Origin of the sequence: Glutamicibacter sp. JL.03c (genome assembly GCF_025854375.1) — a bacterium.
Classification (GTDB): Bacteria; Actinomycetota; Actinomycetes; order Actinomycetales; family Micrococcaceae; genus Glutamicibacter.
In genome coordinates this window covers 687556-745226 of record NZ_CP107575.1, presented here as the reverse complement: position 1 = coordinate 745226, position 57671 = coordinate 687556, and the positions used below count along the sequence as shown (strand labels likewise).

Here is a 57671-nt window from a genome sequence, read left to right as displayed (position 1 = left end):
CGTTCGCCCCGATGATCGCCACCGCGCTGGTGCAGGCCACCGGCGGGACCACGGGGGTCGGCTGGTACCTGTTCGCGCTCACCGCGGTGTCGCTGGCGGCGGTCAGCCTGGTGCGTGATCGCAGCGGCATCGATTTGGGCATCGGCAACCAGGCCGAGCAGGAAGTTGGCGCGCTGGTCTTCGACAAGCGGGCCGTGACGCAGCCCGTTCCGCAGGACGCGCTATAGGACCTGCAGGGATCAAAAAGCCGGTAGCCCGCTTGGGCTGCCGGTTTTTTCGCGTCTACTTCGCGGCGTTGCGCTCTGCGGATTGAATGGACACCACAATCGGGTATGCGGGTTCTCATCCCACCGCACCGCACCAAGAATTCCTTAGGACCGTACCCCGTTAGAGTTCTCTGTATGGTTTATCCAGAGGGCTCTCGACCTGACTGTTTCTCGATGGGGATATGCAAGTCGATTTGCAGCGGCGGAGAATTACGGATGCGATGAAGGGCCGCAGTTTCATAGTCCTGGATACTCTGAAAACCGAGGTGCCTAGCAATTTCAATTCTCATGCTGGTGTTACGAATCGGTAGCGCTTTGATCAGCTCGTCATACGCACCAGCAGTAAGATGATCCTTCATCTGCCTGAGAATTTGTGGAAATGGCGAGTCAAAGTTGATCTCGATTGCGTTCTCATCAACCACATCTGGCATGTACTCGACTAGTTTCCTCGCGACCACAGATTTCGAAAGGTGTCCGGTCAGTCTTTCTAACGTCTCATTCTTTCCTAGCGCCTTCATGGCCGCACTCTTGGCCTCCTCAACTTTGACCTGAGGATCGTCGCCAAACGTCGAAGCTTGTTGCTCTGCTACTGCCTGTAGCACTTCCGAAGTGTAGTAGAGGTTCTCAATTTCGCTCACTGGCAGAACATGAATACCAAGACTAAATAAGGATTCAATTTCCTGCTCAGACCGCCAGTCCCCATCAACCAAACCGCGTGCTCTGACCCAATGGAAACTCTCACTATTCCGCAGGCCAGACACTGACCGGATGAGCGTATCGCATCCTCCGCTAGGCACCAGTAGCCAATCTGGGAAGAGCACCTTGTAAAGGCTCAGATCATGGCTCGTCGTTTCTCCTTCAATGAAGAGAATCTCCTTCCGCCCACCAAGAATTGCCTGTCGGGCGATTTCAGGCAAGGAGTCGTCCTGTGCAATCTCATGCAGATCCCACTGCATGGCTTGCTCCCCTTCCCACCGCACACCAAACACGGTTAGCACCTTCCCTCTTTGTTCAGAAAGGCTCGCGGCGAGGTCCAGGTCATGAGTGAACACGACAAAAGCACAATCATTACGTGTAGCAATAATGGTCTTGATGAGTTCATCGGAAATTGCTCGATGTAGATGTCTCTCCGGCTCATCGATAATAAACGTCACCCCGGACGGGGCAGTAATAATTTCAGCGGCGAGCAATAGCGCGCTCTTCTCACCATCGGACATCAAATGAATCGGATATGTCACGTCAGAATTGAGATGCTTCGCAAAAAAATTCTCCGTAGAATCCACGCCTATTTCAATTTCAAGGCCCGAAGTTTGAAGCACTGTATTGAACGTGTCGAGAACGCGTGGACCCATCCTCCGGGTAACATCTTCAGTGCTCGACCCCGCCTCATACAGATCTACGCGTTCCCTGTTCTCCTGATTGATCTTGGCTAGCATATCGAACAAGGCAATCCCCGAACGCTGTGAATCACTATGGTCAAGATAGCGCGAACTAAATTCCTGATCCCAATGCGTGATTTGGGCAAATCGCGTTTGCCGGTCTGCCGGAGTAATGGAGGGTCCCGACTGAGTAAACCACAGTTTTCGTTGCGCTAACACTCTCCGGATAGCCGTTGCCTGCGAATTTCTCGGCATCCACGAAGCCAGAGCCGATTTACCCGACCCATTCGCCCCGAGGATCGTCAACACCTCTCCCGCACTCACCTGCACGCTGCAGAAACCACCCGTAAACACTGGAATATTCCACTGAGCAAGAGGTGTGGGCACCTCGCCAATTTGAGTCATGAGACCGATATTACGATACCCAACCATCATTCGTTTATTAGCCAAGCGAAAAGCCAACGACACACTTACAGTAAAGGACGTCACCTATTAAACCTGACAAACCACTAACACTGATTAGGGAAACGCAAATCTAAATGCTTTCGGAACGGCCTTAAAACCAATTCGCGTCCAGAGGAATCATGTCTCCTAGTAAATGCCGCTGCTGGGCGTATAAGAACAACGGCCTGCCATCATGGCAGGCCGTGGGTGTTTGAGCTCAATCGCGTCTACTTCGCGGCGTTGCGCTCCGCGGCTTCGACCACGTTGTTCAGCAGCATGGCGCGGGTCATCGGGCCCACGCCGCCCGGGTTCGGGCTGATCCAGCTAGCGACCTCGGCCACGGCCGGGTCAACATCGCCGGTGACCTTGCCATCCACGCGGGAAACTCCCACGTCGAGCACGATCGCGCCGGGCTTGATCGCATCGGCCTTCACAATGTGCGGCACGCCGGCGGCGGCGATGATGACATCGGCCTGGGCGAGCAGTTCTGGAAGATTGGTGGTGCCGGTGTGCGCCAGGGTGACCGTGGCGTTCACGCTGCGGCGGGTGAGCAGCAGGCCGACCGGGCGGCCGATGGTCACGCCGCGGCCGAGCACCAGCACGTGCTTGCCATTCAGGTCGATATCGTGGCGGGCCAGCAGGTCCACGCAACCCAGCGGGGTGCATGGCAGCGGGGAAGCCATCGGGCGGTTCACGTTGGCCACTAGGCGGCCAAGGTTCATCGGGTGCAGGCCGTCGGCGTCCTTGGCAGGATCCATCGCCTCCAGGATGACGTCCTGATCGATGTGCTTAGGCAGGGGCAGCTGCACGATGTAGCCGGTGCAGGCCGGGTTTTCGTTGAGCTCGCGGACCTTGGCGAGCAGCTCGTCCTGGGTGGTTTCCTCGGGCAGGTCCACGCGGATGGATTCGATGCCCACCTCGGCGCAGTCCTTGTGCTTGCCGCCGACGTACCATGCGGAGCCTGGATCGGTGCCGACCAGAATGGTGCCCAACCCGGTGCTGTGACCTTCAGCCTTCAGCTTGGCCACGCGTTCAGCAAGTTCCTGCTTGATGGTGGCCGCGGTGGCCTTTCCGTCGAGAATGCGTGCGCTCACGCGTATCCTTCCGTTGGCGCCTCGTTGCCAAGGCGGGTGGTGTGCAAACCCAGGCGCGCGGCTCGCACGATTAGCTCCCCGGTGGTTACCCACCTAACGCCAGTCACGCGTTCCAGTGTAGCGAAAATCGTTGCGGGAATGAGAGCGCAGTGCGCTCGGTTACCTTGTATGTGTACTCGACAATTGTGATCGGCGCCGGGCAGGCTGGCCTCTCCGCGGCCTACCATCTGGCCAGGCGCGGCGTGGACTTCCTGGTGCTCGATGCGAATCCCGGACCCGGTGGCGCGTGGCAGAACCGCTGGGACTCCCTGACCCTGGGCGCCACCCACCATATCCACCCGTTGCCGGATTTTCCGTTGGAAGTGCAGGACTCTTCTCGGCCTGCCTCGCAGGTAGTTAAGGAGTACTACGGCGAGTATGAGCGAAAGTTCGCACTGCCCGTACGGCATTCGGTCACGGTCACCTCGGTGCGGCGGGTGGATGAGCACTTCGAAGTGCACGCCGATCAGATCTACACCGCGCGCAGTATTATCAACGCTACCGGGACCTGGACCAATCCGTTCTGGCCGGTCTACCCCGGGCACTTTGACGGACTGCAGGTGCATACCAACGGGTTCATTTCCCCCGCACAGTTTGAAGGGAAGCGAGTGCTGGTGGTCGGGGCCGGGGCCAGCGCCACGCAATTCATCGTGCAATTGCGCGAGGCCGGGATCGACACCCTCTGGTCCACCCGGCGAGCGCCCGATTGGCGGGAGTTCACCGGGGCCGAATGGGGCCTGGATGTGGAGCGCCAAGTCAACGAGCGAACCCGCGCCGGGTTGCCTCCCAAGTCGGTAGTGGGCACCACCGGCTTGCTGTTGAATGACAAGATGCGCGCAGGCATCGCTTCCGGCGCACTGATCTCGCGCGGGAAGATTGCGCATTTGGAATCCGACGCGGTGGTTTTCACCGATGGTTCGCGGGAAAATATCGACGCGATTCTCTGGGCGACTGGTTTCCGCCATGCCCACCGCCACCTGCGCGAGCTCAAGCTGCACACCGAGTCCGGCGGCATCCTCATGGACGAGGACGGGGTGAGCACCACGATGCCCGGGATCTTTTTTGTCGGCTACGGGGCGTCGGCCTCCACGCTCGGGGCTACGCGGGCGGGCCGAAAGGCCGCGCTGACAGCGGCGAAGTACCTCTCGCTCGTTAACGCAACGTAGCTCACTGAATTGGTGGAAAATTGCTGGCGGGCGCTAACTTAGAATCCATGAACCAGTACATCGTCACCCTGTCTTGCATCGACCGCCCCGGCATTGTCCACGCCATTTCGGGAGGTCTTTTGGGTGCCGGTTGCAATATCACCGAGTCCCAGCAGTTCCTCTCCCCTGAGACTGGCACGTTCTTCATGCGCATCGAGGTTGAGACCGAGCAGTCGCTGGAGCAGGCCCGCGCGTCGCTGGCCCCGATCCGCGACCAGTTCGCGATGTCGCTGAAAGTAGCCGACGCGGGCGATCGCGTGCGCACCATGATCATGTGTTCCAAGGCCGGGCATGCGCTCAACGACCTGCTCTTCGCCCAGCGAGCCGGGACCCTAGCCATCGAGGTGCCGGTGATCGTCTCCAACCACCTGGACCTGAAGCCGATGGCAGAGTTCTACGGGGTCGACTTCGTGCACCTGCCGGTGACCAAAGAGAACAAGCCGCAGGCCGAGGCGGAGCTGCTCAAGCTCGCCGAAGACTACGACATCGAACTGGTGGTGCTCGCCCGCTACATGCAGATCCTCTCCGACTCGCTGTGCGAGCGGATGGAAGGCCGCGTCATCAACATCCACCACTCCTTCTTGCCGTCGTTCAAGGGTGCCAAGCCTTATCACCAGGCCTATGCGCGTGGCGTGAAGCTGATCGGCGCCACCGCGCACTATGTGACCGCGGATCTGGATGAGGGCCCGATCATCGACCAGGAAGTCACCCATGTTTCGCACACCCGCACCGCCGAGCAGCTGGTGGAGCTGGGACGCAGCGTGGAGGGTCGCACGCTGACCCGTGCCGTGCAGTGGCATGCCGAGCATCGCGTGATGCTCGACGGCCAGCGGACCATCGTCTTCTCGTAACTCGCACCGCGCCCCCGCGGCAATTAGAGTGGGTGGCATGAGCCACATTATTACCATTGACGGGTCGACCCCGCAGGTCGCCGAGAACGTTTTTGTCGCCCCCACCGCCGTGCTGAGCGGGGACGTGGTGCTGGAGACGCGGGCCAGCGCCTTCTACGGGGTCTCGGTGCGCGGGGATTCCGCACCGATTCGCGTGGGCGAAGGCACCAACTTGCAGGACAACGTGGTGCTCCACGCGGATGCCGGTTACCCCTGCACGCTGGGCGCGGGCGTATCCGTCGGACACTCGGCGGTGGTGCACGGCGCCACCGTGGGCGATGGCTGCCTGGTGGGGATGAGCGCGACCATCATGAATGGCGCGGTGATTGGCGAGCAGTCGCTCGTGGCTGCCGGCGCACTGGTCCTGGAAGGCACGCAGGTCCCGCCGCGCTCGCTGGTGGCCGGCGTTCCGGCCAAGGTGCGCCGTGAACTCAGCGATGAAGAGGTTGCAGGGTTGAACGTCAACGCCGAGCATTACCTGGAGCTGTCCGCCAAGCACCTTGCGGCCAACTCCTAAGCCGCGGCGAATTCCAATTCCAGCTGACCTGCCCGCCACCGCGCGGTCATCTGTTCGGCCAAGGTTTCGGCGGCCAGCGCCTCGTTCGGCGTCATGAAATAGGTATTAGCGCGTAGCTTCTGTTCCGGGTCGAGTTCCGGGGACAGCAGCACCAGCGGCCGGCTGCCAGGGATCTTGACCGTCCGGAACAGCGAGCAGTGCCGGGCGATGTGGTGGATCGGGCAGTTCAGGTCCGCCGAGGCGATATCGGTGCGACCGCCTTTCTCCCACGGGTCCAGATGGTCGAGTTCGCACCGCTGCGCAGGCATGCTGCAGCCCGGGTAGGAGCAGCCCCGATAGGCGGCGCGGATCGCCCGGCCCTGCGCCTTGGAGAAGAGCCGTTGGGTTCGGCCAAGGTCCAGGGGCAGAGAAGTGCCATTGAGTACCAGCGGGTAAACGCCGGCGGTACAGAGTGCGGCTCGTGCTTCACCGGGGGTGAGGGGCAATCCGCTGGAAGTGACAGCAAAGTCCTTGAACTGCTGTTGCATCTTTTCCCAGTTCAACACGATGCTGACCTGCGCTGCGGGCGGTGATGATATACCGGAACCTGTGGGTGAACTTCCCATCAACAGAGTTAGCAGTCCCAGTAGCCGGCGGCGTTCGGGCTTTATGTCTTCCCACGGTTTGTGTTCATCCGGTTTCGGCGAACTTGGCGATGTTTCCGGTGGTGCTGATTGCTCCGGCTCGGCGGGTCCAGAACGGTTCCCGCCCTTGGCCCAGTCGGGCATCGACTCCTCATCGTCCCAGTCGCTCCCCGGTTCCCCGGTGAAATGAGCTTCGGCGTCCTTCAAGTGCTCGCGGTTACCGGCCACGGTAGCCGGATTGTCCATCTTGGCGAGGTAGGCCTCGATAAAAGCCGCCTGAGAAGGAAGTAAGCGCAGCACATATTCGACCAGGCCTTGGCGCAGGCCGCGTCTAAAAATTCCGATGCACTCAAGCAGGGCCTTGATCGGGCGTTCGCCGGATTTCACCTCGGCTATGAGCGCGTTAATGTGTTTGCGTGCGGACTTCGGGTCGGTGCGCAGGAAAGCCAGTGCGTCGGCTTGGAGTTGTTCTTTCTTTTTACGCCCGGCTTTGCCCTCGCCCAGATCTTTGCGGGCGGAATGCAGTTTCGTGGCCGTAGCAGCGACCGGGCGTGGGTCGACGTCAGGATCCATGAATTGTTCGGCGAGCTGAGGCAACCACGGGGCGATGGGCTGGCCTGCCTCATTCACCCCGCCAATCAAGCAGTCGGCTTGGATCAGTCGGGATGAAGCGGTGACCCGTGGAATATCTAACCAGTCCTGCAGCAACCCGGAGGCACTACTAAAGTGGGTGCGTCCGGCGGTGGTGTGACCGGCTGCGGCCTCGATCTGCTCGAGCGTGGGGTTGGTGCCGGCATCGGCGATGGCTTGGAAGGATTGTTGGTCGAGTTTGTGGGCGCCGGTGCAGCGGACCGCGTGGGCTGCCTCAATTTGTGCGCGGGTGAGCTGTTGGCCTAGTTCTTCGGTGAGCAGCGCGAAGTAGGCGGCGTGGCCGGCGGGAAGATCGCCGGAGAACACGGCAGTGGCGGAGGCGATCAGTGTGTTCGCCTCAGCCAGATTCTTCAGTGCCTGCGCTGTGTCCATGGAAACGAGCATGCCCCACGCAAAATACTACGCAGGGCAAGCAATTACGAGGTGTGGATAAGGCTAGCGGTCGGCTTCCACCGGCAGCCAGAGCTCGCAGGTCGCGGTGCTGAAATCAGCGGCCCGATCGAGCACGGCGGCAATGGACGGGCCGGGACGCAAACGCCACGGATTGGACGGGAACCACGCGGTGGCCGTGGAGGCCCAGAGCTCCTGCAGCGCCGCCGGGTAGGGGCCCGACACGCTGAATACCGCCCAGGCCCCGGCGGGAACCTGGATGGAATCCAGGTCCTCGGGCACCGGGGCGTCGGCTGGCACCGCGACCGCGTGCAGGTAGGTCAGCTCGCTGCCTTCGCGGTAGTCCGCATCGACCTGGTCGCTGACCTGCAGCAGCCCGGCCGGTTCGGCGGCCGACAGAGCCTTGAGCCGGGCATGTTCGGCCACCGGGATGGAGGCTATGTGGGCTTGGATGTGCGGGTTGGCCCCCTGATGAATCAGCGGGACGCGTGCGGCGTATCCGATGAGCTGGAAATTTTCTCGTTGCGTTATTCGTGCATCCATGGGGCGTTTCCCTTCGACGTTCAGGCTGAACCTGATGATTGGCTGGCTTCGAAGGGGGCCGCCATTCTCGCGGATTTCGGCCACGGACGCGCCATGGACCTGCCGGAACGCCCGGCCGAAGGCCTCGGCCGAACCGTACCCGTAGCGGACCGCAATGCTCAGCAGGTCCTCGCCTGTGAGCAGGTCCGCGGCGGCCTGGGTCATGCGGCGCCGGCGAATGTACTCGGAGACCGGCATGCCGGCCAGCGAGGAAAACATCCGTCGCACGTGGTATTCGGTGGTGCCTTCGGCGCGCACCAGCTCAGCGAGGTTGATCTGCTCGCGCAGATTCGCCTCGATTTGCTCGATGAGCCGATTGAGAATTCCGATCATGTACCCACCCTTCCCCAACTACTATCCTTTGGGGAAGGGGCACGCCGCCCGATAATCGCGGTTCGAAACGATCAGGCGTTTTCCAGGGCCTTTTCACGCACGGTAGAGGTGGCCGGTTGAACGGACGGTGCCGAAGCAGCACGCGCCGCGGCCAGCCCGCGCTGAAGATCGGCGATCAGATCTTCGACCTCTTCGATGCCCACCGAGAGGCGGACCAGATTGGCCGGGATTTCCAGCTCGGTGCCGATCAGCGAGGCGTGGGTCATTTCGCGCGGGTAGCAGACCAGGGATTCCACCCCGCCCAGTGAGACCGAGAGCTGGAAGTACTCCATGGATTGGGCGAAGGCGCGGGCGGCGGCCTCGTCTTCCAGGGCCAGCGAGACGATCCCGCCAAAACCGCGCTGCTGTCGGGCTGCCAGCTCGTGGCCCGGGTGGGATTCCAGGCCCGGGTAGTAGACCCGGGTGACCTCGGGCTGAGCGTCAAGCCAGCGGGCCAGTTTATCCGCGGAAGCACAGTGGCGTTCCATGCGCAGGCCCAGGGTCTTCAGCCCGCGGGCAGCCAGGTAGGAATCCTGCGGTCCGGCCACCGCTCCCCCGGCGAACTGCTGGTAGCCCACCGCTTCGGTCAGGGTTTGGCCGCGGAAGTGATGGTCGGCCACGATCACCGCGCCGCCGAGCACATCGGAGTGCCCGCCGATGTACTTGGTGGTGGAGTGGACCACCGCATGGGCGCCAAAATCCAGCGGGCGCTGCAGGTAAGGAGTGGCGAAGGTATTATCCACGACCAGCAGGGCGCCGTGTTCGCGGGCGATGGCAGCCCATCCGGCCAGATCTGCGATGCCCAGCAGCGGATTGGAGGGGGTCTCCACCCAGAGCAGCGCGGTGTTCGGGCGCACCGCGGCACGCACCGAATCCAGGCTGGTGATGTCCACCGCCGAGGAGGTGATGCCCCATTTGCTGTGCAGCTTGGAGATCAACCGGTTGGTGCCGCCGTAGCCGTCGGCCCCGAGGATGATGTGGTCGCCCGGTTCGAGCACCGCACGCAGCAGTGCGTCTTCGGCGGCGATGCCGGAGGCGAAGGCGAAGCCAGCTGCACCGTGTTCCAGCGCGGTGAGCTGGTCCTGGAACCCGTCGCGGGTGGGATTCGAGCCGCGGGAGTATTCATGCCCGGAGCGCAGCACGTTGATGCCGTCCTGGATGAAGGTGCTGGTCTGGTAGATTGGCGGGACCACGGCGCCGGTGTGCGGGTCCTTGTGCTGGCCGGCGTGCACGGCCTGGGTGTTGAAGCCAGTCATCTCATGCTCCTTGGGTTTGCGGGGCCAGGGCCTGGTCCAATGCCAGATCCAGGGCCTGGGTGAGATCTGCGAGCAGGTCGGCCGGGTCTTCCAGGCCAACCGAGAGGCGCAGGGTTGAAGTGTTCAGGCCGGCGTCGGCCAGCTGGGAAGCCGAGAGTCGGCAGTGCGTCATGGTCGCCGGGTGCGAAATCATGGTGCGGGTATCCCCCACATTGGCGGCCAGCGAGATCAGCTTGAGCCCATCGATCACCGGGGAAACCAACGTAGGGTGCGCCAGTTCGATGGCCACCACGCAGCCGGTGCCCTTGGGTGTGATCTTGGCGGCCAGCTCGTGGCTCGGGTGGGTGGGCAGCGACGGGTGGTGGATGGCCGCGATGCCCGGGTGAGCAGAGAGCTTCTCGATCAGGGTGGTGACGCTGCGCTGCACGTGGGCGGCGCGTACCGGCAGGGTTTCGATGCCGGCCAGGATGCCCTGGGCGCTGGCCGGGGCCAGGGTTGGACCCAGATCGTGCAGGAATTTGGAGCGGACCAGCATCGCGTAGGCAGCCGACCCGTGGCGTTCAAACAGCGAAGTATTGTTCAGTCGCACTCGTGGGGCTGCGATTTGCGGCCAGCGCGCGGTGTCGGAGAAGTCGAACTTCCCCGAATCCACAACGATCCCGCCCAAAACCGAGCCGTGTCCGGCCAGGCCCTTGGTGGCCGAGTGGACCACGATGTCGGCTCCGAAGTCCAGCGGGCGTACGTTCAGCGGGGTGGCCAGGGTGTTATCCACGACCACCGGGATGTTGTGTTCGTGGGCGATGGCCGAGATGGCGGGAAGATCGGCCACTGTGCACAGCGGGTTGGAGACCGATTCCAAGAAAAATGCGCGGGTGTCTTCCTCGATGGCCTGTGCCCAAGCCAAAGGATCGGCCTGATCCACAAAGCTGATGCGGATGCCAAAGTCGGCGAAGGTGTCGGTGAACAGATCCACGGTGCCGCCGTAGAGCGAGGAGGAAGCCACGATGTGCTTAGGTCCCTGGGTCAGCGCCAGCAAAGACAACGCAACCGCGGACTGGCCGGTGGCGGTGGCTACCGCGTGGGCTCCACCTTCCAGTGCTGCCACGCGCTGTTCGAGGATCGAGACGGTGGGGTTGCCGGTGCGTGAGTAGGTAAAGCCGGCCTGGCGCAGCGCGAACTTTTCGATCGCTTCGGCGTGCGACTGGAATTGGTAGGCTGCGGAATTGTGCAGTGGCGGCAGCATTGGGCGGAAGTCTCCGCTGGGGCGGTATCCTGCGTGGACCGCATCGGTTCCTTGGCTCATGGCTCCTCCTCGATTCTCTGCGAGGGAGTGCACCGATTGGCGTCGTGTGGCAACACGAAGCACAGCGCGAAAGCGCGTTCGGAACTGCTCCATCGTTCCTGGCATTAGCACCTTTCGGTTTCCCGATGGTTGCTGCGACGTCAACGAGCCAGATCTCTTAGTCGCTCTTGATGGTTTGTTGTTCTTCCATGGTTGGGCATGGCTCCCAAAGCGTGCAAGCGCTATCGGGCGGTTGGCTTCATACAAGGCCACCACGCTTCATATGTCGCCAAGTTGTCATGATGACGCGGTGGCTGGCGCCACTTTATGACGCGGTGAATTGAACAGGACCTGCGTGATTTCAAGGTTTTTGCCGAAGTTTATGACGATGGAGAGGTGCTCGATGACCGGGAGTTACGCCGTGGGCGGCTCAGCCGAGCACTTCCACCCCGAAGCTGGCCACCACGGCGCGGACTTCTTGCAGGTAGCGCTGGGCCTGGTCGGTGAGCGGGATCGCGGCGTGGTCGATCCAGCCGATCTCGATGCTCTCTTCGATCGCCAGCGGGATGGCAACGATGGAGGGATCAAGCTCGTCGCTGATGATGCCGGTGGAAATCGTGTACCCGCCCAGGCCGATCATGAGGTTGAAGATGGTGGCGCGGTCCGAAACCTGGATTTCGCGTTGGCTGGAGCGCGTGGAGAGCACTTCCTCGGCGAAGTAGAAGGAATTGTTCGCGCCCTGGTCGAAGGTCAGCCGCGGCAGGTCTTCGAGGTCTTCGAGTGTGACCTGGTCCCGGGTAGCCAGCGGGTTGCTGCGCGAGATGAAGATGTGCGGATCAGCCAGGAACAGCGGGTGGAAGACCAGCCGGGATTCGCGCAGCAGCTTGTCGATGACCTTCCGGTTGAAGTCGTTGCGGTACAGGATCCCGATGTCGCTGCGCAGGGTGCGCACGTCCTCGATGATTTCCTCGGTGCGCGTCTCGCGGAGCGAAAACTGGTACTCCTCGGCCCCGCTGGCCTGGACCATCCGGACAAAGGCATCCACGGAAAATGAGTAGTGCTGGGTGGAGACGCCCAGCAGCCGCCTGGCGGAGGGCCGGCCTAGGTAGCGGTGCTCCAGCAGCTCCACCTGCTCCAGGACCTGGCGGGCATAGCCAAGGAATTCTGCGCCTTCGGCGGTGAGCGTCACTCCCCTGGCCGAGCGCACCAGCAAGGTGCGCCCCACCCGTGATTCGAGCTCCTTCATCGCCGCCGACATGCTGGGTTGCGCGACGTAAATCAAGTCGGCGGCAGCCGAGATGGAGCCCTCGGAGGCTACCGCCACGAAATAGCGCAGCTGCTGCAGTGTCAAGCCATTTGTTCCCTGCACCATAGCCAGAGTCTATATGAATCCATAGTTATATCGAGTTACCTGATATCAAGAATCACCCTGCATGATTGACGCAACGACATCCCCTCGGCCTGCCCAGGCCTCCCAAATACAGATTGGCCATCATGGCAGACGCATTAAATTTCAGTATTAGCACCACAAGATTCGACGAGAATTACTCTCCTTCGGCGAATTCTCGCACCACGACAAACTTCGCCAATTTGGCACGCGGTGAGCGCCGCGAAGAGAACCTTCGCAATGCCCTGACGATGATCAACCGTCGTTTCAATTCCTTGGCTCACTGGGACAATCCTCAGGGCAACCGTTATGAGCTGGAATTGGAAATCATTTCAGCAAATGTGCATTTTTCCGCCGATAATACCGGTCAGCAATTTCCACTTTTAGAAGTGCTTGAAACCACGATCGTGGATAAACTCACCGGCACTCGCTCCCAAGGTATGGTCGGCAATAATTTCTCTTCTTATGTCCGCGATTACGACTTCAGCGTGGTGCTCCCAGCATCTTGTAATGACAGTGGAGCTCCGGTGCTCCCAGAAGATTTTGGCGATCTCCACGGACAGCTCTTCCAACATTTCTTGAACTCACAGGCATACCGTGAACGTTTTGCCCAGCTGCCGGTGGTCTGCATCAGCGTCTCGACTTCCAAGACCTATTTCCGCACCGGTAACAGCCATCCGGTGCTCGGTTTGGAATACCAGCAAGATGAAAATTCATTGACCGACGCGTACTTCGGAAAAATGGGCTTGAGCGTGCGCTACTTCATGCCGCCGGGCGCCGTTGCGCCATTGGCTTTCTACTTCCGCGGCGACCTGCTCAACGATTACACGAACCTTCAGCTGATCAGCCTTATCAGCACCATGGAGACATTCCAGAAGATCTACCGCCCGGAAATCTACAACGCCAATTCGGCGGCTCCCGCGGTGTACCACCCGAGCTTGGGTGCCAAGGACTTCTCCCCCACCCGCGTCTTCTATGACCGCGAAGAACGAACTCAGTTGGGCAAGATCCAAGGCAAGTTCACCGAAGAGCATTTCATCATCCCGAATCGCCAACTGCTCGATCAGTGGTCTTCTTCCTACCCGACTCCTGTCGCCTAAGAATCCGAAAGATAACTTATGACTTCCCCGCTTATCCCCACGTCAATTGTCGGCAGCCTGCCCAAGCCTTCATGGCTGGCCCAGCCCGAGGTCCTCTGGTCCGATTGGAAACTCTCGGGCTCCGAACTGGCTGAAGGAAAACACGACGCGATGCGTGCGGCGGTACTGGAACAGACCCAGCGTGGCATTGACATCATCAGCGACGGTGAACAGACTCGTCAGCACTTCGTCACCACGTTCATTGAGCACCTGAGCGGTGTTGATTTCGAAAAGCGTGAAACCATACGCATTCGAAATCGCTACGATGCCAGCGTGCCAACAGTGGTGGGTGCTGTAGAGCGCCAAAAACCAGTATTTGTTGAGGATGCCAAGGCCCTTCGCACATTTACCGACAAGCCCATCAAGTGGACTCTGCCTGGCCCGATGACCATGGTTGATACTTTGTATGATGCTCACTACCAGAGTCGCGAAAAGCTCGCATGGGAGTTTGCCACCATCCTGAACCAGGAAGCCAGGGAACTCGAAGCAGCCGGCGTGGATGTCATCCAGTTTGATGAGCCAGCCTTCAACGTCTTCTTTGACGAGGTTGCCGATTGGGGCATCGCTGCTCTGGAGCGTGCGTGCGAAGGACTCAAGGCAGAAACTGTTGCCCACATTTGCTTCGGTTACGGCATCAAGGCCAACAATGATTGGAAGGCTACCTTGGGTGCGCAGTGGCGTCACTATGAGAAGTCCTTCCCACTGTTGCAGGCGTCCACCATCGACACCGTCTCGTTAGAATCCCACCACTCGAACGTGCCCATCGAAGTTGTTGAGATGGTCCGCGGCAAGAAGGTCATGCTCGGTGCTATCGACGTGGCCAGCGAAACCGTGGAGACCCCAGAAGAGGTCGCATCAACCCTGCGTAAGGCGCTGGAATTTGTGGATGCAGACAAGCTGATTGCCAGCACCAACTGTGGCATGGCACCATTCCCACGCAAGGTAGCACTGGCCAAACTCAGCGCACTGAGCGCCGGAGCGTCCATACTGCGCGAGGAGCTTGTTGGTGCCAGCGTCTAAAGTCACGATTGAAGCCACCGATTCCCTGCCCGCAGAAGACTTCAAAGCAGTCTTTCGTGGGCACCCCGGTGGAGTTAGCGTCATTACTGCTGATGCAGGCGACGGGCCGGTAGTCCTGACTGCAACATCGGTGGCTTCGATCAGCGTTGATCCACCGTTGCTGGTTTTCTCGATTTCGGCACTCTCTTCAGCCTCTGACGTACTCTCTCGCGCCGAAACTGTAGTCGTTCATTCCTTGGATGTGCATGACATTGAGCTGGCTAAGTTGGGCGCTACCAGCGGTGTGGATCGATTTGCTCAGGACCAGACGTGGACTCATTTGAGCACCGGTGAAACGGTCTTTGATGACGTCCGTGCTTGGGTACGGTGTGAGGTTGTAGAGCGCATCCAGGCAGGGACTTCAACGGTCATTGTGGCCCGCGGTCTGCAGTCACACATTGCACGAGACGCCCAACCAGGCGAGCTTGGTGACGCGTTGGTTTACCATAACCGTTCGTGGCATCACCTGAATGCTGGCTCGCATTTGGGACACTAATACACCAATAGCTGACGCTGGGAACCACCAACAGGTGATCCCCAGCGTCAGCTATTTAATCTGTGTGTGGACTACTTCGCCGAGGTCTTGCGGGAGCGTGCCACAATGACGGTGCCTCCAACGGCTAGTAGCCCGCCAAGCCCGGCGGTCCAAGCGCCTTCAAAGCCGGTGTCCGCAAGAACTGGTGATTCTGCGGAAGAGGCAACAACGGTTGATGCTGGCTTCTTCGCCGCTTTGGCCTTGCTGACAATCGTCTTACCGATTGAACCGGCAGGCTTGATCTCTGCTTTGCCCACCGGGCTCGAACTTTCCGAGGCGACAGGCTCGTTCACCGTCTCAGATCCGTGGGTTGAACCACCCGAGGTCTCCGGGGTGATACCTAGATACAGTTCAAGGTAGTACGCGAGCTGCTCAGGGTCGTTGGCATAGACTTCTTCGAGGAATTCTTTGAAGTCCGCGGCATCCTCGTCGGTTTCGATGTAGTCGGCGATCAATGACAAGAACTGAGCAACCAGATAATGACCAGCATCGCTGCGGAAGTACGCTTCCCACTGAGCGTCGTCCCATTCGAAGCTATCCTATGGGAGCGCATTGAGAATGGTATCCCAGAACGCCCGCTCTTCCTCAGTTAATTCATAATCATCGTCAGCCGAAAACTCTTCGGCTAATAGCTCCTCGACCCGCCGGTTGTATTCTTGCCCGGCTTCGGAATTATCAAATTCTTCCCACTGAGTGTCACTCCATTTTTCGGTGCCTTCCGGTAACAGCGCATCAATTTCGTCCCAGCGATCGTCAATAGATACGACCCCGAAGGAGGTTGATGATGCCTTCGTAGGCTCAGGAGATGTAGGCGCCGCACACTTGGTTACCGGAGTCGCCGGCTCCGGTGCTTTCTGCACCTCAGTTGGTGATGCCAGTGTTTCCTCTGCGGCCGGCTCGGAAACTACAGCCTCCTGGGACACTTCTACTTCAGACTCGACAGTTTCAAGTGAGGACTCGACAGATGGAGCCGGTGCCTCTTCCACTAGCGGCGCAACATCAACGGAGGAATCCCCTACGGCAGACTCCGAGGAAGTTTCAGTTTCGGCCCAAGTCACCGACGGCGACTGCGCAGCGGCACTGTCGACGGCAGCAGGCTCCGCCAGATTTTTGACCGACACTTCTGCATCCGGAGACGCCACTACCGTTTCTTCAACGACGAGAACATCGTCAATAGCTTCAATAGCTTGCGCTGCGGCTCCGGTCAATAGAAGACCTGAGGCTAGAGCCGTAGAGAGTACGGTGGCACAAATTTTAGATTTCAAAATCTTCCTGCTTCATGAAGTGCGAATCGCTACGAGCAGGCCAATCTGAAAGGCGTCAGAAAGTTCCACAAGAGTGACTCTGGTCTGCGACGTGTTTAGCAGTGGTATTTGGTAGCACCTGTGTACCGAAACGGTGTGAAATCTCGTCACTTCGTAGACACTGAAACTCATGGCTTCGTGGACAGTGGATCTCAATACTTTATACACAGCTACCGGCGGCTCCCCTTCGAGCGCCGCCGGCGACAGCTAACTACCGATAATCAAATACCTCTGGCATGCCTTCTTCCCGCGCCTCGTACTGGGCTTGGTATTCGGCGGCCTTCCGGATCCACTGTTTTGTCGGGTTCGCCAAGTGAATTCCCCTGATCGAGTACGAGGACACAAACCGCTGATGAACGCGCAATGCCACCATCGGCAACGGGAAGCTCAACACCACTTCCGCAGGATCGGGGTCCGACAAGATGAATTCGTCGTCGGTGATGGTCCTCAGGAACTGCCGGTCGGCATAGGTCTGCGGCAGTGAGATCTGCTTGCCCCGATAATAGGCTTGGCAGTTGTCCTTATTGACCCGCACCAGTAGTTGATGGCTTTCCCGGTCCATGTCAGGCTCGTGCTGCTTCGTGAGCTTCTTCAGGATGTCGCCGGTTTTCGAAACGACTAGGTCAGCGCGGTTCGCCGCCGCGCCGCCGAGTCGGCGCTTCATCAGGTATTCAGCAGCCTTGGCTTCCAGCACCACCATCGGTATCGGCTCGGTAGCCGGTGTGTGCTCCAACAGCTCCCAGGCCTTCTGCGGGGTTGCCTGGTTCAGGGATTGATGGGGGCGGCGCTGGTTGTAGTGCTCGCGGTAGCGTCGAAGCAGCTTCTGCACGTCGGCAAGATTTTGCGGCCTGTTTGCTTTGAGGAACTGCTGTAGGGTCTGGTGCGAACGTTCATTCTTGCCCTGAGTTGTCGGCCTGCCCGGCAACCCCGTGATCGGCATGCTTCCCTGTGACGCCAGATAGGCTTCCACGATGCCGATGGTTCCGCCGCGAAGCTGGTTGAACGCCTTGGAGTTATCGCTGAGAACTTCCTTGGGCGGCCCGTATTCACTGATGGCACGTGCGAGCACCTGTTGCGCATCGCCGCTGTTCTCGTGGCGTGAATACGCGTTGGAGCCCACATCGAATCGGGTCGCATCGTCGATGAGCTGGTAGACGGTCACCACCTGGTCGGAGAGGGTTCTGTACTCGAACGCGTCGAGTTGCCACAGTGCCATGGCAGCAGAGCGCACGAAGGGGACGTAGGAGGATTTTGGGCGTTTGCGGGGACTTCGTTCAACATGCCCGACAAAGCAGCCTGGCAATGGTCGCGACGGACGGGATCTGGCCGCCAGGGAATTCGTCCAGGATGGTCGCTTCGTAATGGATGGTCTTCGGTCCGTTGTCCTAGCCGTCCTTCTTGAGTTCTTTGCGGATCCTGACCAATTCGTTGATCACGTCGGGACCGTAGCGTCTGGAAGGCAACTTTGGGGCCGTGGAACGTGGGTGGAGCGCGCCGGCTGATTCTTGGCTGGCTCGTTCGCGGATGCGGTAGAAGATACTTCGCGAGATTTTCTGGGTCTTGCAGAATTCGCTGACCGTCAGGGCATCGGGTGGTGTCGGATCGAAACTGATGATCATCGCGCGCAGGCCTGGAGAGAGTGCGTTAGGCATGGAAATGAGCGTGCCTGAAAATCACGTCTCGAATGTCCACGAGGGTAGGAGACATCGTGTCCACGATCTTATGAGATCGTGTGTCCACAAAGTCTTGAGACAGGACATACAAAGTATTGAGATCCACTGTCCACGAAGCGATGAGTTTCAGTGTCTACGAAGTGACGAGATTTCACATCCGATGCGCGCACAGGTGATACCAAATACCTCTGCTAAACATGCGACGATGTTTGATGATCAAATAAATGGATTCGCTAATTTACTACAAGACAAAATAATTTTCCGATTATCTGGCACTTTCTCAAAACGTAAAAATTCCTCTATTATGCGCTAGGGGTCATGCAAATACCTTGCGCATTTTCGCTCTTCGCACGTTCACGAGGAAATGAAACCCACGGAACCTAGTGACATTCTCGTCCTTCCCGTCGTCTTAGATTGTCGTACGTGGTTCGACGCGAACGAGGAAACCAGCGACGACGTCTGGCTACCATGCGCTAAGAAGAGAACACACTCCCCGACATCGCTCACGGTCAAGCAGGCAATACCCGAAGCTCCTTGTATCGAGTGGATAGATGCGTTTCGGCGCAAAAGCGACGATACTGCTTTCCTCCAGGGCTACACGCCAGGACGAAAAACCTTACCCTGGCCTCAGAAAATTACTGCACTGGCCGATGCGTTAGCCTCACAACTGAGAATGCACCCGAGGCGCCTAGTCGATACTGAAAACCCAAATCAGGCGGACTTCTGGAACGCGCGTATCAGAAACAGACAGAATGAATATTTTATGCAATGCAACCAATGATCCTTTGGCTACGCCTTCAAGGCGAACAACGATTGGAAAGTCACCTTGGGCGCACAGTGGCGCCAGTACGAGAAGTCCTTCCCTCTATTGCAAGCTTCCGCCATCGATACCGTTTCGCTGGAGTCCCATCACTCGAATGTTCCGCTTGAGGTCATTTCATTGGTCCGCGGCAAGCAAGTGATTCTCGGCGCGATCGACGTGGCCAATGACATTGTGGAGAGTGCGGAGGAAGCACCCCAGACCCTGCGAAACGCACTCGAAAATGTAGGTGCTGACAAGCTGATTGCCAGCACCAACTGCGGCATGACACCATTCCCGCCGCGATATTGATTTGGCTACCCTCAGCACTGGCACCGGCACAACGCGCTAGTCGTCGTCCGCGTCTGAAGCCAGAATGACCGCGCCCTGGCAGCTCAGAGAAGATTTCAAAGCTAAGTTCCGCTTGTACCAGTGGGTTGCGGTGATCACTGCAATTGCAGGACAAGGTCAGTTGGCTACTGACCACGTCCTCAGTGCCATCGTTTTGCGCGTACCGGAGATACTCGTTTTTCCTTTAGGCTCTGTCGCCGGAGGCCAGCGTGCGCTCGTGAGAGCAGGCTGTCGTCATACATTTGCTCAATGCGGGAAATAGAGGAGTCTGAGCTCGTCGCAATCAGATACTTCGACAGCTTTACCTTGACACATGCCCGGACCAAGTTGGCCACTCGTGAAGTAAACTGCGACCACGTGTGCTCTTGCGTGCGCCGCGAAATCGAGGAACGGGTTGGGATGGAGAATCCACAGAGTCCACCGGCCGAGCGATACAGCCCTTCGTCGAATGCGACATGCAGCTAGGTGGGTCCAGCAGCGCTCCACGGCCCCAAAACTGCGCGGCATCTTTTAAGAAAGCATTCTCAGCCAGATTATTGAAATTCAAAATTTAATTGGATACTGAATGCTGAGACTAGGGCTTAGTATTAATTATTGGGGTTACTTATTCGAGTGGGTCCCTGTCAATCACTTACCTACCTGTCCTTGGCATTGATCAATGATCACCAAGTCCGTGAGGAGTCCGCATGAACATTCCAGATATAGACTATTCACGCGTGCGCTCGCTGGGCCCGGGCGGTAAGCGAGATGGGTACGAACAATTCATCTGCGAGCTGGTTGCGCAAGAGCCTCCGCATGCAGACGCGAACTTCGCGTCCCTTCACGGAGCCGGGGGTGATGGAGGCGTCGAATGCTACTGGACCCTTCCCGACGGCACCGAGCATGGCTGGCAAGCGAAGTATTGGACTCACCACGCCGATGTCGACAAATCGCAACTCGATGCCTCCGTGAGGGCAGCTCTCACCAACCATCCGAATCTAACAAAGTACACCATCGCGATCCCTTGTGACCCGACCGGACGCACAAGCGGCAAAGGGAAATCGTTACTGGAGAAAATAAACGACTCTGATGGTTGGCTCAATAATTGGCAGACGATGGCGTCCGATCGGGAGATGACCGTCGTATTCGAGTTTGAATGGGCGTCAAACACAGCCACGCGCCTAGCTCGGTTAGACAATTCCGGTGCCCAACGGAGGTATTGGTTCGACGCCGACGTGCTCTCCCACCAGTGGTGGATGGACCGATTGCAAGACGCAACCAACGCCGCCAGCCCGCGATATATGCCAGAGCTGAACGTAAACGTTCCTGCGTCTCAGAACATCGCTGCACTATGTTCCGATGATGATTGGTGGGATGCCGTCCTGGAACAGGTCGATGAGCTCTCGGAAGTATCAAAACGTCTGCAACACGCCCGAACCGATGCAACGGCCGCTGATCTAGGCACCGTGCTTGACGCTGCCACGGCCGTCATCCAGGCCCTCAAAAATTGGGAGCGTGCACGAACCGAAGGTGAGTATCGAACTCTCGGTACGGCGCTAACCGACACAATAGCTGTGGTCAGAGAGCAGGAGGCTGCCGAGACCGCACAGATGAATGCCACGCATGAGGATTGGGACACACCTAGTTGGAGGCAGTACCAGAGCGAATACTTTGTACGTTTTCCTGCGGAAGCCGTCGACGCTCTCCGTGCTTTGGACGGCAAACTCGAAACTGCCGCCAAGCTCCTCATCAGCCCCCTCGGTACACTCGCCAACTCTCAAGTAGCGCTAATGACCGGGCCCGCCGGCATAGGCAAGACCTACCTCGCCCTCGATGTCGTCGACTACCGCCTGCAGAGAGGTCTGCCTAGCGTCATGATGCACGGTCGCTGGTTCAATGACAACGACCCGCTCACACATCTCCGCGACGTTCTTCAAATGCCGGCAGATCTGACTAGCGAAGAGACGATCGCTCTTCTTGATCAAAGTGCGCGCGCCACAGGAGCACCCACCCTCCTCGTCATCGATGCGCTCAACGAAACCCGTCCTCGATCCGTTTGGCGGGACAATCTCGCTCGTCTTGTCTCCATCATCACCAGATACCCACATATTCGACTGCTGCTGACTGCACGCACCCATTACGTCACTCAAGTAGTCCCTCCAGGCTTGTCTATTCCTCGGTTCGAGCACACAGGTTTCGAGGGTGTCGAGTTCGAGGCGGTCAGCGACTATGCCACGTACTACGGTCTCGAACCTCCGACATCGCCGCCGATCCACGGTGAGTTCGATAACCCGCTCTACCTCCGGTTGGTCTGCGAAGCTTTACAATCCGATGGCCGACTCTCGCTAGACCAAGCCAACATGGGGCTGGGTGAGCTCGCCAAAATGGTCCTCGGGCACGCGAACGAAACTATTAGTAATCGCGTCGACGCCTCGGTATCCGACCAGATCGTCCACCGTTCTATGCACTCTTTGGCAAGCGCAATCGCAAACCAAGACGGAGCCCCTCTCACCCGAGTCGCCGCCCAAGCCGAACTGAGCCCGATCTGGTCCGCCAACAGCGCCGAGAAATCACTGCTCGATGGACTCATCGCACAGGGCCTAGTCGAAGAAGACGTCATCCCCGATAGCAGTCCTTATGGCACCGACATCATCACCATTGCATTCGAGCGCATCGGCCACCACCTGATCGTCTCAGACGCGCTCGCTCAAGTGCGCGACATAAATGGCATTCGTGCCCAACTCTCCGGCCGCCTCGGGCAGATCATCGGTCTCGGCTCGACCATCGATGTCGGCCTCCTCGAAGCCACATCGGTCGTAATCGCCGAACGCTTCGGTATCGAGTTGACAGCCTTCGCTGAGGAAATTCCCGACATCCCCAAGCGCGACGCTGCCATCATCGCAGGCATAGCATGGCGTTCCACATCTTCCATTACTCTCGATACGGGAAGCATTATTACCAATGCTCTGCACCGAAGTGAGACCTTCGACGCAGGCCTCACGATGCTGTTCAGGCTTGCAGCACGCCCCAGTCATCCACTCAATGCCGACTTCCTCTATAAGTTCCTCAGCAGCCTCACTATGGCGTCGAGAGATCAATTCCTCGCTGGGTGGCTGCACACAAGTCACGGCACAAGCGGAGCGGTCGACCGCCTGATCCGCTGGGCGAGCGAGAAACCGCTCGATGCTGTCGGCGCGGAGACGACACGCTTGTGGGTCAACACATTGCTGTGGGCGACGAGTGCTACTGACCGACGCGTTCGTGAGCCAGCCACAATCGCCGCAGCCCGCTTACTGGCTCGTCACCCCGATCAGGCCGCTACTCTGCTCGAACAATTCTGCGTAGTCGACGACGAATGGGTTGTCGAACGAGCTCTTTCGGTCGTCTACTCGGCACTCTTAGCCACAGGTAGTGGTGTGGATTGGGCCGCAGCAGCCAGTGTCGTGTGGGAAAAGTTCTTCACCCCTACCGCAGGTCTTACTTCAAATGCCGCCGTTCGCGATGCCGCCCGATCCATTCTCGAAGCAGCGCACGATCGCAAAGCGCTCTCCGCAGATGTAACAGCTGACAAGTTTCGCCCTCCTTACAGCAGTGATTGGCCTCTGACTTGGCCTACGGAGGAGGATATTGCCCGCTATGACAATCGCGACTACCCGAAGGTCGTGTACTCCACCACAATCGACGACTTCTTCGTCTACAAGCTCAAGCACGAACTTCTTGACCGTCCGGAGATCGATGCCGCAGCTGGCGCACGATGGGTGGTCGCGGAGATCATCCGGCTCGGTTACCGCCCCGACCTACATTCAGGCTTCGATGGCTACGTGTTGGGAAAGTACGGACCAGGTCGTGCCAAGCCAAAGTGGATCGAGCGAATCGGCAAAAAGTACCAATGGATCGCACTCAACCGCCTCATCGGCCACCTATCCGACCACGCGCCCAAGTCCAAAAAATCTTGGGAACCCCCAGCGCCAGCCGTTCCCGGGCCCGATTCCTCTATCCTCCGGCAAGTTGACCCGACAGTTACCGAATTCGAACCCGCGAGCGATGCACCCCGACTCTGGGTGCCGGCCTATAACTGGAATGCAAAGAACGGAAGAACTGATGCCAGTTGGGTGGCCGATGACTCTGATCTGCCTACCATCGACATCACTTCTGCCGAACGGGACGGGATCCCCTTCATCGTTCTATCGGGGTCATACACTTGGGATCTCATTGACGACAATAACAAGCGGACCCACACCGTCTGGTCAAATCTCTACGCCCACTTCGTGAGTACCGACGATCTTTCCATCGCCCATGGAGAGCTTGAAAAACAGGACTTGATCAACGATCTTGACATGTCCCGGCTCCCAATGAGCTACAACGGGTACGTCGGCGAGTTCCCGTTCGGACACCACCACGGTGAAACGTTGCATGTAGTCGATTATGAGTGGACAAACCCACTGAGTGTTCCGACACGCCCAGCAATCTGGGAGCTTCGCGGCGAGAACGAGTATGCCCCAGGCAACCTCGAAACAATCTCGTTTGATGCTCCGGCTCCTGAGTTCTTTGGCGCCACACCAGGTGCTCTCCATTGGAACGGTCGCAACGGATGGACCGATACAAGCGGCCGGCTCATCGCGGTTCTACGGCATTCGATCGACGTCGGCCAGAACGAGCTCCTAATGGAAAAGGATTTCCTGCAGACCTGGCTGACCACTGAGCAAAAGTCATTGATCTGGGTCGAAAACACGGGAAAGGATGTATACCGAGAAATAGGTTGGAGCACATATTATCCCGGAGCTCTCGTCCGGTCTCAAGTCCGCACCTGGATTCCGGGGAAGGACGTCCAGACTCTGGCGCCCGGCTGGCAACGCATACCTTCCCGCAACGATTGATCATTCTCGCGAGCGGGTTATTTCCGTTCCACGCCGGTACTAGTTACTCTTTTTCCTCAGCTGCATAGCGAACGTACCATGCAGGCTGGCCCGCTGCGCCTGGCGCGGTACTACTTTGTCCGTGTGCTCGGGAGGTAGTCCCTTGGGCGAGTGAAAATAACTTCAACAGACGTCGAATGGAATGAGTCACTAGCGACAGAGGCTATACCGGCTCTTCGATTTTTAGCGTGGTGATCCCAACATAAGTAAGGCTCGCAGCTCCTCTGCGAAGATGGATGTCGACTAAAATAAATTCATCTGCAAGGAACTACGAGCCGTGTTCAAGTAGACCGGGCCAATCGATGCTGCGTCGATTCTGTTGAACCTCACCGACTACCGCGTCATCTCTGCCACTCACGAATCTTCCGGGCGACAAGTACTTGTCGAACCGATATCGACCGAAGCTGCCTGGCCTTCCTGTGGCGTGCTGACCACCCGGATCCAGGCCAGGCCAGTGCACCGGGGCAAGGACCTGCCAGCCGGCGGTGATGGCCTGCAAGTCCTGGTTCGCAAGCGGCGCATGGCCTGCCAAGAGCAGGCTTGCGAACGGCGGTCCTTCGCACAAACCACCGACCAGCTGCCAGTCCGCGCACGGATCAGCGCCAGGCTCTCCAACGGCTCGTGGAGGAGATGAGCTACGAGCCGCGTGCCATGTCCCGGGTCGCTGCCGCGCACTCAGTCTCATGGCCTTCGGTCATGGCCCGTCTGACCACCGTCGGCGAACTGGTCGGGGACGTGGACAGCATGTTCATCCGCCGCCTCGGCATCGACGAACGCTGTTTCCGCAAGGTCTGCTACGCGCGAGGCCGTAGCGGAAAAGTAGTGCGGATCGAGCCGTGGTCCATCGTGTTCACCGACCTGGATACGGGGAAGATCCTGGATATCGTGGATGGGTGCCGCGGTGCGGCGGTGAAGAAATGGCTGAAGGCCCGGCTGCGGTACTGGCGTCAGCCGGTGCAGGTCGTGGCGATCGACATGTCTTCACAGTTCCGCAAGACGGTGCGGGAAACCCTGCTTAAGGCGAAGATCAGCGTGGATCATTTCCATGTGATCCAGCGGGCGAACCTGATGATCACCCAGGTGCGCCGCCGGCGCTCCCACGAGGTGCACGAGCGCCGCGGCAGGATCACGGTTCCGGCGTATAAGTACCGGAAATTATTGACCTGCAATCTGGAGAACCTGTCGATCAAGCAAGTGGAGCGCCTCAAATTGATCCTTGAAACTGATCCCGAACTCGCCAGTGGTCTATGGGATCAAGGAACACGTGAGGGACCTGCTGCGGGCCACGGATGTTCATGAGTTCCAGGCCAGGTGGGCGGTGCTGGAGAAGTCGGTGCGAGCAATAAAAATGGTCGAGGCGAAATCACTGTTCAGGACGTTGAGTGCGTGGCGCAGCGAACTGCTGGTGTTCGTGCGAACGAGGCTGACGAACGCACGGATCGAGGCGTCTAATCTGACGGCGAAGGACCTGAAACGCACTGGCCGGGGTTATCGGAATCATGGTCATTACCGGCTTCGGACTCTTCCATGTCTGTCAAGCCGCAACCGGAACCTCATCGATCTGTGCTGAAATACTGAAGATCTTGAAAATTCGACGGGCCAGATAACGCTTGATGCATCTGCGGATCTCCCGATTGCTCTTGCCTTCAGTCCGGCGCTTCTCAACGTAAATTAGCGTCTCCTCGTCATAGGTCATGCGCGTGATCGCAGCCATATGCAGGGCAGAATTCAATGACCGATCACCGCCTCGATTAATTCGATAGCGGGTTGTGTTCCCCGATGACGCAGGAATCGGATTCACCCCAGCCAAGCAGGCAAACGCCGCCTCATCACGCACTCGCCCTTCATGGGACCACGCGACGAAACACTTCGCTGCCGTGATTGCCTTGAAGCCGATCTCACCCAACAACGGCGCCGCTTCGCTGACCCTAACCAGTTCATCCAACTGCTGCTCATTGGCCGTCAGATGCTGATCCAAGTCCAGAATATGCTTGGCCAGTCGCACCGCTTCGGCGCGTGCAATCCTCAGCGACAGTTCTTTTTCCCGTTCCCGCCACCGGCTGACCTCGGTGATTTGGCTACCGGTCAGCTTCTTGCGGGCGTCGATCCCCAGGGCGTTGCAGCGCACCAAAGCGTTCAAGGCGTTGACCGACCTGGTGCGGTCTTTCGCCATCGAGCTGCGTGCCGTGACGAGGATGCGCAGACCTTGCCGAATTCCTTCATGCAGCCGCGGATGGCGCAATTTGTCTACCGGCAGCGGGAGAGAGGCCCTGGCCAGTCGCTGGGCGTCCAAGGCATCGGTTTTTCCTACGCCGCGGTTCTGCTTTTTGCTCATGCGTGGTGCCTCGGTGACGGGGAATCCGTGGGCGGCAACGGTGCCGGCAAGGATCGCTCCGTACGTGGCAGCTCCTTCAATGACCCAGAGCGTGTCTGCTGCGCCTTGGGTGCGTCGGGCGACCCAGTTGACGGCCCGGTTGATGCCGGTACTGCTCACTGGAAACGACTGGGTATCGAGCAGGGCGCCGTTGCTGGAATCGATGGTGGCGTAAACATGATTTCGTGCGTGCGTGTCGACACCCACGACAAATGGGTGGCAATGCGCGACGATAGGTTGTGCGGTCACCGTAGTTTCCTTTCCTGGATTTTCTCGGTCGGCCGTGAACGGCCGGCACCAGTCCGGGTAAAGGTCACTACGGAACAGTACTGTGATGGGTCACACCCTCTAGTTGGGGGTGGACATTCTTCTGATGAAGCTACCGTGGCGGGCCGGCTTGGTCCCGGCCGACCCACCCCAGTTAGATGGACAAGTCCGAAGCATGACACTGTGACAGGTCAGATATTGTTTGAGTCACATCCAGGGTGGGGCGGCTGGTTCCTATCCTGCCAGCTAGTCCCAGACCAGCCACCTCAAGTCTCACAGATACTGTTGTACACGGCGGGGCTACGGCCCTGCTGAGCATCCTGCGCCACGCTTACTTTGAAGAGCCGCTTATCAGCTTCCAGGACAATGGACTGGGCCAGCGTCATCGCGCCGCTGTTCTTGTAGTTGCGCACCCAAGTGCGCAGCGTTTCACTGCTCAGGCCCAGCTCCTTGGCCACGCGGCTGATGGCGCCGTTCGCTGTGCTTGGATCGGCCAGCGCGTGGATCACGAGGTCCACGGCGCGGGTCTTAAGTTCATCGGTGCATTTGATCGGCAAGAGAGAAGTGTTCCTTTTCCAATTTCCTTGCCTCTATTAAACCCGGTGCGATTCAGTGTTCATCCTGGCCATCTCGGTAGGCCAAGACATTCCGCGTGCGGAAGCCGCCAGAGTGAGCGGACGCAGCTCGTAGCTCATTTCGTTCACCCGTTGTTGGGCGGGCCTGGTGGTAGGCCTGCCGCAAAGGGGCAGCCGGTCAGTGGTTTCCACGAAGGAACGCCGTTCTCGGATACCGGTTCTTGGCAGGCCATGCGCCGCTTCCAGACCAAGACTTGCAGATCGTCGTCGCCGGCTGACAGGTCCTTGACCCGGTGCGCCGGCGTGGTTCGGATCCTCGCGGTCAGTACCTTGCAGGAGGGGCAGGCTGCTTTGGTGGCGACCGGCTCGATTAGAACTTGTCGTCCGGCGACTTCATGGGAAGCGGTGAGGCGCGGTGGTCGGTGGGGTACAGAAGTATAGACGCAGCGTCGTTTGGCCCGGTATCCGTTGAACATGGCTTATAGTTCCATATTGGTGCATGTCTGGACAATACTCATCCTCACAGAGGACTGCGACCCGAGCTTATTTTCGGGTCACGACGCTATAACCCGAAGAGCCAGGTTATGCGAAGTTTTATCGAGGCACCTCATGAAGCATCGAGACTAGGCGTTCTCGTCCTCGTCTAGTACTTCAGGGAGCTCATAAGGCAATCCGAATAGGTAACTTTCCAAAGCAGCGTTGCGAATCTTGCGACTTCCCAAATCGCTGGAGGCCCGAACACCACGGGAATAGCCCAATGCCTGTTCTATGCTGTTCGAATCATCATTATCGGTAACAGATAGGTGTGAGGCCACGTTCGTGGAAAATATTTCAAGCTTTTCTGTTAGATTTTGGCGCAAATCTCGATCAAAAGGCATTGCTGTCACATGTTTCGCCATTACAAGAAATAGAGTGTAAAAGTCCGTCTTCTTGCTCCATCGGGTCCGTGTCGGCCACTTTAATATTTGCCCCAGTTCCCCTAGAACTATTCTGAAAATCTTCTCAATTTCCCGACGGTCCGGAAACTCTGATTCAAAATTTTTGTAATATTTGTCAAGAGAAGCTTTCTTATTTTGAAGACCGTATAGGTGAGCTACCGCTAGTTCACTTACAAACTCAATATCAAGCATGCGACGAATATCGTTACTAGTGAATACCCCGGAAGTCACCCAGAATTCATCTTGGCTAATCTCCTTCATGGTCGAGATGAATTCGCCCCAGTAAGTCGCATGACGGATCTCCTGAGCATTTAAGGCAACATTATTGCGGTTCAGACGCTCGAAGATACCTCGTATCTCAGGTTCCGAAAGTTGTGGTAACTCACGTACCACAAATTTGTACTCGAATATCTGCTTCTTTTGTTCGTCTTCGAGCTCGTCAAAAAATGATCCAGCCAAGGCACCCGAGTCATCTCCAAGGGCGAATTCTCCAGCTAAGAAAGCCATACATGCGCGAATTCGCTGCTGCCCGTCTACAACCACGTATTTTTCTTCCCCCACGGCGTCTACAACCGTCTGTAGGTAAAGTTCTGGGATCGGGTAACCCCTTAGTACCGTGTCAATGAGATATGCCTGCTGTTTCTCCTGCCAGACAGGATTCCTTTGGAATGGAGGCTGAAGTTCTAGCTCATTTTGATGGTATCTTTTCCAAAACCATGCAATGGTATGAGTTGTTGCTTCAAGGAAACGCTGCCCTCCGAAATACTGCTGAATGGACATAATGTCACTCGTCCTTCTCGGCTAACGCCGGGGTACTTGGATCGTCTGATAATTCTCGTGCCTGATGTTCAAGCATTAACTTCTCGACATTCCTCTGGTGATACGAACGAAGAGAGTCGAAATCTCGGTAGATCCTCGCTTTGACATCCCTGTCTTGAGTCGGCGCAAGTGTACCGGCTCGCCCCAACACGCTTGCCCAGTGCGCTCCGAATGGCAAGTATGGGAGTAGCTTGTCAGTAGCGATTGTCCCATCGAAAACGAGGCTTCTTCTATGCCATTTTAACAGGTCTGCTGTGTCTTTTGCTGTTGCATTAATACTTTCTGCTGGGCCAAGATTTCGAAGCCATCTCCAGGCCTCGTCGAAATGTCGTGAGCTAACCACAGCCAGATCTACGTCAGACTCACTGTGAAAGGGTCTCATAAATTTGGCGGGGTTAGGAGACAAACTGATGCCAACAGAAGTGCTCCCAACTATAACCACGTTTAGAGGGTCCACTCCCAACCCTTCGGCAACTTGCGCTCGCCAATTTGCGTACTCTTGTCTGGAGTTGAATATTGCTGGAAGCCTGTCCAGAATGTGGAGGTTCGTGAATGTCGAAGAATCGAGATGGGAAAGGCCACTCTTAATATCATCGACTACTAACTTAGAATTCTGCACAAACTTAGTATGCCGCATCATCGACGCTGTAGAGCCTAATTCGTTCATGTGACAACAAGATTCAAGGTATCGACTGAGGTTTAGTTGTATCGGCAACTTATCTTGTAATTCATAAGTTGCAAGACGTCTCATGCTGCTTCATCCCGATTAACAGGAACTATAATTCAGGATCGCCCGCCAGGCTGCTCGCTGTGGTTGACTCATAATGCTTGATTCCCGTCGCTTTCAGAATTCTCAGTTCTAAAGCGACGTGTCCGGTAGAGGTAGCGACCTATCAATCGGATAAACTCTTCTGCGCGCTCGTTCTGGCCAGTTAGCGCACCGGTAAGCTTTCCGAAGGCTCCTTCGTTCAGCACCGCAGCATCCATGAGCGTCTCTCGCAGTTCAGGCGACGCCATGAACTGGTCGAGAGCGTTGTGGTCGATCTGGTCGGCGATGCGTGGATCTTCCTCGGCCATGCCGGCTGCGGCGATCACGAAACCCTGGATCTGCGGATCGGCAAACTCCGCGCCGAACAGCGCATTGATCCTGGCCACGATGTCCGAGAGCAGTTCCTGCTGCGGGTTTTGCCGGGAGACATGCGAACCGACTCCGGAGATCCCGGGGAGCACCGGGGTGTCTAAGTCACCGGATAGACCGATGTCGGCCTTGCCCCGGTCGATTTGCCGGACCTTGCGCAGCTCAAGTCCGGAAACATCCACCGAGGCAATAGCATCGTCGGATGGCAATAACCTAGTGAGCTGGCGCAGGAACTCAGCGAGTTTTTCCAGATCGCTAGTGCCGTAGTCGACGACCTGAGACATGAAGTCGTACAGGCGGACGAACGAACCGCAATCCTTCTTGAACGTGCGCAGCTCATCGAGAGCCTGGGTGTCATCTCGTTCAGAAGCATCAGCCCACCGGGCCACACACTCGTCGCGTGCCGGAGTTACCGCCGCGGTCAACGCACTGTGGGACTGGGTACGCACCCACCAAGCCTTCGCATACCGCTCCACGTCAGCCTGCGTGTAGATACGCGGCTGGGACAACTTGGTTGCCAATTTATGCACGAGGTTCGGATCGGTGGCCGTCTCGACATGCGCCTCGGAGTAGTACTGCAGGAACGCATTGCGGATGTCCTGCGGATCATTGACGAAGTCGAGCACGAACGTCCGTTCCTTCTTCTCCCCCGACGGCGCACGGTACGTCCTGTTCAGCCGGGACAGCGTCTGGACCGCGTGGACGTCGGGCAGCTTCTTGTCGACGTACATCGCGCACAGCAGCGGCTGATCGAAGCCCGTCTGGAACTTGTCGGCCACGAGCATCAGCCGGTACTCCGGCCGGCCGAATTCGCGCGCCAGATCGGAACTGAGCCCCGGGTTCATGGTCGCCTCGGTGGCGTCGGTGAGGTCGTACTCCTCGTCGCTGATCTTGTCGCTGAACGCGACGATGGACTGATAGCCGTATCCCTTCTGGGCCAGATACTTGTCAGTCTCGATCTTGTAGCGCACGGCGGCCTGGCGGGAGTCGGTGACGACCATGGCCTTGGCATGCCCGTCGAGCAGGTGGGCGACGTTCGCGCGGAAGTGCTCGACGATGACATCGACCTTCTGCCCCACGTTCGTCGGATGCAGCTTGGCGAAGCGCATGATCTGTCGCGTGGCGGCTTTGGAGTCCACCAGCGGGTCGTCTGCCCCAGCGGTGATGCTGGTGATAATCCCCTTGTCATCAGTCTGCTCGATCTCGAAGGCGGTCTTGTAGGTCTGGTAGCCACGTAGTACGTCGAGGATGAATTCCTCCTCGATTGCCTGACGCATCGAGTAGACGTCGAAGGACACGGGCGTGCCATCGTCGTTCATCCGGCCAAACAGCATCTTCGTCTTGTGTTTGGGTGTCGCGGTGAATGCCAACAGCGAGACGTTGCGCGAACCGGCACGGGCAGCTGTTTCGGCAGCGATCTTCTGCTCACGGGCGAGGTCGGCCTCCACCACCTGGTTGATGACGTCTTGGCTGTCGAGTTCCTCATCATCAGTGAGTTCTCCCCCGCTTGTGAGGACTTTCTTCAGGTCAGCGGCGGTCTTACCGGACTGCGAGGTGTGGGCCTCGTCGATGATCACCGCGAAGTTCTTGTCACCCAGCGTCGTATCCAGCAGTCCCTTCACGAACGGGAAAGTCTGGATCGTGACGACGATGATCAGCGCCGAACCGGTCAAAGCATCCAGCAACGCTCGTGATTTTGAACCGCCGGAACGGCGCACGGCCGCAGAATCGATGACTGAGACGGTGCCGACGGTGTCGTCGACCTGCTCGACGGCCTGTTGCAGCTGTTTGTCCAGTACACGGCGATCGGAGACAATCAGGACCTTGTCGAAGGTCTTCTGGTTCGACTGGTCGTGCAGGCGGGCCAGCCTGTGCGCCGTCCAGGCGATGGTGTTGGTCTTGCCCGACCCCGCTGAGTGCTCAATCAAGTACCGCTGTCCGGGTCCCTCAAGGCTGATGGAGTCAACCAACTTCGTCACCGCGCGCCATTGGTGATAGCGCGGGAACATCAGCGCGGTGGAATGCTTGATCCGGCCGGTGGCAGGATCCTCATGGGTCTCGTCCTTCAAGAACATCTGCGAACCGAGGATAGCCAGCCAGTTGTCTCGATGGAGCACCTGCTCCCACAGGTACGAGGTGGCGGCTCCATTCGGATTCGCGGGGTTGCCCGAGGCTCCGGTGTCGTCGTGTCCGCGGTTGAACGGCAGGAAGTAGGTCTTCTCCCCGTTGAGCTTGGTCGTCATATGCACTTGGTCGTCGTCCACGGCGAAGTGCACGAGCGCACGGGTGCCGAAGCCTAGCAGCGGTTGACCGGCCGGGCTGCGGTCCTTGCGGTACTGGGTGACGGCGTTGCGCCATTCTTGCTTGAAGAACGACTTCAGCTCGCACGTCGCCGCTGGAATGCCGTTGACGAAGAACACCAAGTCGATGGAGCGCGAGTCGCCTCGCTTCGGCGAAAAGTGCACCTGACGCACCACACGCAGGCGCACCTTGCGATAGTGCTCATTGACCTCGCGATTCAGTGACGTGGCCGGCTTAAACTGGCACATGCGCAGATGCGCTGTCGCACCCCGGGTGTGGGAGAACTTGCGGCGCAGTACGTTCAGTGTGCCTCCGCCCGAGCTCATGGGTGTATCCAGACGGGACACGAGGGAGTTGAGTAGCGCTTCGCGGTCGGCGGCTTCGGCACCAGTTCCGACGCGCACAACCTTGGCGTATTCCTCGGGCTGGGTCTCGCTCAGCCACCAGTGAACGTCATCGGTCCAGATCGCCCGATCGACGTCGTAGCCTTCATCGGTCATGCTGTATTCCCAGCCATTCGCGGCCAGGTGCTCGGCAATCTCGGTCTCGAAAGCTTCCTCGCGTGTTCCGTCTGGTGATGCCATTAGACCCGGGCCCCCTTCTTGGCGGCGCGTACGTCGAATTGCCCAGTGACGGCGGCGGTGATCAGCGCTGAGCGGCGCTCCTTGGCGAGAGCGATGTGTTCTTCGGCTTTGGCGATCAACGTGTCGATCTGAGTGGTCTGTTGGCGATACTCCTCAACGAATGACTTCTGGTGCTCGACAGTCGGAAGCACCAACGGCACGCGCGCAAAGGTTCCCCAGTTCCGGAAGTCGACGCTCCGCTGTCGTGTACTGGGGGCCTGGGAGCTGAGGAATCCCGACGTGCCCATATACCTGATGAGGAGCGAGAGGTACTCCGCATCGTCGTCATACCGAGGTGAACAGACATGGTAAACAGGTGAGCATTGGCCCTCACTGTCGGCGATACCGACTGCGCCGGCAAAACCGTCGAGGGCATGGAAAACAATGTCCCCAGGGATAACTCCTTGGTATCCTGCCTCTGCGGCCGACATCGTGTACCCATCGGCCCGGCGGTTGGTGCGCAGCGTGACGACGCCGTCCCGGTACGCAGTCACGACGCCTGTTCCCGGGACCGATCGTCGCGCGAGGGGCACCAGCGTCTGCCTAACAGTCATCGTACGTTTGCCCTCGGTCCGTTGGAATTCAGCGTCTGCAATGGCGGCCTGTCTCTCCCGCAGCAACCTGATCAGCTCCTCTTGCGTGGCCACGAGCACGTCGATCTGGGTCGTCTCTTGGTCCAAGTAGTCAGCGATGGCGCGCTGCTCGTCGGTCTCGGGGATATATGAGTCGATCGTCTTCAAGACCGAGAACGGAACTTCCGTTGTCCGTACATTCCCTTTGCCGCCTGCGCCGATCCCTCTTTCGCGTTTGATCAGCTCCCCAGTAAACCAGTTTGATTTCATAAGGTAAGCAATAAATCGGGAGTCTACCCAATCACGGGGACGCATCACCTCATAGTGATACGTTACGAGACCGTCTTCTCCTGCTACGCCCATTGCGCCTGACCGAATGCTCATTTTGTTGAACACAATGTCATCACGCCTGCATACCTTGTATACATCAAGAGAATCTGCTCTGTGTGGTTTGTCCGTCAGCTCACTCCGTCGGATGACTCCTCGCGATTGCGACACTGACATCAAAGGAAGAACGATCCCAGGAATCCGTTCGTCAATCCTGTCAACGGCGTGTCCGAAGCGCATCACGACTCGACCTCACGCAGCAGCTCCATGATCTCACCGGCGACCCGTTCTAAGTCGGAGTCAATCTCCGCCAACGGGCGGGGCGGCTCATAGGTGTAGAAGTATCGCGTGAACGGAATCTCGTAGCCCGTCTTGGTCTTGTTCCAGTCGATCCAGGCATCCTCGACGTGGGGCTTCACCTCGGCATCGAAGTACGCTTGGACGGTCTCCTTCAAGGCTTCGTGCGTCTTCGGTTGGCCGTCCCAACCGAACGGCACGTTCTCAGAATCGCGAAGTGCAGGGTCGGGCTCGATCTCGCCCTTGTTCTTGCCAGTGGCGACGCGGCAGTACTCGGCCATCACATCGTGGACGCCGGTCGTCTGCCACAGAGCCTTGCGAAGAGCCGTCGAGAGGCTGACACCATGGTCATCGAGGTGCTTGCCGATCGCATTGTTGAACTTCTCGCGGTTCATATATGCCTCGTCGCCGAACGCCTCAAGCGCTTCTACAAGTCCGTCTACCCGTCCAAGCTTCTTGTGCTCGGCCACGGCGCTGATCGTCTCCGGCGTGCACTGGAAGCGCAACTGGAGCGGACGTTCAACGGTGACAGTCCAGTAGGCGAAGTCACGGTTGGAGAATTCCTTCACCGGCACTTTCACTTCGTCGTCCTCGTTTTGCAAACCGGCAAAGGCGTTCACAATGCGATCACGGTTCTCGTCTGAGATCTCGAGGCGTTTGGAGCCGATGGATTTGCGTAACCTCGTGCCCAGTCCGGAAGCGTCGATAAGTTGGATCTTTCCCTTGCGTTCGACGGGCTTGGCGTTAGTCAGGATCCACAGGTAAGTGGCGATGCCGGTGTTGTAGAACATATCGTTCGGTAATGCGACGATCGCTTCGACGAGGTCGTTCTCCAGCATGTGGCCGCGGATCTCCGACGGGCCCGACCCCGCACCGCCGTTAAACAGCGGCGAGCCGTTCAGCACGATACCAGCCTTGCCGCCGCGACCGGTCTCGTCCACATCACGCATCTTTGACGCGACGTGGAGCAGGAACAACATGGCTGCATCACCGACGGCGGGCAGCCCCGGCGCGAAGCGGCCCTGTCCCCCACGCACATGCTCGTTCTTTACATCCGACTCGACTGCCTTCCAGTCAGTGCCGAAGGGTGGGTTAGATAGCACATAGTCGAAGCGCAGGTCCTTGAAGCGGTCCACAACGAGTGTGTCGCCCTGGCGGACGTTGGTCGGATCCTGGCCCTTGATGAGCAGGTCAGCCTTGCAAATGGCGTAGGTGCGGGGATTGATCTCCTGGCCGAACAGCGCCGTGGAAGCACCTGGGTTGAGTTCATGCAGGTGCTCGTCAGCGACCGTGAGCATACCGCCGGTGCCTACCGTCGGATCATAGATCGACCGCACGGTGCCGCGCTCGCGCAGTGCGTTGGTGTCCTCGTCATAGATCAGATCGACCAACAGGCGCACCACGTCGCGAGGCGTGTAGAACTGACCTGCGCCGTCGTTGGCGGACTCGGCGAAACGGTAGATGAGGTTCTCGAACAGATCTCCCATGTCGGCATTCGACACGGTCTCCGGGGACATATCGATCTTCTCGAAGTGGCGGACCGCCTGGGCCAGCCGGTCGCGCGTGTCGAGCGTACGGATGACGTTCTCGAAGTCGAAAGACTTGAACACGTCCAGGTTCGCAGAGAAGCCGCCGACGTAGTCGATGAGATTGGCAGCTAGGTTGTCCGGGTCCTGCAGCGCCTTCTTGAGTGTGTAGTCGCTGGTCGTCCAGAAGGACAGTCCCGCGTTGTCCTGGCTGCGAGTGTGGATCTTCAGGTGAGTCCGGCGCTGCTGCTCGCCGTCGTATTTCTCGACGATCTCAGCCATGGCTTCGCGGTGTGGCTCCATGACGCACTCCAAGCGGCGCAGCACGGTGAATGGAAGGATGACCGAGCCGTACTCGGCCTCCGAGTAGGGTCCGCGAAGCGTGTCGGCAACGCTCCAGACAAAGCTTGAGAGGACAGACAAGACGAGCAATTCTCCTGATAAACGAGCGACATGAGCGATTTGCTTCATTCTATCGACGGGCTGGCCACTTATTAGGTTTCGTGACCGCGAATCACCGACGACGACCGATGCCACAGAAATTGTCATACGCGATGCTTCGAAGAATCAGTGTGGAGCTGGCTTCATAGAGAAACCTGCAGAATAGTACGAAATCCTTTTGCGCTCCGGTTCCGTAACGGATAGTCATGCGGACGGAGCTATCCTTGGCGCACTATGATGAGATCAGGCTTTGGGCAGGGCACGTTTCTCACGACTGGAATTACTCTTTCTCGGGCTCAGTCCAAAGAGCCATGGTGATAGTTTCCATGGATTATGACTACTCAATGTTCCCCGAAAAAAGTCGTTATCTGGAGTACCTGAACGGTTGACGACGAGAAAACCAGCAACGGATTGCGATTGTGCGTAGCAAAAAGGCACCACCGCGCCGACATCGTTCATAGCTGTCAACGCACTCTGGCTTGAAGTTCCCATATGGAGCTCAATAGTCGGAGAACGATGCCATGATGATCCTATGAAAAATGATCAGGTTGATTCAGAGGATTATTACTGGACAATCGAGTTGAGCACTGAGGCACCTTCAGGTTATGAAGTCGGGGCTAGAGGACACACCGCTCACCTCGTCTTGTTCCATGAAACCCGAGGACGCATAAAGTCAATGGGGCATGCTCAATTATTAGTGGTTCCCTATGGGCATTCCGCAGCTTCTTTTCTCAATTGCGCAGATGAAGTCTCGGTTGAAACTCTAGCGGCTGCGAACTTCGCTGCCTCAATAGTTGAAATGACCAACGGTGTAGGTATGGTCTACATTCCCTCTGTAACCCTTGATGACAGTATCCGTGGGCAAAAGCTTGGACTGTACCTTGTTATCAATGCGGTCCGAGCTCTTACTGATCTTGCTCCAGAGGCCGTCGCCGTACTGGATCCTTCTCCGTTCTACGCGAATCGGCTGGACACAGTCACACGCCGGAAGGCTGTCGAAAAACTCTCTTCGTTCTGGGCTGAGGCAGGATTCGAATTTAACGAGTTCGATGTAGATTCTAAATTCATGTTTGTCCTGGCTGAACGGTTGACAGCCCCTGATCTCTTCCCACCGGTACCGCTCAGCATTATTGATGCCCTTAGGTAATCACCATACCTATGCCAATACGGTTCTCTAAGAAGCCTGACTATTCCATTCCTTGGTTCTCGATGATATTGCCCTGGGACCAATCTAGGGGAAGCGACGTTCGCTGCCCCAGCCACAAGGCTACTGCAGATCCCGTTGGCCACAACGTCGTAATTAAGTGACTTCTTGTCAGAGATTTGCCAGCCTTCCACTTGCATCTGAAGTAGCCGCCGCCTCGGAGACGGTAGAGCTCGGCGGTCTTCTACGAATCGATTGCAGGAATTTCTTCTTCGCTGCTGTTTTGCAGTACGGCGGACGCCTCCCGCGTCCTGTTCAACGCCTCGGTGATCACACCACCGCTGACCAGTACCGCGCCGGCGAGCGCCAACAGCGCGCCGACCAGCGGGTCGAAGAATAGCGCGGCGAGACCAAGGACAAACACCGTACAGCCAAGGGCCATTAGCGCGGTGGTTCCGACTATCCCTTTGTGAGTCATGGGTTCAGCCTAATAGTTATTTGATCTGCAATCTGGAATAACTGATGCTGAGCAATGGGCCAGTCACCAGATTTTTCATCGCTACCAGTCAACGGACACAATAGTCATAGCACCCGAAAGGACATTCGTTTTATGGCATTACGTGTATTGCTCCCCTGGCAGGATCTCGTCGACCAACTGCAGCTTCCGGGAATCGAACCAATCCTCTGGCACATCGACAATGACACCCAAGATGCGCCTGATGCCGACGTGCTGGTTACCGAACGTCCGAGCAACCCTCAACTACGTTCAAGAGTCTCACGAATCAAGGGGCTGAAGCATGTCCACCTGCTCTCCATCGGATACGAGTGGGTTCTGGAACACCTTCCTGAACAAGTGTCATTGACCAATTCCAAGGGCGCCGTGGAAGACGCCACTGCAGAACACTGCCTCGCCCTGGTCCTGGCATCCCTGCGCCAGCTGCCGCAGGTCGGACGGCAGCAGCGCGAACGGCAGTGGACCAGGACGTGGACCAGCTCGTTGCATGGGTCCAAGGTGTTGCTTCTCGGTGCTGGTGGAGTCGGCAGCGAAATCCGCTCGCGGTTGCTGCCCTTCAAACCTGCTGAGCTATCATCGTTTGCCCGCACGGAACGAGTCCATGAGCAGGGCTACCCCATTTATTCTCTCGAGCGGCTCCGGGCTTTTCTTCCAACTGCCGATGTGGTGATTGTTGCCCTGCCGCATACCCGGGAAACCGAGCAGCTTATCGATGCCGAATTCCTCTCGGCAATGAAGGACGGAGCGCTGCTGGTCAATGTGGGGCGCGGGCCCATCGTCGACACCGAAGCCCTGTTGCCCGAGCTGCAATCCGGCAGGCTGCATGCGGCTTTGGATGTCACCGATCCTGAGCCGTTGCCGGCAGACCACGCACTATGGAGCGCACCGAATTGCATCATCACCCCGCACATGGCCGGAGACACTGGACAGTTCATCTCGTTGGTCTCCGAGCTGGCAGTCAACCAGGTCATCGCCTTGGCACACGGTGAAGAACTCGACAACCAAATCATCAATTGACGCGGCGCTGGGCCGTTGATCCCCTAGGCTGGTTTCTACCATGGAATACAGGGCAAAGACACACCAAAGCGGCGGGCGAGAACGCGCCATTGCCGAGCCGAGCCTGAACGATGAGGACGAATTCCGCATCGATATCGAGCGCATCCGCTTCTCCCCCTATTTCTCCCGCTTGTCCTCGGTCACCCAGGTGATCCCGCAGGCAGGCTCCGGCACCCTGGTGCACAACCGGCTGACCCACTCGCTGAAGGTCTCGGCGGTAGCCCGCTCCATCGCCATCCGGCTGCGTAACGCCGATGAATCAACTAGGCGACTTGTCGATTACTTAGGTGGCTGCGATCCGGTGGTCGTGCAGGCCGCCGCGGCGGCCCACGACCTAGGACACCCGCCTTTCGGCCATCTCGGCGAGCTGGAGCTGGACCGCGTGGCCCGGGGAACGCTGAACCTGCCCGACGGATTCGAGGGCAACGCCCAGACCTTCCGGATCCTCACCGCGCTGGACAGCTGTGATGCCACCGCCCGCGGCATGAACCTCACCCGCGCGGTGCGCGCCGCCGTCCTGAAATACCCATGGACCCGCAATGAATGGCGCGCTCTGGCCCCACTGGCCCCGGAGATGCTGCCCCGCGGCGTGGGGACCGACCCGGCGGCAGGGGCATTGAAGTATTCGGCCTACGATGTCGATGCCCACGAGATGGCCGATGTGCTCTCGGTGTTCCCCAACATCGGCCAGCACCAGCAGACCCTCGAGAGCTCGGTCATGGACATCGCCGATGACATTGCCTATGCGGTGCACGACTTGGACGACTTCTACCGCGCCGGGGTGCTCCAGTACACCAGCGTTTCGGCGGAATTGCGCGCCTGGCTGGAGCATTCCCAGGCTCTGGCACAGCTGAAGCAAGCCGACATCGATGCCCGACGCCCTGGGCACGCCTTGGAACAGACCTGGCGGCGGGCACTGGCCAAGGATCCATGGATCGCCGATGCGCAGGCATTCCGGGAGTCCGTGGAACGGATGGGCCATGACCTGGTCGACGGGCTGCTGGCAGTCCCCTACGACGGCGGACTGGAAGCGGATCGCGCGGTCACCGCATTCACCCGCCGGTGGATCGAGCGGCTCCAGACCTCGGTGACCGTAGAGCAGACCCCCACCGTACGCAGTGGCCACGTCCGCTTGGGCGATGAGGCCTGGCATGATGTCATCGTGCTGAAATTCGTCCACGCGCGTTTCGTGCTAGAGCGCCCGGACTTGGCCGTGTACCAGCGCGGGCAGACCCGGATCATCCGCTCGCTGGCCGAAGGGTTCCACAACTGGCTCAATGATCCCGATGATGCCGGACGCGCCCCGCGCCGGTTGCTCGATTCGGTCGAAGCCGCCACCGAGGAATACAGGAACCTGCGCGATCTGTCCCCTGAGCTGTTCCGCCAGGCCGGACCGGACGAGGTGCAGCGCCTGGGCCAGTCACGGGCCATCGTGGATTACATTGCTTCGTTCACCGATGCGCAGGCCGTATCGCTCAACGCCTTGCTGACCGGCACCGCCGACAACCTCTGGGAAGCAGGTCGCGGACTGTAGACATTTAGGATCTTGGCCCAAAGAACGACACATCAAACGGCCAGCGCGGGCTCCGCAAGCACTTCCTCAATGATCTTTTGCATCAGCGAATGAGTCTGGGCTGGATCAATCCCGGCATTGAAATGGCGTGCCATGAGCACCGCCAGCCGATCCGCGGCCTCGTTATAGCAATTTCCATTGTGCCCTCGCACCCAGACTGCCCGGGTGCTTCCTCGGCGTCGTGCCATGGCCACGTCGATCGCCACATGATGCGCCTGCCTGGAATACGGCCTCCCACGCACGATGTCGTTTATGGAGTTCACCAAGGCTCGGCTGTCGCTGAAAATGACAAGGTCGGAATCAACAGGAGTGTAATGCAAAGCTAATAATGCGCCAGTCGCCTCGGCCATTATCGGACTACGCGCGAAACTCTTCGGAGAAATCTGAGATGCCCAATGACCCTGCATGGTCACCATGGCGCCTGCCCCGCGGTCTCGCCCGTGATGCGGCAACGAACCATCCGTATAGGCAACGACAGATGCGAGCGAACGATAGGCCTCGACGCGTGGCGCCAATGCATTCTGGTTGGCCTTCATGGCTTCTTCTAGATTGATTCCGAAAAGCCACGTCGGGTTCACGCAAAATACGGGATTGCTCGACAATTCAGCCAGCCCTAAACCATCTCGATTTGAAGCCAGAAGATCTATGGACGCCGGACTGGAGATTCGACTCGTACCAGCGAATTGGGCGATTGAATCAAGAATAGCTGGCCCCAAGTCACCGCTTCTGCATGCCCCGGAGAGCGTAATCACGGGACGGTGTTTGGCGTCGCACAGAGTTACCGCGAAGTCGAAATGCAGGCCCCGTTCGCTGCGTTGGGCCAAATGCCCATCGAGCACCACAGCGGCCGAAAAAGGCACGTAGGCATGCTTCGCTCCCGAGGGATCACGGGTATAGGGCACGCGATCGACAACAGCGAGGATGCGGGCCGGATGCGCCTGTCGTTCTGCCGCGGCAAACCTCCGCACGCCATCAGGCTCGAGAACAATGGAGATTTGAGACCCCGGGAAATGGGCAGACATCATTCCTCCTTGCATTACCGAAAGACTTGAGCACGATAATACTGACAACATCCCATAAATTGGTTTCCCGCGCGTTAAATAATGCATTGCTTAATCAAATAGTTACTTTCTTCGGATGGTCCGCTCAGCATAAATCCGCTTCGGATATCCAGTATCTCGTATTCACGAATATATCTGCAGCTCAAATTGTCCATTGTTCGTGAGAATATGTACCTTGAAAACCGGCATCACGGCAAGGAGTTCCAACCAGAATTATGGAATCACTACTACCCATCAGAATAATTGAGGCCGTTCGGCTTCTGCATCGTCTCGGATATGCGGGTGTAAGGATCTTGCCCGGCATCAACGCGTCGGGCTCGGCATGGCGAATTGTCATTTTCAACGTCAATGAATGGGACAAATCCGAACCCTATGGCGGGCCATATATGGCCAAAGAGTCCTGCCTCTATTCAACTGCCGACCGAAACATCTTCAACAACCACTTTCAGTTCCCCGAAGACGTCAGTCACGTGAGTGTTGCTGAAGCAATACTTGAAGGCATGCCGTCGCTGCAACGAACCGCCTTGAGCCAAACAGGAAACGGGGAATACGTTCACTGGTACGCGCAGCTGGCTTCCCAGGTAAACACCCTTGCTGATCTGCCAGTAGCCTACGCGGACTACTTTGACGATACAGATGGTTGGGAAATTGGTTGGGGAAGCAAGAGAAGAATCAGCCATCCGCCTGCTTACACTCCTACGAGCGTTGAACAGGCAGAATTCCCGAAACGGGACGAACACTACGTGCTCATGTTGTGCGCCCAATATCTCGGATCGCAGTACGAACAACAGAAGACGTTCCCGTGGCTCCTCGGCGACCCAACCAAGAAGTCAGGCAAGCAGTCAAAGCTGCCGGTAGATGGTTATTGGGAAGAACACCAGCTGATCGTCGAATACCACGAAAAGCAGCATTCGGAACCTGTTCCTTTTTTCGACTCAAAGATCACGGCTACAGGAATATTCCGTGGAGAGCAAAGGAAAATCTACGATGCCAGAAAGGCCCAAGAAGTTCCCAAGCACGGTATCAATCTGGTCATCATCGACTATCGAGATTTCAAGCATCGCAAAGGAAAAATCGTAAGGAACCCTGAACAAGACCAGCTTGTAGTTTCCGCATTCCTGGAACGAGCATCTAGAAATTCGCAGCCGGGCGTCACCGCCACGTTCGCGCAGTCTTGACATCTACTTTGGGCAACAATTCCAGAATCTAAAGCACTGGCCCCAATCCTCAAATGGATTGGGGCCAGTGGCTTAGCTGTAAGGACTACTTGGTCAGCAGTTCCAGAGCCTTGTTCAGGGTTGCGCTTGGGCGCATTACTGCGGTGGTCTTGGCTTCGTCTGGACGGTAGTAGCCAGCGATATCCACGGCCTGGCCCTGGACCTCGGCGAGCTCGGAAACAATGGTTTCCTCGTTCTCGCCCAGTGCCTTGGCCACTGCGGAGAAGGCCTCGGCCAGCTGAGCATCCTTATCCTGCTTGGCCAATTCCTCTGCCCAGAACTTGGCCAGGTAGAAGTGGCTGCCACGGTTATCCAGTTCGCCCACCTTGCGCTTAGGCGACTTGTCTTCCAGCAGGAAGGTGCCGGTGGCGGCATCCAGGGTGTCAGCCAGGACCTGGGCGCGGGCGTTGTCGTTGTTCACAGCCAGGTGCTCGAAGGAAGCACCCAGGGCCATGAACTCGCCCAGCGAATCCCAGCGCAGGTGGTTTTCGTTCACCAGCTGCTGCACGTGCTTCGGAGCCGAGCCGCCGGCACCGGTCTCGAACAGGCCGCCGCCAGCCAGCAGTGGAACAATCGAGAGCATCTTGGCCGAGGTGCCCAGTTCCAGGATCGGGAACAGGTCGGTCAGGTAGTCGCGCAGCACGTTGCCGGTCACCGAGATGGTGTCCTCGCCCTTGCGGATGCGGTCGATGGAGTACTGGGTCGCCTCGACCGGGGACAGGATCTCGATGGTCAGGCCATCGGTGTCGTGTTCCTTCAGGTATTCGTTGACCTTGGTGATCAGCACGGCGTCGTGGGCGCGCTTCTCGTCCAGCCAGAACACGGCAGGGGTCTGGGAGGCACGAGAGCGGTTCACTGCCAGCTTGACCCAGTCGCGGATGGCAACGTCCTTGGTCTGGCAGGCACGCCAGATGTCACCGGCGAAGACCTGGTGCTCGATGAGCACGGTGTCGTTCTCGTCGACGATCTGCACGTGGCCGTTGGCAGCCAGTTCGAAGGTCTTGTCGTGGGAACCGTATTCCTCGGCCTTCTGGGCCATCAGGCCGACGTTTGGCACGGTGCCCATGGTGGTCGGGTCGTAGGCTCCGTTGGCACGGCAGTCATCGATGACCACCTGGTAGATGCCTGCGTAGGAGGAATCCGGCAGGACGGCCAGGGTGTCTGCGGTATCGCCCTTGGCATCCCACATCTTGCCGCCCAGGCGGATCATTGCCGGCATGGAAGCATCAACGATGACATCCGATGGGACGTGCAGGTTGGTGATGCCCTTGTCGGAATCGACCATGGCCACTGCCGGGCCTTCTTCCAGGCCCTTGGCGATCAGCTTCTCGACGCCGGCGCGAACCTCGTCGGAGAGTTCGTCCAGGCCGCCGAGGATGGCTGCCAGGCCGTTGTTCGGGTTCAGGCCAGCTGCTGCCAGCTCGTCGCCGTAGGTCTCGAACAGCTCGGAGAAGTAGGCCTTGACCACGTGGCCGAAGATGATCGGGTCGGAGACCTTCATCATGGTGGCCTTCAGGTGGGCCGAGAACAGCACGCCCTCTTCCTTGGCGCGGGCTACGGCGTTCTTCAGGAACCCCGAGAGGGCAGCGGCATGCATGACGGTGCCGTCGATGACTTCGTCCTTGAGCACGTCGAATGGCTTCTTCAGGACCTTGACTTCGCCATCTTCGCCAACGAAGCGGATAGAGATCTTCTTGTCTGCATCGATGACCACGGACTTCTCGTTCGAAGCGAAGTCGTCAACGCCCATGGTGGCGACGTTGGTCTTCGAATCGGCTGCCCACTCGCCCATGGAGTGCGGGTACTTGCGAGCGTAGTTCTTAACGCTCAGCGGCGCGCGGCGGTCGGAGTTGCCTTCGCGCAGGACCGGGTTCACGGCGGAGCCCTTGATCTTGTCGTAGCGTGCGCGGACGTCGGTCTCTTCATCCGAAGATGGGTTGTCCGGGTAGTCAGGCAGTGCATAGCCGGCAGCCTGCAGCTCGGCGATGGCGGCCTTGAGCTGCGGGATGGATGCCGAGATGTTTGGCAGCTTGATGATGTTCGCTTCTGGGGTCTTGGCCAGATCGCCAAGTTCGGCCAGGGCATCGGAAATGCGCTGCTCTTCGGTGACATAGTCCGGGAAGGTAGCGATGATGCGGCCTGCGAGCGAGATGTCGCGGGTCTCGAGCTCCACGCCTGCGGTCGACGCGAAGGCCTCCACGATTGGCAGGAACGAGTGGGTCGCCAGCATTGGCGCTTCGTCGGTGTGGGTGTAGATAATCTTGGCCATAGGTGTGGCGTCTCCCTGAACGTCGTGCGGAAGCGGGGTTAACCGCCCTGAACTCAACGTTCCAAATCTACCCGATTTTGCTCTGCACCACACTTCCACGGCATGCGAATAGTTCTTGGGAACCCCAATTTTTCCCCGAAATGCCGGGATGAATAGCGTGGGAGCAGTTTGTCACATTTAAGTTAATCTGCCATAACTCAATCTCGTTTTACATGCTGCTCAGGGTCCCGGGGTGCCGATAGAGGAAATCTGCACCATCTCATGAACCGCCTGCTCGAAGTATTCCGAAGGCGCAGCAGCACTGCCAGCCCTTTCGGCCTGGGTGAAGCACTTCCAGGCAACACGCCAGGTTGACGCGACCATCTCGGCGATCAATGACGCCTGAATCTGCGAAACGACCCCACGCTCAGCCAGCGACCGGCCCAGCTCTACGACGAGCTCCTGTTCCCTGCTAGTGGCGATCAACAGGAGCTTGGGATCAGAGAACATCAGCCTGGTCACCCGGCGGTACTCATGCTGCTCAACCTCTGCATGCAAATGCTCCCTGCACCCCTGCAATAGAACCTGGAATACCTCCGAGGGCGCAGCGCCCTGGGGAAATTCGAGACCTGTCAGGGCCGCGGCCAGCTCACCCTGACCAGGAACAATGGCCGATTCCTTGGAATCGAAATAACGGAAGAACGTTCGATCAGAAATGCCAACGCGCTGCGCAATGCGCGCCACGGTGGTGGACTCCAGCCCGAGCTCTTCAACAAGATCCAAAGCAGCCGCTTGAATCTTGCGCGAGGTCTCTGCCTTGCGCTGATCCCGTATCCCCATGCAGTCCTCCATAGCTGTAGCTTCTAGCGATCGTCTCATAAGCGGGAAGGAAAGTAGTTTCCTGTCACACTCTGACAGTTTCTCTTACGAAATTGTGTCACTCTATGCCACTATTTGACAGTCGAGAACTCCAAGAAAGAGGAAAAGTGACGTCAGAACCCACAAAAACAGAGGTCCATGCTTCACCACCACCTGCGCCTCAAGCGGCGCTCAGCACCAAGCAGCTCACCGGAATCATTGCGGCGCTAGCCTTGGCAGCCTTCATGATGATCCTGAACGAAACAGTGCTGACCGTGGCACTGCCGGGAATCATGGCCGATATGAGCATCACCGCGGCGACCGGCCAGTGGCTCACCACCGGCTTCTTGCTGACCATGTCGGTCGTCATCCCAACCACCGGATTTTTGCTGCAGCGCTTCAACCACCGTTCGCTCTTCATGTTCGCCATCATCAGCTTCCTGGTGGGCACGGTCATCGCGGTGATTGCGCCGAGCTTCGTCTTCCTGCTCCTGGCTCGCATCATTCAGGCTCTGGGAACCGCCATCATCCTTCCACTGCTCATGACCACGACGCTCACGCTGGTGCCAGTCCACAAGCGCGGCACCATCATGGGCTTGAACTCCATCGTCATTGGCGTGGGACCGGCCATCGGCCCCACCGTTTCAGGTGCCGTAGTGCATGCCTTGGGATGGCACTACATCTTTGCGATGATGCTCCCTATCGCGGCGGTGGTCCTGGTGCTGGGCATCATTTTCTTCAAGGTCCCATCCAGCGCGCGCAGTATCCGTGTGGATGCCGCGTCGGTTGCACTCTCGGCGCTGGCTTTCGGCTTCCTGGTGTACGGCATTTCCAGCATCGAGCACGCCTCGACCAACCCGGCATTGACCATTATCAGCTTTGCCATTGGCCTGGTATCGCTGGCGATTTTCATCAAGCGCCAGTTGTCGCTGACCGGCCAAGGCCGCGAGCTGCTCAACCTCTCCGCGTTCAGCGCACGTGGATTCACCTTCTCGATCATCATGATCATGATCGCTTTTGGAACCATGCTGGGGTCGTTGATGATCGTTCCGCTCTTGCTGGAATCGGGCAAGGGCATTGATTCATTGAAGATCGGCATGATGCTGCTTCCTGGCGGAGTGGCCCAGGCGATCGTCTCGCCAATTTTCGGGCGCGTCTACGACAAGCACGGCCCTCGCCCGGTCCTGATCCCCGGCGCCATCATGCTCGCCGCGGGCCAGTGGCTGTATACGACGATCAGCGCCGAGACCGAATTGTGGATGTTCATGATTACCCACATCGTCTTCTCCATCGGCTTGGCCTTGCTGATGACCGGGTTGATGTCCTCAGCCATGGCTACGCTGGAACCACGGCTCTTCGGCCACGGTTCAGCCATTTTCAACACCGGACAGCAACTAGCCGGCGCTATCGGCACCACCATCTTCGTCACGGTGATGTCTGTTGTCTCGACGTCGAGAATCGGAGCTGGCTCCGGAACCGCGGAAGCCCTGTTCTCGGGTGCTCACGTTGCGTTCCTGATTGGAGCTGTGCTGACCACGATCGGGATCTTCTTCGCCTGGTCAATCAAGGGTTCGGCACCGGCACAGCGTCGATAGGAGTCCTTGGTCTTGGGGCATCATGTCGTGCGAGGCGCGGGCCATGTTGCCCGGGTAGCGCAGTCCCTGATGGTAGCTTGAAGGCACATCGAGGAATACCGCATGCCTTGGTCTTCCTCAGCACCCCGGATTCTCCGGAGCCAGCAGAGAGGACGCAGCATGGCAACGTCGCCAGAAGCCGACATGAGCGATCTAGCGATCGCCTCGCGAACAGTGCTCAAGCCCATTTCGGAAATTGCGGCGGCCGCGGGGATCCCCGAGAGCGCGGTGGAACCCTACGGCCGCTACAAGGCCAAGGTTGATCCTTCGCGGCTGCCGGGAAATGGCGCACGCCGCGGGCAGGTGGTTCTGGTCAGCGGGATGTCCCCGACTCCTGCAGGAGAAGGGAAAACCACCATGGTGGTAGGCCTGGCCGATGCCTTGGCCGCCACCGGGGCGAAGACAATGATCGCCCTGCGCGAGCCCTCCGTTGGCCCCAGCTTCGGCATGAAGGGCGGGGCCACGGGCGGAGGCCAGTCGCAAGTACTGCCCATGGACGAAATCAACCTGCATTTCACCGGGGACTTCCACGCCATCACCAGCGCCAATAACTTGCTCATGGCGCTGGTGGACAATCACCTGCATCACGGAAATCTGCTGGGCATCGACCCGCAACGCATTACCTTCAAGCGCGTCCTGGACATGAATGACCGCGCCTTGCGCACGGTGGTGATCGGCCTGGGCGGATCCACCGACGGGGTTCCCCGCGAAACCGGATTCGAGATCACCGCCGCCTCGGAAGTCATGGCGGTCTTCTGCCTGGCCACCGGGCCTGAGGATTTGCGTGACCGGCTCGGACGCATGACCATCGGTTACTCCTACTCGAAAGAGCCGGTGACAGTCGATGATCTGGGAGCTGCAGGGGCATTGGCCTTATTGCTCAAGGATGCCATCAAGCCAAATCTCGTCCAGAGCATTGCAGGAACCCCCGCGTTGATCCATGGCGGGCCGTTTGCCAACATTGCCCACGGCTGCAATTCCGCCATTGCCACCAACACCGCTCGATCGCTGGCTGACATCGTGGTGACCGAAGCAGGCTTTGGCACCGACCTCGGGGCCGAAAAGTTCATGGACATCAAGGCCCGCTATGCCGACTGCGCCCCGGCCGCCGTGGTCATCACCGCGACGATTCGTGCGCTGAAAATGCACGGTGGAGTATCCAAGGAAGAGCTGGGAGCAGAGAACGTCGATGCCGTGCACGCCGGATTGCCAAACCTCGCCCGCCATGCCGCGATCATCAAGAAATTCGGCATCCCGCCGGTCATCGGCATCAATCAATTCGCCAAGGATACCCAGGCCGAGCTCAAAGTTGTCACCGACTGGGCTGCCGAGAATGGCATCGCGTGCGCGGTAGCGGATGTCTGGGGCCAAGGCGGTGCAGGGGCCGGGGCGCTGGCCGAGGCAGTGCTGCGGGCCATCGAGTCGCCTGCCGATTTTGACTACCTGTACTCGTTTGATCAAACAGTTGAAGAGAAGATCCTGGCCCTCGCGCGAGAGATCTACGGAGGCGAGGGCGTTGAGTATTCGGTCAAGGCCCACCGCATGCTGGAGCAGATCCACGCCAATGGCTGGGACCGCCTGCCGGTCTGCATTGCGAAAACGCAGTATTCCTTCTCTGATGATCCCCAGCTGCTGGGCGCTCCGAGTGGATTCAGGCTGCAGATCCGCGAACTGATTCCCAAAACAGGAGCTGGCTTCATTGTTGCCATTACCGGAGCGCTGACCACGATGCCGGGCCTGCCAAAAGTCCCGGCTGCTTTGCGCATGGATGTCGACGCGGAAGGGAAAGCCGTAGGCCTGTCCTAGGCAAAGCCGCGCAAGTCTTGGAATCTTTCGAAACCTTTCCCAGATTGTTGAACAATTATCGAAAGTAGGGCATTCTTTTACCAAGACATGTTCACGAGACGGGGGTCACAATGCCATACATCGACTTGAATTCGGACGTCGGAGAGTCCTTCGGCAACTGGAAAATGGGCGATGACGCCGCCATCTTCGCCTCGGTCTCCTCGGCAAATATCGCTTGCGGTTTCCACGCAGGCGACCCGAGCACCATCGCACAAACCTGCCGCGATGCCGTCAGCGCGAACGTCACCATCGGCGCGCATGTTGGCTACCGGGATCTGGCCGGCTTCGGCCGTCGATTCCTGGATTGCTCGGCTACCGAGCTGGCTGACGATGTCCTGTACCAGCTCGGCGCACTGCAGGCGCTCGCTCGCAACGCCGGCGGTGAAATCAAGTACGTCAAGCCCCATGGCGCCCTCTACAACACCATCGTGCACCACGAAGTCCACGCCCAAGCCGTCATCGATGCCATCAAGGCCTTCGGCACGGACCTTCCGGTCTTGCTTTTGCCTGGCTCGCTCGCCCTGCGCAAGGCCGAGGCCGCCGGGCTGCGCCCAGTTGCCGAAGCTTTTGCCGACCGCAACTACAACCCCGACGGCACGCTGGTATCGCGCCGCGAAGCCAATGCGGTGCTGCACGATGCCGAGGCGGTCACCGCCAACATGATCCGGCTGGCCACCGAAGGCACCATCGTCGCCGTCGATGGCAGCACCATCACCATGCCCGCCGAGAGCATCTGCCTTCATGGTGACACCGCGGGTGCTGTTGCCATGGCTCGCGCCGTACGCAACGGATTGGAAAGTGCCGGAGTGCAGATCCGGAGCTTCGTGTGAGCATCCGCGCCATCCACCGGGCAGGATCCCATGACCTGCTCGTCGACCTCGATTCGCTCGACGCGGTCCTGGCGCTGAACGCGACGCTGGAAGCCGCTCCCCTGCCCGGCCAGCGCGATCTGCTCGCCGCCGCGCAGACGGTGCTGCTGAAGTTCGATTCGGGACAGAACGCCGAACGCGCCATGGCAGCGCTGCCGGAACTTGAAGTGGCTTCGGCCATCCACGCCGCGGGCAAGCTCGTGGAAGTCCCCGTCCACTACGACGGCGAAGATCTTGCAGCGGTCGCCGAACTGGCTGGCATGAGCATCGAAGCGGTCATCAGCGTCCATGCCACCCAGAAATGGCGCGCCGTCTTCGGAGGCTTCGCCCCAGGCTTCGCCTATCTTCTCGGCGAAAACCAGAAACTGAACGTCCCGCGCAGGGACAGCCCCCGGACCAAGGTGCCCGCCGGGGCGGTAGCCCTTGCCGGCGAATACTCCGCCGTGTATCCCCGCCAATCCCCCGGCGGCTGGCAGCTGATTGGGCATACCGACCTGCAAATGTGGGACCTGCATCGCGAAAATCCTGCATTGATCCAGCCACAAGATACTGTGCAGTTCATCCCGGCTACTGAGAGGTTGTCGGTAAGCCAGGCGCCCGCTGCACGAGACGAAGAGCCAGAGCAGGCACACAGCGGCGGGCTGAAGATCATCGATGCCGGCCTGCAATCCCTGCTCCAGGATGCCGGACGCATCGGCTACGGGAATCTGGGAGTCGGCGTGGCTGGTGCAGCGGACCCCGCCGCTTATTCCCAGGCCAACCGCCTTGTCGGCAACCCGGCCGGACACGCGGTGATCGAGAATCTCGGCAGCCGCATCACGGTGGAAGCGTGCGAAGACCAGGTTCTGGCGCATACCGGAGCACAGGCGCAGCTGTGGATCACCCCGGCCCCGGATGACCAGCACCGCACCGAACGGCAGGTGGCCAGCAACGCGCCTTTTGCGTTGCTCCACGGCGAGCGCCTGAGCATGGAGCCCGTCGGCCAAGGACTGCGCAGCTATCTTGCGGTGCGTGGCGAGATCACGCTCAGCCCGGTGCTCGGTTCATTGTCTACCGATACGCTCTCGGGCCTCGGACCGGATCCACTGGTTCCCGGATCCGTCATTCCGGTCAAGCAGCCGAGCATCGGGCATATTGTCGGCAATCCCCAGCCGAGCACGCTGCCGGTTCCAGATGAACAGGGCATCTACCGGCTCAGGATCATGGCAGGGCCCCGCACCGAGTGGTTTGGCCCCCAAGGCTTGCGGCAACTGGCCGATCAGCTCTGGGACGTCACCAGCGAGTCCAATCGCGTGGGCATCCGCCTGTCTACCGGGGAGCAGCGGCTGGAGCGCATCCTCTCCGGCGAATTATCCAGCGAGGGGGTGGCCAGGGGCTCCCTGCAGGTACCACCCTCCGGCCTTCCGGTGCTGTTCCTCGCTGATCATCCGGTCACCGGCGGCTACCCGGTGATCGCCACGGTCATCGCCGAAGACCTCAGTGCCGCCGCCCAGCTTCCCCCGGGAAGCAAGATTCGATTTGTCCTCCAGTCCCCCGCCGTTCAGCCGGCCACGTAAGTTCTTAGGATTGTCATGAAAAGGGTTCTCATCGCCAACCGCGGCGAAATTGCAGTCCGCATTGCCCGGGCCGCCACGGACGCAAACATCGCTTCCGTCGCCATCTACTCCGACCCCGATGCCGATGCCTTGCACGTGAAGCGTGCCGACGAAGCCTACCCGTTGCATGGCTCGACCGGTGCTGACACCTACCTGGATATCGAAAAGATCATCGATATCGCCCAGCGCTCCGGGGCTGACGCGGTCCACCCGGGCTACGGCTTCCTGTCCGAGAACGCCGACTTCGCCCGGGCGGTCATCGATGCGGGAATGAAGTGGATCGGGCCATCACCACAGGCCATCGAGGATCTGGGCAATAAGGTCACGGCTCGGCAGATCGCCGTGCGCGCAGGCGCCCCCTTGGCTCCAGGCACCGATGGCCCTGCCGAGAATGCTGCCGAGGTGCAGGCCTTCGCCGAAGAGCATGGTGTGCCGGTTGCTATCAAGGCTGCCTTTGGCGGTGGCGGACGCGGCATCAAGATCGCGCACTCGCTCGATGAGATCACCGAAGCCTTCGAATCAGCCACCCGCGAAGCCACGGTGGCCTTCGGCCGCGGCGAATGCTTTGTGGAGCGTTTCCTCTCCAAGCCGCGCCACGTCGAGGCCCAGGTCTTGGCCGATACCCACGGCAACATTGTGGTTGTCGGCACCCGCGATTGCTCGCTGCAGCGTCGTCATCAGAAGCTGGTGGAAGAAGCCCCTGCCCCGTTCCTCAGCGACGAGCAGCGAACCCGCATCCATGAATCCGCCAAGGCGATCTGCAGGGAAGCCGGCTACGTCGGAGCGGGCACCGTCGAGTACCTTGTCGCCCAGGATGGACTCATCTCCTTCCTGGAGGTCAACACCCGCCTGCAGGTGGAACACCCGATCACCGAAGAGACGGCCGGCGTGGATCTGGTGGCGGAGCAGTTCCGCATCGCTGACGGCCTTCCGCTGTCCCTCACCGAGGACCCCACGCCCCAGGGCCATGCCTTTGAATTCCGGATCAATGCCGAGGATCCAGCCCGCGGCTTCCTGCCGGCACCTGGCGCGGTCGAGCGATTCGAGGCCCCAACCGGGGCCGGGGTGCGTATTGATTCCGGCGTCCGCAGCGGATCAGTGATTCCGCCGTTCTACGACTCGATGATCGCGAAACTCATTGTGCACGGTGCAGACCGTGCCCAGGCCTTGCGCCGTGCACGCTTGGCCCTGGATGAGCTCACGATTGCCGGCGTCCCCACCGTTCTGCCGTTCCACCGCGCGGTGATCGAGCATGAAGATTTTAATGGCGAACAACTGAAGGTCTACACCACGTGGATCGAGGATGAATTCCTCAATGAAGTCGAGGCCAGCGACGACATGGATCTTGACCAGGTGGATACCAGCCGGGAAACGATCACGATTGAGCTTGATGGCAGGGCGGTGCAGCTTGGCCTGCCTGCGGCCCTGACCAACGCATTGCGCAACCCATCGGGCGCAGGCTCGGGCCAGGCAACGGAATCCAAGGAAAACGCGGAACAGGATGCCGCCGCCGTTCTGAGCCCGATGGATGGCAACTTGGTGCGTTTCGCTGTAGAAGACGGCGCGGCTGTCTCCCAGGGGCAAACGATCGCCGTGGTGGAAGCCATGAAGATGGAGTCAGCGGTCGCCGCGCACCGGGATGGGGTTTTCACTGCGGCAAGCATCGACGTTGGCGCAGCCGTACGTCGTTCCGACGCACTGGGCAACATCCAGTAGCCGAATCGTCGGCTGTTCCTACTCACGCGATGAGTTGGGATAAATTGGACTAATGAACTCCAGCAGCAGTGTCTCCGCGCTTCCGGGCAAAGCACCCCACGCGCACAGCAGCGTTTGGGCCGCGAACCTATTGCGCACTCGCATTGCCGAAGGCGAGTTGCTTCCTGGCGACAAGCTATCGGAACAGTCACTCGCGGAGTCGCTCGGGCTTTCACGCAATACCTTGCGTGAAAGCTTCACGCTGCTGGACAGCGAATTGATCATTACAAGAATTCCCAACCGCGGGGTATTTGTCGCTTCTCCTGACGCGGATGACGTGCGCGAGATCTACGCGGTGCGACGCACGATCGAGCCGGCCTGCCTGGCCTGGGGTCCCGAGCTGGATGTGGAACAGCTGAGCCAGATCATCGATGAAGCTCGCGCCGGCTTGGCTGCCGGCGACATCCCGCGAATGGCGAATGCCAACCAGGCGTTCCACCAGGAGCTGGTCCGTTCCTCGGACAGCTCGCTGGTCCAGGAGCTCATGGGTCGGGTGCTGGCACGAATGCGATTGGTCTTCCATGCCATGAGCGATGCCCCGGACTTCCACTCGCACTATGTCGAGCAGAATGCGCAACTGGTCAAGCTCCTGGGCGAGGGCAAACGGGCTGAAGCCGCCACTGCCATGCGCTCGTATTTGGACAAGGCGGAGGCCGAGCTGTTGGAGCACATCGACGCCGCATCGGCATGACGACGCCCTGCCGTGCTCCGCAGCGGAAGTCTTGCGATTTCCGTCTCACCGGCTGCATCGGCGTCGGAGTCGCGCGGGTGCCAGTTGGTACCGCGCATCATCGTCACAGCATTCTGCTGAGGCCTGGCAGCTGCAGCGCCAAATGACGAACCAGATTGCTGAATTTCCGCTATTCTAGGTCTTCCCCGACGACCGTCCCTGGATCGGTCTCCTGCCTAGGGTTTGATGGTGAAACCCGGTGCCTTTCACTTGGCAGACCAGCGGCGCTGCCGAAGAGTCGAGCCGCAGGCCCTTAGCCTGTCAGCGTATGGTTTAAGGCAATCTTGCTCGTTCCTGGTTAGACCAGTGAACCCACGCCGATAGCTGTTGCAGAAAGGTTCCGCCCCGTGAACTTGCCCGTTGCCGAATTGCATATCCATCTCGAAGGCACCCTTGAACCGGAGATGATCATGTCCCTGGCCGCAAAGCATTCGATTGAGCTTCCCTATGGTTCAATCGATGAATTGCGGGCACAGTACGAGTTCAGCAACCTGCAGTCATTCCTGGACCTGTTCTATGCCAACATGCTGGTGTTGCGCACCCGCGAGGACTTCCACGAAATCACCATGGCCTACTTGCAGCGGGCGCACTCATCCGGAGTGCGCCACGTGGAATTGTTCTTCGACCCGCAGGCCCACGTGGAGCGAGGCTTGGATCTGCGCGATATCATCGCAGGCATTCGTGACGCGTTGAACGAAGCCCAGGATCGCTGGGGAATTTCGCACAAGCTCATCGCCTGCTTCTGGCGCCATGCGCCGGCCAGCGAAGCACTGGAGCTTTTGCGCCTGATGATCGCTGAGAAGCACGATATCGACGGCATTGGCCTGGATTCCTCCGAGCTGGGGTTCCCTCCAGAACTCTTTGTTGACGTCTTCGACTTGGCCCGCGACAACGGTTTGCACGTGGTCGCCCACGCCGGCGAAGAAGGCCCTGCTGACTACATTTGGCAGGCTTTGGATCTATTGAAGGTCGAGCGCGTGGACCACGGCATCCGTTGTTTGGATGATGAAAAGCTGGTGCAACGGCTTGTTGCTGAACAGATGCCGCTGACCGTTTGCCCGCTGTCGAATATCCGTTTGCGTGCCGTGGACACCATGGCCGATCACCCATTGCCAGCCATGCTTGGAGCGGGCCTGAAGGTTTCGGTGCACTCGGATGATCCGGCGTATTTCGGCGGCTACATGGACGCCAACTTCGCTTCCCTCATGGAGTCGTTCAACTTCAGCACCGAGCAGTTGGCGCAATTGGCCCGCAACTCTTTTGAGTCGTCATTCATCAGCGACTCCGCGAAGCGCGAACGCCTGGCGGAAGTCGAAGCTTGGGTGAACCGGCGCTAGAGAATTCTTGCGGTGCAAAAAGTGCTGCGGTCTTCCTCCCTGCCGGGAGGAACACCGCAGCACTTTTAGCTATGGCACCTGGTACTGCGAATCCTTGATGTCGGTGATCAGCATGTGGCCCGGAGCATGCCCGATGGCAAGCGTCGGCTTGGACTCCACCACGGCTGCCTGCGGCGTGACGCCACAGGCCCAGAACACCGGAACGCTGCCTTCTGGAATCTCGACGGCGTCGCCAAAGTCCGGCTTCGACAAGTCAGTGATTCCCAGCTCTTCCGGATTGCCGATATGCACCGGTGCACCATGCACCGCCGGATACCTCGAGGTAATCCGGACTGCATCAGCCACCTGCGACGCCGGTATCGGACGCATCGAAACCACCATGGGCCCGGAGATGGCGCCGGCCGTGGTGCTGCGCTTGGTGGTCTTGTACATCGGAACATTGACGCCCTGGTCAATGTGGGCAACCGATATTCCGTTATCCATCAGGGCTGATTCGAAGGTGAACGAACAGCCGATGATGAAAGTGACCAGATCATCGCGCCAGTACTCGGACAGGTCGGTCGGCTCGGCGACCTTGATGCCATTTTCATACACCACATACTTCGGGACATCGGTCCTGATGTCGCCGCCAGCCAGCAGTTCACCGGACACTTCGCCGGCTTCGAGCACGCCGAGGACCGGACAGGACTTGGGATTGCGCTGAGCGAAGAGCAAAACGTCAAAGGCCAGCTCTCGCGGCACGATCATCAGGTTCGCTTGCGCGTACCCTGCGCTGATTCCCGCGGTGGGCAGCACCTGCCCCTGGCGGAAGAACTCGCGAGCTTGGCTCGGTGATAACTTGGCCCGCTGGCCCAAGTCCAGGTCCAGGTCCTTGATCTTCTCCATTCTCCTGCCGCCTTAGCCCTGCCAGAGCGCAGCCAGGCCAGCCAGCGAATTCCATCCGAGGAAGACGCTCAAAAGCCATGCCAGCACGCCCACGAGGAGCAGGAACTTGGGGTACTTGTAGCCACCCATGAGGTCCCGGCGGCGCCAGGCAACCCACAGCAATACGGCGAAACCGACAGGCAGGATCAGCCCGTTGAATGCGCCAGCGAAGATCAGCAAGGTCGCTGGTGCCTTGCCCAGGAGCAGGTAGATGACACCGCAGACTGCGATGAAGGCGACGGTGATCAGGTTCCGGGTGCGTTCCGAGGTGGTCCGCTTGGTGACAAACGAAACCGAGGTGTAGGCGGCACCGATGACGCTGGTCAGCGCCGCGGCCCAGAGAATGATGCCGAAGGCACGGATGCCAATTGGCCCGGCTGCGTGGCCGAAGGCCTCTGCAGCCTTGTTGTCACTGACCAGCGCCACGCCACCGGCGACCACGCCGAGAATCGCCAGGAACAAGAGCACGCGCATGACGCCAGTGACGATGATGGCCAAGATCGAGATGTTGGAAATCGACTTGACGTGATCGATGCCGCTGGTGCCGGAGTCGATCATGCGGTGCGCGCCGGCGTAGGTGATGTAGCCTCCGACGGTGCCGCCGATCAGGGTGGTGATGATCAGGAAGTCGATCTGCTCTGGCAGTACGACGTTCTTCAGCGCCTCGCCCACAGGTGGTGCGGCAACGATGGCTACGTAGAGCATCAACAGGATCATGATGGCTCCGAGAAGCACCACGATACGGTCCAGGGCTATGCCGGCTTTCTTGGACAGGAAGATCAGGATGGCGATGACGGCAGAAATCGCACCACCGATTTTGGCATCCACACCGAGCATCGCATTGACGCCAAGTCCGGTGCCGGCGATATTGCCGATATTGAAGACCATGCCGCCGATGAAGACGAGGACCGCCAGGAACCAGCCCACTCCCGGCAGCACCTTGTTGCCAAGTTCCTGGGCGCGCATCCCGGTGACACCGAT

General features: G+C 59.0%; 40 protein-coding genes, 4 pseudogenes and 1 riboswitch (2 of these 45 only partly in view). Of the genes and pseudogenes, 21 read left to right on the top strand and 23 right to left on the bottom strand.

Translation table 11 applies throughout. The annotated features are described in order from the left end of the window. Positions 1 to 227 carry the end of an MFS transporter gene (locus tag OF385_RS03440; RefSeq protein WP_264276993.1) on the top strand. It extends 1162 nt beyond the left edge of the window, so only the last 227 of its 1389 coding nucleotides appear in the window; its start codon lies off the left edge, out of view; its stop codon occupies positions 225 to 227. A gap of 179 nt (positions 228 to 406) precedes the next feature. Here the strand turns inward: OF385_RS03440 and OF385_RS03435 are convergent, their stop codons facing one another. Both OF385_RS03435 and OF385_RS03430 read right to left on the bottom strand, forming a co-directional pair. Further along, positions 407 to 2050 (bottom strand): AAA family ATPase, encoded by a 1644-nt coding sequence (locus tag OF385_RS03435; RefSeq protein ID WP_264276992.1) that lies wholly within the window; start codon positions 2048 to 2050, stop codon positions 407 to 409. A gap of 266 nt (positions 2051 to 2316) precedes the next feature. Then, the gene (locus OF385_RS03430) at positions 2317 to 3183 is read right to left on the bottom strand and encodes a bifunctional methylenetetrahydrofolate dehydrogenase/methenyltetrahydrofolate cyclohydrolase (RefSeq protein WP_264276991.1); all 867 of its coding nucleotides are present in this window, start codon (positions 3181 to 3183) and stop codon (positions 2317 to 2319) included. Between the two features lie 149 nt (positions 3184 to 3332). Between OF385_RS03430 and OF385_RS03425 the strand changes: the two genes are divergently transcribed. From OF385_RS03425 to OF385_RS03415, 3 genes are read left to right on the top strand one after another with little or no spacing between them, the layout of a single operon-like run. Next, positions 3333 to 4388, top strand: a complete 1056-nt coding sequence (locus OF385_RS03425; RefSeq protein ID WP_264276990.1) for an FAD-dependent oxidoreductase — start codon at positions 3333 to 3335, stop codon at positions 4386 to 4388. Between the two features lie 47 nt (positions 4389 to 4435). Then, positions 4436 to 5278 carry a formyltetrahydrofolate deformylase gene (purU, locus tag OF385_RS03420; protein WP_264276989.1) on the top strand — a complete coding sequence of 281 codons (843 nt, stop codon included), beginning with the start codon at positions 4436 to 4438 and terminating at the stop codon, positions 5276 to 5278. Between the two features lie 37 nt (positions 5279 to 5315). Continuing rightward, positions 5316 to 5834, top strand: coding sequence for a gamma carbonic anhydrase family protein (locus OF385_RS03415; RefSeq protein ID WP_264276988.1), 519 nt, complete (start codon positions 5316 to 5318; stop codon positions 5832 to 5834). Here OF385_RS03415 and OF385_RS03410 read toward each other — a convergent pair. The 5 genes from OF385_RS03410 to OF385_RS03390 form a co-directional block, all read right to left on the bottom strand. Then, on the bottom strand, positions 5831 to 7480 hold the full coding sequence (locus OF385_RS03410; RefSeq protein WP_264276987.1) for an HNH endonuclease signature motif containing protein: 1650 nt from the start codon (positions 7478 to 7480) through the stop codon (positions 5831 to 5833). The genes OF385_RS03415 and OF385_RS03410 overlap by 4 nt on opposite strands. A gap of 63 nt (positions 7481 to 7543) precedes the next feature. After that, positions 7544 to 8413, bottom strand: coding sequence for an AraC family transcriptional regulator (locus tag OF385_RS03405; RefSeq protein ID WP_264276986.1), 870 nt, complete (start codon positions 8411 to 8413; stop codon positions 7544 to 7546). A 71-nt stretch (positions 8414 to 8484) separates the two neighbouring features. Beyond that, positions 8485 to 9708, bottom strand: a complete 1224-nt coding sequence (locus OF385_RS03400; RefSeq protein ID WP_264276985.1) for a cystathionine gamma-synthase — start codon at positions 9706 to 9708, stop codon at positions 8485 to 8487. Between the two features lies 1 nt (position 9709). Next, positions 9710 to 11011 carry an O-acetylhomoserine aminocarboxypropyltransferase/cysteine synthase family protein gene (locus OF385_RS03395; protein ID WP_264276984.1) on the bottom strand — a complete coding sequence of 434 codons (1302 nt, stop codon included), beginning with the start codon at positions 11009 to 11011 and terminating at the stop codon, positions 9710 to 9712. An 86-nt stretch (positions 11012 to 11097) separates the two neighbouring features. Beyond that, positions 11098 to 11188, bottom strand: a riboswitch (SAM riboswitch). Between the two features lie 232 nt (positions 11189 to 11420). After that, positions 11421 to 12362 (bottom strand): LysR family transcriptional regulator, encoded by a 942-nt coding sequence (locus tag OF385_RS03390; protein WP_264276983.1) that lies wholly within the window; start codon positions 12360 to 12362, stop codon positions 11421 to 11423. A 122-nt stretch (positions 12363 to 12484) separates the two neighbouring features. On the opposite strand from OF385_RS03390, the gene OF385_RS03385 reads away from it, so the two are divergent. Genes OF385_RS03385 through OF385_RS03375 form a run of 3 tightly spaced genes read left to right on the top strand, consistent with a single transcriptional unit; the run spans position 12485 to position 15071 of the window. Beyond that, positions 12485 to 13477: a DUF1852 domain-containing protein gene (locus tag OF385_RS03385; protein WP_264276982.1), complete on the top strand. Its 993-nt coding sequence runs from the start codon at positions 12485 to 12487 to the stop codon at positions 13475 to 13477. 18 nt (positions 13478 to 13495) lie between these two features. After that, positions 13496 to 14536, top strand: a complete 1041-nt coding sequence (locus OF385_RS03380) for a methionine synthase (protein WP_264276981.1) — start codon at positions 13496 to 13498, stop codon at positions 14534 to 14536. Continuing rightward, positions 14523 to 15071, top strand: a complete 549-nt coding sequence (locus OF385_RS03375; protein WP_264276980.1) for a flavin reductase family protein — start codon at positions 14523 to 14525, stop codon at positions 15069 to 15071. The genes OF385_RS03380 and OF385_RS03375 overlap by 14 nt, the downstream gene beginning before the upstream one ends. 71 nt (positions 15072 to 15142) lie before the next feature. Here the strand turns inward: OF385_RS03375 and OF385_RS03370 are convergent, their stop codons facing one another. From OF385_RS03370 to OF385_RS03360, 3 genes and pseudogenes are all read right to left on the bottom strand, one after another. Beyond that, the gene (locus OF385_RS03370) at positions 15143 to 15571 is read right to left on the bottom strand and encodes a hypothetical protein (RefSeq protein ID WP_264276979.1); all 429 of its coding nucleotides are present in this window, start codon (positions 15569 to 15571) and stop codon (positions 15143 to 15145) included. Between the two features lie 78 nt (positions 15572 to 15649). After that, positions 15650 to 16318 carry a hypothetical protein gene (locus OF385_RS03365; protein ID WP_264276978.1) on the bottom strand — a complete coding sequence of 223 codons (669 nt, stop codon included), beginning with the start codon at positions 16316 to 16318 and terminating at the stop codon, positions 15650 to 15652. Between the two features lie 307 nt (positions 16319 to 16625). Next, positions 16626 to 18066 (bottom strand): annotated as a pseudogene (locus OF385_RS03360) (integrase core domain-containing protein). Positions 18067 to 18871: 805 nt separating this feature from the next. Between OF385_RS03360 and OF385_RS03355 the strand changes: the two are divergent. The 3 genes and pseudogenes from OF385_RS03355 to OF385_RS03345 all read left to right on the top strand — a co-directional run. Next, positions 18872 to 19238 (top strand): annotated as a pseudogene (locus OF385_RS03355) (methionine synthase); the annotation flags it as partial. A gap of 685 nt (positions 19239 to 19923) precedes the next feature. Beyond that, on the top strand, positions 19924 to 24093 hold the full coding sequence (locus tag OF385_RS03350; protein ID WP_264276977.1) for an ATP-binding protein: 4170 nt from the start codon (positions 19924 to 19926) through the stop codon (positions 24091 to 24093). A 337-nt stretch (positions 24094 to 24430) separates the two neighbouring features. Then, positions 24431 to 25702: pseudogene (locus OF385_RS03345) on the top strand (ISL3 family transposase). Here OF385_RS03345 and OF385_RS03340 read toward each other — a convergent pair. The 7 genes and pseudogenes from OF385_RS03340 to OF385_RS03310 all read right to left on the bottom strand — a co-directional run bounded on the left by OF385_RS03340 (position 25667) and on the right by OF385_RS03310 (position 36360). Then, the gene (locus tag OF385_RS03340) at positions 25667 to 26755 is read right to left on the bottom strand and encodes an IS110 family transposase (RefSeq protein ID WP_264276976.1); all 1089 of its coding nucleotides are present in this window, start codon (positions 26753 to 26755) and stop codon (positions 25667 to 25669) included. The pseudogene OF385_RS03345 and the gene OF385_RS03340 sit on opposite strands and share 36 nt — an antisense overlap. A gap of 284 nt (positions 26756 to 27039) precedes the next feature. Beyond that, positions 27040 to 27330 carry a transposase gene (locus OF385_RS03335; RefSeq protein ID WP_264276975.1) on the bottom strand — a complete coding sequence of 97 codons (291 nt, stop codon included), beginning with the start codon at positions 27328 to 27330 and terminating at the stop codon, positions 27040 to 27042. A 54-nt stretch (positions 27331 to 27384) separates the two neighbouring features. Next, positions 27385 to 27841: pseudogene (locus tag OF385_RS03330) on the bottom strand (ISL3 family transposase); the annotation flags it as partial. 130 nt (positions 27842 to 27971) lie between these two features. Beyond that, positions 27972 to 29066 (bottom strand): DUF262 domain-containing protein, encoded by a 1095-nt coding sequence (locus OF385_RS03325; RefSeq protein WP_264276974.1) that lies wholly within the window; start codon positions 29064 to 29066, stop codon positions 27972 to 27974. 858 nt (positions 29067 to 29924) lie between these two features. Next, entirely contained in the window at positions 29925 to 33128 is a 3204-nt protein-coding gene (locus OF385_RS03320; RefSeq protein WP_264276973.1) for a type I restriction endonuclease subunit R, read from the bottom strand. Continuing rightward, positions 33128 to 34102: a hypothetical protein gene (locus OF385_RS03315; protein WP_264276972.1), complete on the bottom strand. Its 975-nt coding sequence runs from the start codon at positions 34100 to 34102 to the stop codon at positions 33128 to 33130. Before OF385_RS03315 ends, OF385_RS03320 begins: the two co-directional genes overlap by 1 nt. Before the next feature lie 203 nt (positions 34103 to 34305). After that, on the bottom strand, positions 34306 to 36360 hold the full coding sequence (locus tag OF385_RS03310; RefSeq protein ID WP_264276971.1) for a type I restriction-modification system subunit M: 2055 nt from the start codon (positions 36358 to 36360) through the stop codon (positions 34306 to 34308). Positions 36361 to 36862: 502 nt separating this feature from the next. Here OF385_RS03310 and OF385_RS03305 point away from each other — a divergent pair. Beyond that, positions 36863 to 37477 (top strand): hypothetical protein, encoded by a 615-nt coding sequence (locus tag OF385_RS03305; RefSeq protein WP_264276970.1) that lies wholly within the window; start codon positions 36863 to 36865, stop codon positions 37475 to 37477. 241 nt (positions 37478 to 37718) lie between these two features. Here the strand turns inward: OF385_RS03305 and OF385_RS03300 are convergent, their stop codons facing one another. Continuing rightward, a complete protein-coding gene (locus OF385_RS03300) occupies positions 37719 to 37952 on the bottom strand; it encodes a hypothetical protein (protein ID WP_264276969.1) in 234 nt (77 codons plus the stop codon). 54 nt (positions 37953 to 38006) lie between these two features. Here OF385_RS03300 and OF385_RS03295 point away from each other — a divergent pair, with 54 nt between their 5' ends. Both OF385_RS03295 and OF385_RS03290 read left to right on the top strand, forming a co-directional pair. Then, on the top strand, positions 38007 to 39005 hold the full coding sequence (locus OF385_RS03295) for a 2-hydroxyacid dehydrogenase (protein ID WP_413468077.1): 999 nt from the start codon (positions 38007 to 38009) through the stop codon (positions 39003 to 39005). A 40-nt stretch (positions 39006 to 39045) separates the two neighbouring features. After that, positions 39046 to 40578, top strand: coding sequence for a deoxyguanosinetriphosphate triphosphohydrolase family protein (locus OF385_RS03290; RefSeq protein WP_264276967.1), 1533 nt, complete (start codon positions 39046 to 39048; stop codon positions 40576 to 40578). 32 nt (positions 40579 to 40610) lie between these two features. Here OF385_RS03290 and OF385_RS03285 read toward each other — a convergent pair whose 3' ends face one another. Continuing rightward, on the bottom strand, positions 40611 to 41642 hold the full coding sequence (locus OF385_RS03285; protein WP_264276966.1) for an RNase H family protein: 1032 nt from the start codon (positions 41640 to 41642) through the stop codon (positions 40611 to 40613). Positions 41643 to 41893: 251 nt separating this feature from the next. On the opposite strand from OF385_RS03285, the gene OF385_RS03280 reads away from it, so the two are divergent. Further along, positions 41894 to 42856 (top strand): hypothetical protein, encoded by a 963-nt coding sequence (locus OF385_RS03280; protein ID WP_264276965.1) that lies wholly within the window; start codon positions 41894 to 41896, stop codon positions 42854 to 42856. A gap of 85 nt (positions 42857 to 42941) precedes the next feature. On the opposite strand, the gene OF385_RS03275 is transcribed toward OF385_RS03280, so the two are convergent. Continuing rightward, positions 42942 to 45164, bottom strand: a complete 2223-nt coding sequence (locus OF385_RS03275; protein WP_264276964.1) for an NADP-dependent isocitrate dehydrogenase — start codon at positions 45162 to 45164, stop codon at positions 42942 to 42944. A 219-nt stretch (positions 45165 to 45383) separates the two neighbouring features. Then, entirely contained in the window at positions 45384 to 45983 is a 600-nt protein-coding gene (locus OF385_RS03270) for a TetR/AcrR family transcriptional regulator (protein ID WP_264276963.1), read from the bottom strand. 146 nt (positions 45984 to 46129) lie between these two features. Between OF385_RS03270 and OF385_RS03265 the strand changes: the two genes are divergently transcribed. The 7 genes from OF385_RS03265 (at position 46130) to OF385_RS03235 (ending at position 55766) form a co-directional block, all read left to right on the top strand. Continuing rightward, on the top strand, positions 46130 to 47596 hold the full coding sequence (locus OF385_RS03265; protein ID WP_264276962.1) for a DHA2 family efflux MFS transporter permease subunit: 1467 nt from the start codon (positions 46130 to 46132) through the stop codon (positions 47594 to 47596). 159 nt (positions 47597 to 47755) lie between these two features. Then, on the top strand, positions 47756 to 49441 hold the full coding sequence (locus OF385_RS03260; protein WP_264276961.1) for a formate--tetrahydrofolate ligase: 1686 nt from the start codon (positions 47756 to 47758) through the stop codon (positions 49439 to 49441). 110 nt (positions 49442 to 49551) lie between these two features. Beyond that, positions 49552 to 50310, top strand: a complete 759-nt coding sequence (locus OF385_RS03255; RefSeq protein WP_264276960.1) for a LamB/YcsF family protein — start codon at positions 49552 to 49554, stop codon at positions 50308 to 50310. Beyond that, complete coding sequence (locus OF385_RS03250; protein WP_264276959.1) at positions 50307 to 51905, top strand: carboxyltransferase domain-containing protein; 1599 nt, start codon at positions 50307 to 50309, stop codon at positions 51903 to 51905. Before OF385_RS03255 ends, OF385_RS03250 begins: the two co-directional genes overlap by 4 nt. Positions 51906 to 51920: 15 nt before the next feature. Further along, positions 51921 to 53660, top strand: a complete 1740-nt coding sequence (locus OF385_RS03245) for an acetyl/propionyl/methylcrotonyl-CoA carboxylase subunit alpha (protein WP_264276958.1) — start codon at positions 51921 to 51923, stop codon at positions 53658 to 53660. Between the two features lie 52 nt (positions 53661 to 53712). After that, positions 53713 to 54390, top strand: a complete 678-nt coding sequence (locus OF385_RS03240; protein WP_264276957.1) for a GntR family transcriptional regulator — start codon at positions 53713 to 53715, stop codon at positions 54388 to 54390. A gap of 386 nt (positions 54391 to 54776) precedes the next feature. Further along, a complete protein-coding gene (locus tag OF385_RS03235; RefSeq protein ID WP_264276956.1) occupies positions 54777 to 55766 on the top strand; it encodes an adenosine deaminase in 990 nt (329 codons plus the stop codon). A gap of 69 nt (positions 55767 to 55835) precedes the next feature. Here OF385_RS03235 and OF385_RS03230 read toward each other — a convergent pair whose 3' ends face one another. Then, on the bottom strand, positions 55836 to 56651 hold the full coding sequence (locus tag OF385_RS03230; RefSeq protein WP_264276955.1) for a putative hydro-lyase: 816 nt from the start codon (positions 56649 to 56651) through the stop codon (positions 55836 to 55838). A gap of 12 nt (positions 56652 to 56663) precedes the next feature. After that, positions 56664 to 57671 carry the 3' portion of an NRAMP family divalent metal transporter gene (locus OF385_RS03225; RefSeq protein WP_264276954.1) on the bottom strand. 213 nt of this gene lie beyond the right edge of the window, so the window shows 1008 of its 1221 coding nt (coding positions 214-1221); the start codon falls outside the window, past its right edge; the stop codon is at positions 56664 to 56666.

Excerpts from the sequence above, each read along its gene's own strand:
- OF385_RS03435 (WP_264276992.1), bottom strand. The coding sequence starts at position 2,050 with ATGACTCAAATTGGCGAGGTGCCCACACCTCTTGCTCAGTGGAATATT.
- purU (WP_264276989.1), top strand. The coding sequence starts at position 4,436 with ATGAACCAGTACATCGTCACCCTGTCTTGCATCGACCGCCCCGGCATT.
- OF385_RS03415 (WP_264276988.1), top strand. The coding sequence starts at position 5,316 with ATGAGCCACATTATTACCATTGACGGGTCGACCCCGCAGGTCGCCGAG.
- OF385_RS03410 (WP_264276987.1), bottom strand. The coding sequence starts at position 7,480 with ATGGACACAGCGCAGGCACTGAAGAATCTGGCTGAGGCGAACACACTG.
- OF385_RS03405 (WP_264276986.1), bottom strand. The coding sequence starts at position 8,413 with ATGATCGGAATTCTCAATCGGCTCATCGAGCAAATCGAGGCGAATCTG.
- OF385_RS03400 (WP_264276985.1), bottom strand. The coding sequence starts at position 9,708 with ATGACTGGCTTCAACACCCAGGCCGTGCACGCCGGCCAGCACAAGGAC.
- OF385_RS03395 (WP_264276984.1), bottom strand. The coding sequence starts at position 11,011 with ATGAGCCAAGGAACCGATGCGGTCCACGCAGGATACCGCCCCAGCGGA.
- OF385_RS03390 (WP_264276983.1), bottom strand. The coding sequence starts at position 12,362 with ATGGTGCAGGGAACAAATGGCTTGACACTGCAGCAGCTGCGCTATTTC.
- OF385_RS03385 (WP_264276982.1), top strand. The coding sequence starts at position 12,485 with ATGGCAGACGCATTAAATTTCAGTATTAGCACCACAAGATTCGACGAG.
- OF385_RS03380 (WP_264276981.1), top strand. The coding sequence starts at position 13,496 with ATGACTTCCCCGCTTATCCCCACGTCAATTGTCGGCAGCCTGCCCAAG.
- OF385_RS03350 (WP_264276977.1), top strand. The coding sequence starts at position 19,924 with ATGAACATTCCAGATATAGACTATTCACGCGTGCGCTCGCTGGGCCCG.
- OF385_RS03325 (WP_264276974.1), bottom strand. The coding sequence starts at position 29,066 with ATGTCCATTCAGCAGTATTTCGGAGGGCAGCGTTTCCTTGAAGCAACA.
- OF385_RS03320 (WP_264276973.1), bottom strand. The coding sequence starts at position 33,128 with ATGGCATCACCAGACGGAACACGCGAGGAAGCTTTCGAGACCGAGATT.
- OF385_RS03315 (WP_264276972.1), bottom strand. The coding sequence starts at position 34,102 with ATGGGCGTAGCAGGAGAAGACGGTCTCGTAACGTATCACTATGAGGTG.
- OF385_RS03310 (WP_264276971.1), bottom strand. The coding sequence starts at position 36,360 with ATGAAGCAAATCGCTCATGTCGCTCGTTTATCAGGAGAATTGCTCGTC.
- OF385_RS03305 (WP_264276970.1), top strand. The coding sequence starts at position 36,863 with ATGAAAAATGATCAGGTTGATTCAGAGGATTATTACTGGACAATCGAG.
- OF385_RS03300 (WP_264276969.1), bottom strand. The coding sequence starts at position 37,952 with ATGACTCACAAAGGGATAGTCGGAACCACCGCGCTAATGGCCCTTGGC.
- OF385_RS03295 (WP_413468077.1), top strand. The coding sequence starts at position 38,007 with ATGGGCCAGTCACCAGATTTTTCATCGCTACCAGTCAACGGACACAAT.
- OF385_RS03290 (WP_264276967.1), top strand. The coding sequence starts at position 39,046 with ATGGAATACAGGGCAAAGACACACCAAAGCGGCGGGCGAGAACGCGCC.
- OF385_RS03285 (WP_264276966.1), bottom strand. The coding sequence starts at position 41,642 with ATGATGTCTGCCCATTTCCCGGGGTCTCAAATCTCCATTGTTCTCGAG.
- OF385_RS03280 (WP_264276965.1), top strand. The coding sequence starts at position 41,894 with ATGGAATCACTACTACCCATCAGAATAATTGAGGCCGTTCGGCTTCTG.
- OF385_RS03275 (WP_264276964.1), bottom strand. The coding sequence starts at position 45,164 with ATGGCCAAGATTATCTACACCCACACCGACGAAGCGCCAATGCTGGCG.
- OF385_RS03270 (WP_264276963.1), bottom strand. The coding sequence starts at position 45,983 with ATGGGGATACGGGATCAGCGCAAGGCAGAGACCTCGCGCAAGATTCAA.
- OF385_RS03260 (WP_264276961.1), top strand. The coding sequence starts at position 47,756 with ATGGCAACGTCGCCAGAAGCCGACATGAGCGATCTAGCGATCGCCTCG.
- OF385_RS03255 (WP_264276960.1), top strand. The coding sequence starts at position 49,552 with ATGCCATACATCGACTTGAATTCGGACGTCGGAGAGTCCTTCGGCAAC.
- OF385_RS03245 (WP_264276958.1), top strand. The coding sequence starts at position 51,921 with ATGAAAAGGGTTCTCATCGCCAACCGCGGCGAAATTGCAGTCCGCATT.
- OF385_RS03240 (WP_264276957.1), top strand. The coding sequence starts at position 53,713 with ATGAACTCCAGCAGCAGTGTCTCCGCGCTTCCGGGCAAAGCACCCCAC.
- OF385_RS03230 (WP_264276955.1), bottom strand. The coding sequence starts at position 56,651 with ATGGAGAAGATCAAGGACCTGGACCTGGACTTGGGCCAGCGGGCCAAG.